Here is a 57098-nt window from a genome sequence, read left to right on the forward strand (position 1 = left end):
CCACCATGACGATGCCGCTGACGCCGTGGGCGCTCAGGGTCGCGGAGTCCGGCACGCCCGGCTGGGTGACCTTGGAATAGACGGCGAGTGGCTGCAGTGTGGTGACCGCCATCACGAAGATGATCGTCAGCGAGGCGAGCAGGATGTTGAGGGCGATCTCGTTCGGCGTCTTCTGCCGTTTCGCCCCCTCGACCAGCGCGATCATCTTGTCGATGAAGCTTTCGCCGGGCCGCTGGGTGATCTTCACGACGATGCGGTCGGACAGCACCTTCGTCCCTCCGGTGACCGCCGACCTGTCGCCGCCGGACTCGCGGATGACCGGCGCCGATTCTCCGGTGATGGTCGACTCGTCGACGCTGGCGATGCCCTCGACGACGTCACCGTCGCCCGGGATGGTCTCGCCGGCCTCGACGACGACATGGTCGCCCTGCCGCAGCTCGGGCGCGGCGACCGCCTCCTCCTGCGCCTGCTCGCCGGGTCTCCACCCGACCAGGCGGCGGGCCGTCGTCTCGCGTTTCGCCCTGCGCAGGGTCTCGGCCTGGGCCTTGCCGCGCCCCTCGGCCACGGCCTCGGCGAGGTTGGCGAAGATCACGGTCAGCCAGAGCCAGACGACGATCAGCCAGGCGAACCAGCTCGGCCGGGCGACGGCCAGGACGGTGCTCCACGCCGCGCCGATCTCCACGATGAACATGACCGGGTTGCGCCACATGATCCGCGGGTCGAGCTTTTTCGCCGCGTCCGGCAGCGCCTTGACCAGCTGTTTCGGGTCGAGCAATCCGGCGTGCACACGCTGCTTCGCGGACGCGCGCCCGGAGGCCGCCATCAGCGGATCCCCTCGGCGAGGGGCCCGAGCGCGAGCGCAGGGAGGAAGGTGAGGGCCACCAGGATCACCGCGACACCGGCGACCATCCCGACGAACTGCGGCCGGTAGGTGGGCAGGGTGCCCTCCGACGCCGGGGTCAGCCGCTGCCGCGCGAGCGACCCGGCCAGCGCGAGGATGAAGATCATGGGCAGGAAGCGCCCGACGGCCATCGCCAGACCGAGCGCCGTGTCATAGAACGGGGTGCCGGCCGTGAGACCGGCGAAGGCCGATCCGTTGTTGTTCGACGCCGAGGTGAAGGCGTAGAGCACCTCGGACAGGCCGTGCGGGCCCGTGTTGAGCATGCCCGCGCGCCCCCAGTCTCCTGCCATTGCGACCGCCGTCCCGGTGAGGACGCAGATCGGCGTGATGAGGAAGTAGGAGGCCGCGAACGTCATCTCCCGGCGGCCGATCTTCTTGCCGAGATACTCGGGTGTGCGCCCGACCATCAGCCCGGCCACGAAGACCGTGATCACAGCCAGGACGAGCATGCCGTACAGGCCGGAGCCGACGCCTCCGGGGGCGATCTCGCCCAGCATCATGTTGAACATGGTCATCATGCCGCCGAGGCTCGTATACGAGTCGTGCGCGGAGTCGACCGCACCGGTCGAGGTCAGCGTGGTCGCGCCGGCGAATGTCGCCGAGTTCGCCACACCGAACCGGGTCTCCACGCCCTCCGTGGCCGCGCCCACCGCGGTAGGGACGGTGCCGTGGTGGCCGAGCTGGAAGAACATGATCAGCGCGGTGCTGATGATCGCCAGCGTCGCCATCACCGCGACGATCGCGTAGCCCTGCCTGTCGCTGCCGACCATGCGGCCGAACGTGCGGGGCATGCTCGCGCTGATGACGAGCACCAGGAAGATCTGCAACCAGTTCGTCCACGGCGTGGGGTTCTCGAAGGGGTGGGCGGAGTTGGCGTTGTAGAAGCCGCCTCCGTTGGTGCCCAGCTGCTTGATGACCTCCTGACTCGCCACCGGCCCGCCCGTGACGACCTGCCTGGCGCCCGCCAGAGTCTGGATCGCATAGGGGTCGTGGAAGTTCTGCACCACTCCGCCGGCGACCAGGACGAGCGCGCCGGCGAAGGCGAGCGGCAGCAGGATCCGGAGGGTGCCGCGGACCAGGTCCTTCCAGAAGTTGCCGAGATACTCGGTCTTCGTGCGGGCGAACCCGCGCACCAGCGCGATCGCGACGGCCATGCCGACGGCGGCGGACACGAAGTTCTGTACGGCCAGGCCCGCCATCTGCACCAGGTAGCCCATGGTGGTCTCGCCCGCGTACGACTGCCAGTTGGTGTTGGTCACGAAGCTGATCGCGGTGTTCCACGCCTGGTGCGAGACGACGGGCCCGAACCCGAGGCTCCACACGAGGTGGTTCTGCAGGCGCTGCAGGCCGTACAGGAACAGGACGGAGACCGCTGAGAAGACGAGCACGCAGCGGGCGTAGGCCGCCCACGTCTGCTCGGCGTCCGGCCTGACGCCGACGAGGCGGTAGACGGCCCGTTCGGCCCGCGTGTGCCGCGAGCCGGAGTAGACGCGGTACATGTAGTCGCCCATCGGCCGGTAGGCCAGGGCCGCGGCGATCAGGAGGGAGCCCGCGAAGAGGATGCCCGCGGCCGCCGCGTTCATCGAGAGGCGCTCCCGTTCATCTAGAAACGCTCCGGGAAGAAGAGCGCGGCCGTCAGGTACACCAACGCGCAGACGGCCAGGGCGAGCCCGACGAGGTTCTCCACGCTCACGACCGCTCGACCGCCTTCACGGGGATATAGCATCACAATCGGTGATATTTCGGTTACCGGTGGTATCCCCAGGCCGGTCCAGGTCACGCGTCGTGCGCCGCGCGAGCCGCTGTTTATCGCTATCTATAAGGGGATAAGGGGAAATCGGGATCGGAGAGGTGAGCCATGCGGGGGCGGCTGCGGGTGTATCTCGGAGCGGCGCCGGGTGTCGGCAAGACGTACGCGATGCTCTGCGAGGCGCGCCGCGCGCTCGAGCGTGGGCGCGACATCGTCGTGGGGTTCGTCGAAACGCACGACCGTCCTCGTACGGCGGCGCTCCTGGAGGGCATGGAGATCATCCCGCGGCGGACACTCGTCTATCGGGGAGCCCGATTCACCGAGCTGGACGTCGAGGCGCTCATCGCGCGCCGGCCCAAGATCGCGCTCATCGACGAACTGGCCCACACCAACGTGCCGGGCTCGCGCAACGCCAAGCGCTGGCAGGACATCGACGACGTGCTGGACGCCGGCATCGACGTGATCTCCACGGTCAACATCCAGCACCTGGAGTCGCTCAACGACGTCGTCCAGCAGATCACCGGAGTGCCCCAGCGGGAGACGGTCCCGGACGAGGTGGTGCGGCGGGCCGACCAGATCGAGCTGGTCGACATGTCGCCGGAGGCGCTGCGCCGAAGGATGGCGCACGGCAACGTCTATCCGCCGGAGAAGGTCGACGCCGCGCTGGCGAACTACTTCCGCGTCGGCAACCTCACCGCGCTTCGTGAGCTCGCGCTGCTGTGGGTCGCCGGCAAGGTCGACGAGCAGCTCGACCGCTACCGGGCCGAGCACGGCATCGCCGGCACCTGGGAGACCCGCGAGCGCGTCGTCGTGGCGCTGTCCGGAGGCACCGAAGGCGACACGCTGATCAGACGCGCGGCCAGGATCGCCGCCCGCAGCAAGGGCGCGGAACTCCTCGCCGTCCACGTCACCCGCTCCGACGGTCTGGCCGCCGCCGATCCCGTCGGCCTGGCCCGGCAGCGGACTCTGGTGGAGAGCCTCGGCGGCACCTATCACCAGGTCGTCGGCGACGACGTCCCCCGCGCCCTGCTGGACTTCGCGCGTGGCGTCAACGCCACCCAGCTCGTGCTCGGCGCCTCCAGGAGAGGCAGGTTCGCCCAGCTGCTCGCCCGGGGCGTCGGCGTCACGACCACCGCGCTGTCCGGGTCGATAGACGTCCACATGGTCACCCATGAGGAGGTCAGCAGGGGCCGCGGCCGTCAGTCCCGCTCCCGGGCGGCGCTCACGCGGACCCGTCGGCTGGCCGGGTGGGCGACGGCCGCCGTCGCACTCCCCGGGCTCACCGCCATCCTGCGGCCGATCCGGGACAACCTGACCCTGCCCATCGACATCCTGCTGTTCCTGCTCGTGGTCGTCGGCGTCGCCCTGGTGGGCGGCATGTGGCCGGCCGTCACCGCCGCCGTCGCCGGGTTCCTGCTGCTCAACTACTTCTTCACGCCGCCGGTCGACCAGTTCACCATCGCCGACCCGCAGAACCTGCTCGCACTGGCGGTCTACGTCCTGGTTGCGATCATGGTCAGTGCGGTCGTCGACCTGGCCGCCCGTCGCACGCGGGAGGCCGCGCGGGCCGGCGCCGACGCCGAGGTGCTGGCCACGCTGGCCGGGCAGGTGCTGCGCGGCGACGCCGCGCTGCCGTCCCTGCTCGGCCGGCTCCGCGAGACGTTCGGGCTGACATCGGTCGCCCTGCTCGAACGCCGGCCCGGCGTCGAACCCACCCCCGGCGACCAGGACGATCCCGCGGCCTGGCGTGTCGCCGCCGCCTCCGGCGACGTGGCCTGCGAGTGCCCGGCCTCCGCCGACACCGACGTGGTCATCGGCGACGACCTCGTGCTCGCCGCCCGCGGGCGGCTGCTCGACGCCTCCGATCGGCGGGTGCTGGAGGCGTTCGCCGCCGAGGCCGCCGTCGCGCTGCGCCAGGAGCGGCTCGCCGAGGAGGCCGAACAGGTTCGCCCCCTTGCCGAGGCGGACAGGATGCGCACGGCGCTGCTCGCCGCCGTCGGCCACGACCTGCGCACCCCCCTCGCGTCGGCCACGGCGGCGGTGGAGAGCCTGCGCGCCTCCGACATCACGTGGACCGAGAAGGAACGCGCGGAGCTGATGGACACCGCCCTCGAGTCCCTGGCGATGCTGGACCGCCTGGTCGACGACCTTCTCGACATGAGCCGGCTGCAGGCGGGCGTCCTCGGGGTGGCGATACGGCCGGTCTCGCTCGGGGCCGTCGTCTCCCGGGCGATCGACGACCTCGACCCGCTGCGTGATCGCGTCGTGGGCGACGTCGCCGCCGATCTGCCGAGGGTCGGCGCCGACCCCGCCCTCCTGGAACGCGTGCTGGTCAACCTCGTGTCCAACGCGGTCCGCTACACCCCTTCAGGAAAGAAGGTCCTGATCACCGCGAGCGGGCACGCCGGCCATGTGGAGATCCGCGTCGTCGACCGAGGCCCCGGCATCCCGCAGGAGGAGCTCGACCGGGTCTTCCTGCCGTTCCACCGTCTCGAACCGGACGACCACGCCGGGATCGGCCTCGGACTGCCCCTCGCGCGGGGCCTGACCGAAGCGATGGGGGGCACTCTGATCCCCGAGGAGACACCCGGCGGCGGGCTCACCATGATTGTTACGCTGCCCGTCTCGACGGCGCAGGATCCGGCAAAGAACGGGTAACCGCACCGGCCCCGGGTCCGGCAGCGGGTATGACACCGGCGTCTCATGTCCCGCTGTCGATCGGAGGTGCCGCGATGATCCGTACGGAGCGTCCGCTCGGCTTTTCCGCCGCCGGAACGCGGCGGCCGGCCCTCACAGTCCTCGCCCTCGCGATCTCGGCGGCTTCGGCGATGGCCGTCGCCCAGCCGCCAGCGAGCGCGACGGTGCACTCATGGGTGATCGCGGGGTCCGGAAGCCGCGGGCCGTTCACCGGCAACGAAGGCAACGGCAGGCACGTCAAGAACTACAACGCGGTCAACAGCCCCACCATCAACCGCGGAGCGCAGCAGATCTCGGTCAGCGTCAGCGAGACGACGAAGATCCAGGCCGTCGTCTGCAAGAAGCAGCGCTCGTGCCGGGTCTCCCAGCGGATGGGCTCCCACAGGCGGTGACGCCCGCCGTCTGAAGCTGGGCGTCAGCGCCGCCACAAGTCGTGGGGATGCGCTCCCGGCCTGAACCCGCACGACTCGGCCACCGTGCTCGCCTCGGCGAAGCCGTGCGCCAGTGCGGAGGGCACGTGCGCGTCGCTGGCGAAGGACACGAGCCTGCCGCCCTCCTCCCGCCACCAGCGCACGACGACCGGGTGCAGAGGCACCCTGGTGTTGATCTCCAGGGCCTTCCCTGCGCGCGTCAGGGCCCGCAGGACCGTGCGGTAGCCGTCCTCGAACGCGCCCGGATCGTACGGCCCGGCCTCGGCGGGCCAGTACCGCACCGGATAGTCGATGTGCGCGAGCACCTCGAAGTGGTCGAAGCCCTCGATCATGCGCACCATCTCGGCCAGATGGTCGTGGATCACCGTGGCGGCCGGCCGGTCGCGGTAGAGGGCGGCGACCTCCGCGAAGCCGCCCTCGACGGGCACGGTGTGGACCGAGGCGAGGACCCGGTCGAACCCCGCCGACGCGAGAAGCCGGCCGATTCGCTGATCGTGCCAGTGCGGCTCGCCCAGTTCGACGCCGGACAGGATGCGCAGATCCGGGAAACGATCGCGGCACCGCTGGAGGCACTCCAGGTAGCCGTCCACGTCGATCTCGGGGGGAGTGAGCACCTGGTCTTTCACCAGGCTCTGCCAGGCGTCGGGAAGGCCGGCGCCGTCGGGCACCACCCACGCGGTGTAGTCGGCGTGCTCGGTGAAGGCCACCGACGGCAGCCCGATCTCGACGGCTCGCTCGCAGGTCCGCTCCATGGAGCCGGCCACGGCGTCCCAGGACCACTCGCTGTGCACATGGTTGTCCGGCGGGAGCGGATGCGTCGATGAACTCACTGATGACCTCGTCGGACTCGGAGACGACCGGGAGGCACCATCCTGACGGCCGGACGGCACCCCGCGCCCACGGGGGTCCCGATCATGAACGAACCCCCTCGCCGTGATCGACGACTCCGGGCGCTCACTACGATCACTGGTGACCGCATGCCCCCCGATTGATGCAGGAGCTTTCCTTGGTCTGGCGCGACCGTGTTCGCACCGTGGTGGAGGCCCCCCGCACCCAGCGGGCGATCACCGTTCTGATCCTGGTGAACGCCGCGACTCTGGGACTGGAGACCTCGCCGACCCTGATGAGCCGGTACGGCGACCTGCTCGGACTCGTCGACCACGCCGCGTTGTACGTGTTCGTGGCCGAGCTCCTGGCGAAGATGTACGTCTACCGGCTGAAGTTCCTGCGCGACCCGTGGAACGTCTTCGACGTCGTGATCGTCGGCGTCTCCCTGCTGCCGCACTCGGGCGAGCTGTCGGTGCTCCGAGCGCTGCGGATCATGCGGGCACTGCGGCTGATCTCCGTGGTCCCCAGCCTGCGCCGGGTCGTCTCGGCGCTGCTCGTCGCGGTGCCCGGCATGGCGTCCATCGCCGTGCTGCTCAGCCTCGTGCTCTACGTCGCCTCGGTGATCGCCACCAAGCTGTTCGGGGCGACGAGCCCGCACTACTTCGGCGACCTGGGGTCGTCGCTGTTCACGCTGTTCCAGGTGATGACGGGTGAGGCGTGGTCGGACGTGGCGCGCGAGGTCATGGAGACCCACCCGTCGGCGTGGATCTTCTTTGTCATCTTCATCCTGATCTGCACCTTCGTCGTGCTCAACCTGTTCATCGCCGTCGTCGTGCGCGCGATGGAGGACGACCACGCGGCGGAGACCGCCGCCGCGCGCCAGGCGGACGACGACGAGATGCACGCCATCAAGGCCGTCATGGCCGAGCTCACTGCCCTGCGCGCCGAGTTGCGGGCGGAGCGGCACGGCCCGGTGTGCGACTGCCAAACCGCCGCCCGCCGCGAGGAGGTCGACGCCGGCGCCTCCGCGATCTGAGCCGTACGCCGTCAGGCCTGCGACGGGATGCCGCTCCTCCAATGGAGGGTGGGCAGGCGGGCCTGCGGCGCCGTACGGACGCGCACGCCGATCGCCTCGGCGATGCGGGGGGCCAGCGCGACGGCCTGCGCGCGGATCTCGGGGACCGCGGTGGTCTCGTACCGCTTGCCGCGCAGGGGCGGCCCGAGGGTGAAGATCTTGTCGTTCGGCCGGCCGTCGGCGTCCAGGACCATGCCGTCGTCGTCGGCGTCCAGGCCCATGCGCAACTCGTCGGGGCGGGCAACCCCGGCGGCGAACAGGGTGGCGAGGAACGGGTCACGGGTGACGTCGGAGGACGGCCCGGTGCCGTTGACCAGCCACCCGACCCGGAGATCGCGGGTGGACCCGGACCCGTCGGCCACCTGGGCGATCAGCGCGTCATCCGTGGCGGTGGCGCGGACGAGAGTGCCGGGCAGCACCGTGAGGCGGCCGGCCGCCCGCAGTTCGCCGATGCGGGTGGCGGTCTCGGGCGGGATGCGGTGCCGGTGCACCTCCCAGTAGCGGGCCGCCAGTCCGAGGAAGCGCCGCCGGTCGGGGGCGCTGAGGCGGGACCAGATGCGCGGCACGTGCGGGCGCAGGCCGTCCACGACGGATCGCCAGTCGCCGTCGTGCTCGTCGATCGCGGCCCGTACGGCACGCAGGAGGCGCGACAGCCCGGTGACGTCGTCGGCCACGGGCATCCACGCCGGGGGCGAAGGGGGACATCGATGCCCGCGGGGGAGCATGCCGTGCCGGGAGATCGCGTGGACCACGGCGTCCGGGTGGGCCCGGGTCACCGTGAGCGAGATGTCGACCATGGTCAGGCCGGTGCCCACCACCAGCACGGGAGATCCGTCGCCGATCCGGGCAAGCGCCCCGGGCGCCCAGGGGTCGGCGACGTAGCGCCCCGCCGCCTCCGCGGGTCGCGGCAGGGCGCTCGGCGCGGAGTTGCCGGTGGCCAGCACGACGGCGTCGGCGTCGATGTCACGGCCGTCCGACAGCCGGACCCGCACGCGCCCGCCGGGGTCGGGGCGGCCGACGGCGGAGACGGCCGCCGTCAGCCGGGCCACCCGGACGGCCGGCCACGCGCGACGCTCGGCGGCGTCCAGCACGTCGCGCAGGTACCGGCCGTAGACCGCGCGGGACAGGAAGTCGGATCCGCTGACGTCCAGCCCGTTCGCCCGCGCCCAGGCGGGCAGGTGACCGGGATCGTCGGGGAACGCGCTCATCTTGTCGGCGCAGGCGTTGAGGAGGTGGCGCGGGTCGGTGGTCGAGTACGCCTGGCCCGCTCCGTGGCGACCGTGCTTGTCGACGAGCACGATCCGGGCGGCCGCCTGGACCGCCTCGAGCCTTCGGAGCAGGTGCACCACGGTCAGCGTGCCGCTGGCACCGCCTCCCACGATCACGACCGTGGGGACGCGGCCGTGTGCCGTCGCGCCGGGAGTTGAGGAATGAGCCACACTCCGACAGTAACCAACAATCCCTGTTGGATAAATAGGTAATCGCTGTGAAGTGCGGAAACTCTGGGGAAACCGAGGTTCAGGAGACGGCGTCAGGGCGTGAGAATCGGGAGTCTGACGACGAATCGGGCGCCGCGGGGGGAGTCCTCGATCTCGATGGTGCCGTTGTGGGCGGAGGCGACCGCGCGGCAGATCGCCAGGCCGAGGCCGGTGCCGTCCGGGTCGCGACGCTGCCCCTCGCCGAGGCGGACGAACGGCTCGAACACCCGCTCCCGGTCCTGCGGCGCGATGCCGTCTCCGTCGTCGCTGACGGTGACGACCGCCTGATCGCCGGACCGCCCCACGGTGACCTGGACGCCGGTGGCGGCATGGCGCTGGGCGTTCGCGATGAGGTTGGTCATGACGCCGATCAGCTGGACCCGGTTGCCCAGCACGACGGCCTCACCCGCCCCCGGGTCGACATAACGGGTGCGGATCGGCGTGTCGGCGCGGGAGCGGCGGGCCGCCTCCTCGGTCACGAGGGCGCCGAGGTCGACGGCCTCCGGCGCGGCTGCAGGAGCGGACCTGATACGGGCGAGCACCAGCAGATCGTCGATGATCGTCTGGAGGCGTTGCGTCGTCGACAGGGCGGACCTGATCGTGACGAGCGCCCCCGCGTCGCAGGGGCGCTGGAGCGCTTCGCCGAGTTCGGTGTGCAGGTCGGCGACGGGGGTCCTGAGCTCGTAGGAGACCGTGGAGGCGAACTGGCGCTGCTGCTCCACCGCCGTCTCCAGCCGCGACAACGTCCTGTTCGCCGTCCGGGCCAGCTGGGCTATCTCGTCGGAGCCCGGCGGCTCCGGCACCCGCATGCTCAGGTCGCTCACCGTGATCTCCGCCGTCCTCGCGCGGATCATCTCCACGGGGCGGAGTGTACGGCCCACCACACACCAGGTCGCCCAGGCGGACAGGCCGACGGCCAGCAGCACTCCGGCACTGGTCAGCAGTTCGAGCGCGTGCGAGGACAGCAGCGGAGGCTGGGCCATGCCGGCGTAGATGTAGTGGGGCCGGCCCTTCCACAACACGCGGGTCTCGAGCGGAGACACCCGGACGGTGGTCAGCACCACGCACCCGTTCGCGTCGGAGCACTCGGTGCCGTACGCGATCCGGTCGTTCACCGGGGGACGCGACGTGCCGATCGGAGGCCGGCCCGCTACGGCGTCGCTGGCGGCCTCCACCCGGCCCGCGTCGTCGACGAGCTGGAGCAGGTCGATCCGGCCCCTGTGGGCGGGCGGCGACGTCGAGACGGGGAAGGAGCCGATCCATGTGGCGGCCACGCGCTCGGCCTCATAGAAGATGTCGTTCTGGATCCGCGTCCGTATCGCCCAGTCGAGCCCGGCCCCGATCACCAGAAAAAGGATCAGCGAGGTGATCGCGGTGGCGAAGGTGTAGCGCGCCTGGATGGACTGATGGCGCAATTTGCCCGACACCGCAACCTCCCCCGTTCAGTCGTGGCTGGACCCCAGGTCAAACGCTATTGAACGACTCACGCGCATAAGGCAAAAAGCACCCGCAAATCGCAACAAATGGGCCCAAAAATGGGAAAGTATTACCGTTTCGTGGTGAAAAATCGAGGTATCTTCGGGACGATGGAAGATTCCCGGCCAGGAGGGCCGAGCACGGCTTCCGCGGGCGGCCTGCTACGCTCGTCGGCATGATCACGCGCTTGAACGGCTGGTGGCCCGCCTGTTAGGCGGTCCCACCGTGTGCGCGTAACCCACCGGCCGCCTCGACGAGGCGGCCGTCGTCATGTCCGGACAGTGCGGCCTCGCCGGGAGGCCCCGTCCGAGGATCGCCCGTGACATCGACACCGCCGTCGGCACAGACATCGACACCGACATCGGCACTGCCGCTCACCAGCACCGTCACGACCGTTCAGGCCGGCGGCCGGTCCTGGGCCGGCCTCCTTGCCACGCTGCTCGACCGTCGCGACCTCACCGGCGTGGACACGGCCTGGGCGATGGACCAGGTGGTTCGCGGCGAGGCCACGACCGCCCAGGTCGCGGCGTTCCTGACCGCGCTGCGGGCCAAGGGCGAGACCGCGGCGGAGATCCGCGGGCTGGCCGACTCCCTCCGCGGCCACGCGACGAAGGTCACGATCGCCGGCACGTTCGCCGACATCGTCGGCACGGGCGGCGACCGCACCGGGGCGGTCAACATCTCCACGATGGCGGCCGTGGTCGCCGCCGCGACCGGGGTGACCGTGGTCAAGCACGGCGGGCGGGCCGCGTCGTCGTCCACCGGCGGATCGGCCGACGTGCTCGAACAGCTCGGCGTGCCATTGGACACGACACCCGAGCAGGCCGCGCGCACGGCGGCCGAGGCCGGCATCGCGTTCCTGTTCGCACCGAGGTTCAACCCCGGTCTTCGCGGCGTCGCCGCCGTGCGCCGGGAGCTCGCGGTGCCGACCGCGTTCAACGTCCTGGGGCCACTGGTCAACCCGGCCGGGCCCCGCCACCAGGTGGTCGGGGTGGCCGACGCGCGGATGGCCCCGGTGGTCGCCGGCGTGCTGGCGGCGCGGGGAGGCTCGGCGCTGGTGGTCCGGGGCCAGGACGGACTGGACAAGCTCACGACCACGACCACGTCGCGCGTCTGGGTGGTGCGCGACGGGACCGTGACCACGACGACGTTCGACCCCGCCGGTCTCGGCCTTCCGCGTGCGGAGCCGGGCGCGCTGCGCGGCGGCGCGGCGGCCGGCAACGCCGACGTGGTGCGAGCGCTGCTCGGCGGGCGGCGCGGGCCGATCCGTGACGTGGTGCTCCTCAACGCCGCCGCCGTGCTTGTGGCGCTCGACCCTTCACCGGAGTCCCTGGCCGAGCGGCTCGCGGCGGCGATGGCCCGATGCGCGGAAGCCGTCGACTCGGGCGGGGCCGCGGCGACGCTGGACCGGTGGATCGCCGCCGCTCATCGCGTCATGGGGCCTCCAGCCGGATGAGGAACGCCTGGGCGCCCGCGATCCGTACGCGCTGGACGTGCACGGGAGCGAGCCCCCACCGGATCGCGGTGCACAACTCGGCGACATCGGGAAGGAGCGCCACGGCCACCCCGCCGGGCATGAGCACGCGGCGCAGCTCCGCCCACCAGCGTGCCGGCGAGGCGCCCAGCAGGCCGCCTGGGGCGACCTGGCCGCCCCAGGGCGGGTTGCACACCACACGGGCGACGCCGCCGCCGGCCAGCGGCAGCCGTCCCGCGTCGGCCCGCCCGAGCACGACGGGCAGCCCTGCCGCGTTGTCCCGGGCGGCCTGCAGCGACTCCGGCGCCAGGTCGAAACCGCAGAAGCGTGCCTGCGGCTCGTGCCGTACGGCCTCGATCAGCAGGGTCCCCGCGCCGCAGCAGGGGTCGACGACCAGGTCACCGGGGCGGATCCCGGCCATGCGTGCCATGGCGGCGGCGACCGGCGGGTGGAGCGTGCCCGGGATCGAGCGCCGTTTGTAGTCGCGCCGGTGCAGCGGCCGGTCGGCGACCCGCAGCAGGAGCGTGGCCCGCTCGCCGTCGAGGGTGACCCGCCACCCGTTCGACCCGGCCGGGGGAGCGGCGCCGCCCCTGCGCGAGTGGTGGGCGACGCCCAGCCGCCGCGCCAGCGCCTGCCCGACGGCGTCCTCGACGTCGTAGCGGGTGAAATTGCGCCGCCCCAGCGCCGACGCCGACACCTCGACGCCCGCGACTTCGCCGGTGCCGCCGTGGCGGAGGCGCGGCCTCAGCAGGCCGTCCAGGTCGGCGGAGTCGGCGGAGTCGGCAAGCCGCGCGAGCGCGGCGGCCGCGTCCTTTCGCGGGCCGGGATCAGGACATTGCGCGGCCAACAGGAACACGTCGTCGGCCGTGCTCAGCTCCGCCGTACCCCTCCCCGGCCTTCGCGCCTGCGCGGGGCGGGCACGGAAACGCACCTCACGATGCCCGATGTATGTGATCGTCCCGAGCCCCAGCCCGAGGATCTCCTCGGCGAGCGTCGGCTCCAGCCCGTGAACGCACCGCGCCACCAGGCTTTCCCCCGTCACGAGACGATGGGGAACCTGGGACGCGGGGTGAGAAAAAACGCGCGAACGCGCATGATGACGTTCTTCTCCCACGTCGGCCCGGGGCGGCCCTGCGCCACCCCGCCACGCCGGCGACGGGTTCATGCCTCGTCTTGCCGGCGGCGCCTAGCGGAGGTCGAAGAAGAACGTGTAACTCACGGCCCGGAGCCTACGACGGCCGCCACCGTGAGTTCAACCGAATTTCGGGCCGTATGCACGGCATGAGCCCGGCCGTTCGGTTTGGCCGAGCGGGCGGGCCGCAACCGCCCCTCAGGATCGGGGCGTGTCCGTCTCGGTCGAATACGTGGAGCCCGACCCGGAAGCCTTGCGTAGCGTCTCCGCGTAAGCCCGCAGTCGATCACGACACCGGTGTGACGCCTACACTGGTTACATGGTGAACGTCAGCGCCGATACCCCCGAGCAGACCGAGGCGCGGCTGAGGCAGGTGATCGCGCGATGCGACTTCGTCGTCCGTGACGGACTTTGGCTCTTCACGGAGTCGCCGGAGCCGCCGCGGCTCACCCGCGAGGCGCTCGCGGTGGTCCGGGACGAGCAGGTGTGGAGCAGCCTGGTGCCGGCGGGGGAGGACTCGCCGGGCGCCGGGCGCTTCGGCGTCTTCTCCTTCCACTTCCCTCCGGACATGGACAACAGCGGGTTCGTCGGCTGGCTGGCCACCCTGCTCAAGCGAGAACTCGGCACCGGCGTCTTCGTCGTGTGCGGGAGCAACACCGCGCGCGGCGGCGTCTTCGACCACTGGGGCTGCCCGGCGGACGTGCTCCCCCTGGCCGTGAAGATCGTCGAGGGCCTGCGCTCCTGATCGGGAAGACACGGGCACGTCCTGTGGTTGAGCATGCCGGTCCCGATGGAAAGGATGTGCGATGTCCTACGACGAATACCAGCGCGGCAGGATGTTCTTCGACGCCAAGGACTACGCCGAGGCGAGCCGCATACTCGCACCCCTCGCCGAGCAGGACCCCGGCAACCACGCCGTCGTCGAGCTGCTAGCGCGGGCTTACTTCCACAGCGCCCAGCTGGGGCGCGCGGAAGAGGCCTTCCGGCGGCTGGTGGAGCTGAACCCCGCCGACGGCTGGGCGCACGAGGCCCTGGCCCGGACGCTGGAGCGCAGGAACCGGCCCGACGAGGCACTGCGCCACCACAAGCTCGCCGAGGCCATGGGGGTCGAGCCGGCGGAGAAGATCGACATGTCGGTCTCCGCCGCCGACCTGGTGACCGAGCCCTGAGCGCGGGCCCATGCGCACCCCTCTAGGGTGTGGCGCATGGAACTTCGCGGAACCGTCATGTCCGACAGGCCCCTGCTCGTGCTCGCCGTACAGGAGGAGGCGCGTTTCATCGACGACGGCCTCCCAGTGCTGTTGACGGGCATAGGCAAGGTCAACGCGGCGTCCGCGCTGGCGAGCGTCCTGAGCCGGGGCCCGCTGCCGTCCTCCGTGGTCAACCTCGGCACCGCGGGGGCGCTGCGCCCCGGCCTCACGGGCACCCACGTGGTGAGCGCCGTCATCCAGCACGACCTCGACACCGACGTGCTGCGGCAGCTCACCGGCGAGACCTACGGCGCGCCGCTCACGCTCACCGGCGACGGCCCGGTTCTGGCCACCGGTGACGTGTTCGTCTCGGACTCCGCCGCCCGCGACCGCCTGGCGGCTCGCGCTGACCTGGTCGACATGGAGGGGTACGCACTGGCGTCGGTCGCACGGGAGGCCGGCGTCGCGATCACGCTCGTCAAGAACGTCAGCGACGAGGCGGACGAGGGCGCGGCCAGGACGTGGCGGGAGTCCGTGGCGGACGCGGCCCGCGAACTGGCGGGCTGGGTCACGCAGCACCTGGCCGCCTCACCCGGCCGGGCGTGACGGCTGGCACGTTCAGAACTCGGTGAGTGCGCGCTTGATGAAGCTCGCGGCGCGTACGGGCTGCGCGATGAAGGCGGTGTGGGAGCCGTCGATCTCCTCGATGGTCGAGGCCATCCGCTGGGCCATGAAGCGTTGCGCTTCGGGCGCGATGGCGTTGTCGTGCTGAGCGATCTGGTACCAGGACGGGATGGACTTCCAGCCGGCGGCGGTGGCGTTCTCGGTCAGCGCCGCCAGCGCGAGCGGCCGCTGGCCGGCGCACATGACCTGTGCCAGGTCTACTGGGACGTCGGCGCAGAACGTCTCGCGAAACCTGTCCGGGGTGATGTAGAGCTCGGGGCCGCCGGCGGCGCCAGGAGCGTCATACGGCGTCGGCTGTGCGGATGTGGCGAGCATCGAAGGCGGGAAGGGTGCCTGCACGCTCGCACAACTCTCGCCCTCGTCGAGGCTGAAGGCCGCGAGGTAGACCAGTCCAACCACGTTGTCGAGACCGTACGACGCCTGTGTGATCACCGCGCCGCCGTAGGAGTGGCCCACGAGCATGATCGGCCCGTCGATCGCGCCCGCCACGGCGCGGACGGCGGCTGCGTCCTTGGCCAGGCCACGGAGAGGATTCGGTGGCGCGATCACGTTGAAGCCGGACGTGGTGAGTTCGCGGATCGTCCCGGCGAAGCCGGAGGCGTCGGCGAACGCTCCATGAACCAGCACGATCGTGGGTTGGGTCGGTTCGGACATCGCGTTGTCTCCTACGTGATCTGGTGGTGTGACCGGATCCGGTTCCGGACCGCTCTGCGCTGGTCCGGAACCGGATCATTCCTGGCGTGTACTGTCCGGCCGGCTCAGCGGACGGTGGCTGTGGCGGCCTGCTCGATGAGGTGAGTAACGGGCGCCGGGCTGGTGAACATGATCAGGTGGGGGCCGTCCACCTCGACGGTGTGCGCGTGGGCCCGGGCGGCCATGAAGCGCTCCAGGTCCGGCGAGATGGCGCGATCATCCTTGGCCACCATGTACCAGGACGGAATCGACTTCCATGCCGGGGTGCCGGACGTCTCGGTGACCGAGTCAAGGCTGAGTGGCCGCTGCTCGGCGGCGAACGCCTGGGCCTCGTACTTCGGCAGTTCGTTGTCGAGGAAGACGTTGCTGTACTGGGCAGGGTCGATGGTCAGCTCCGTGCCCACGCTGCCGTCGGGCTTCGGATAGGTCGTCGGCAGCGCCGGAACCGGGGCGATGGGGTGGTCCACCGGTCGGGCATTGAGGCCGGCCAGCGAGTCCCCCGCATCCGGCGCGAAGGCGGCGATGTAGACCAGCGCCTTGACATTGGGGTTGTCGAGGGCGGCGTTGGTGATGACGGCTCCCCCGTAGGAGTGGCCCACGAGGACGACCGGGCCATTGATCTGCTTCAGGACGCTGGAAATGTATTGCGCGTCCGAGGCGAGGCCGCGCAGCGGGTTCGGCGGAGCCTTCACCGTATAGCCGTCCTTCTCAAGGCTCTCGGCGACCGGAGTCCAGCCTGAGGCGTCAGCCCACGCGCCGTGCACCAGCACCACGGTGGGCTTCGGGGGACGTGGGGTCGAGTGGGCGTCCGCGCTCGAGCTCAGCGCCAAAGAGGACACCGCTGTGGCCCCGGCCAAGGCGGCGACGAGACCGGTGACCCGCGAGATGCGTTTCATTAGGACTTACTCCGATTGTTACGGTTGCGTACTGATTCCATACGGCCGGTTACGCAGGAATTCGTGATCCACGCCTACGGGCGGTATGTGCCTTCGTGGCCTGGATCGCATCGCCCACGAATGGCTGCATTCAGGATCGCCGGAAGCTCTCTGCCGTCGCATCGGGAGGATGCCGCATATACGAGCCGTCGCGACGCCCTGATCGATTGCCGTCGACGGCGCCGTCTCGGGCGAAATACCTAGACGCTGACGAATATCCGAGCTTCACGCGACCGCGGACGTCACCCCTTGTAGCGGCGTGCTTCAGCCATCCACGAGGCCGCGGCGGTACGCGATTCCCGCAGCCTCCGTCCGACTCGAGACGCCGAGCTTCGCCAGGATGTTGGAGACGTGCGTGCTGGCGGTCTTCTGCGAGATGTAGAGCCGCTCGGCGATCCGGCGGTTGCTGTATCCGGCGGCGATGAGCGCCAGCACCTCCGACTCCCGCTGGGTGAGCCCAAGGGACTCCGAGTCGCTCGACTGTGGCGCACTGGCCGGTTTGTCGGCCGGCGCGATGTTGGCCTGCTGCGCCAGTGCCTCGACATCGCGGCTCAGCAGCCGAGCCCCGAGACGGCCGGCGATCCGGTGGGCCGTGACAAGTGCGTCGCGTGCCTCGCCCCGCTGGTGCGCGGCGAGGAGAGAGCGGGCGTGCCCCAGATGGGCGATGCCCAGCTCGTACGGGCGCTGCAACGCGTCGAAGGCGGCAACCGCCTCCGCCCACAGCTCGACGGCGTCGCCACTCTCTGCCCATTGCAGCTGGGCGTCGAGCAGACACCGGAACGCCTGGGAGACGGGGAACACCACGTCAAGTCGAGAGGCGGCGCGGCGGACGGCGGCGAGGATTTCCGGACGCGCCTCGGCGGCCGTGGCCGATCCACGGTTGTCAGCCTCGATCGCCGCGATGGCGCACAGCATGGGCAGGCTGTAACGCACCGGACCGGAAGTCAGACCTGTGGCGTCGGCGCGGAGGAACTCGGCCCGCGCGTCGCCGAGCAGCCCCTGCCGGGCGGCCAGCTCCATCGTGGTCTGAACCAGGCCGAAGAGTAGCTGAGGCTGGAAATCCTCGGTCCCGAGTAGCCGCCGAGCCACGGCGAGCTGGCCGGCCGCCGCATCGACCTCCCCACGGGCGAGCAGGATGTGAGCCCGGCGATGCGTGATGAGCCCTCGGGACTTGTATGACTGGGCGACCGCCGCCGCCTCATCGAGGGCGGCATCGGACTCGGCCCAGCGCCCGAGCGAGAAGAGGGACACCGACAGGTTGCCGTGCACCCACGCCTCGGCCTCGGCCAGGTTGAGCAAACGGCACACCTCGATGCCGTGGTGCGCCGCGGCGACCAGCTCCTCAGAGCGGCCCATCCCCTCCAGAATCGACACCAGGTTCGTGTTGACGCGACCGATCATGCCGACAGCGCCGAGGCTCTCGGCTCGTCGACGCACTTCGTAGAGCTCGGCGAGGCTCTCGCCGTCGACGTCACGCTCGGCCTTCAGCCGGCATCGTGTGATGCGAGCGTTGAGTTCCAGGTCTTCGGCACCGACCCGGACGGCGCAGTCCACGGCGCGCTCGACGTCGGGCATGCTCTCCGGACCCGCCCCATGGAGCACACGCCAGTTGGCGACCTGGACAAGGACCTCCGCTTGGACCGCGGACGGCGGCGAGTCCCGCACCAGCTCGAGGGCCGTGTTCAACTCCTGCCAGCCGTCACTGCGATTCAGTTCCTGCATCAGCAATGACTGCTGCGTCCAGAACCAGGTCGCGCGCAGCGGTTCGCGGTCCGGGGGAAGGAGCTGCAGCGCCTCGCGGGCCAGATTCAGTGCCCGGTCGGGATCCCCGCTCTGCCGAGCGGCGCTTGTGGCGGCGGCGAGCAGGTCCACATGGCACACTCGCGCCTCGTCGTCCCGGCCGTCGCGGGCGGGGTACACCTCCGTAGGCCCCAGCGGCGGCAGGCGGAGGCGTGCTTGATCCGGCACCTTGTGCCACAGCTCCATCGCGCGTTCCAGCGACCGCAGCTGCTCGGCGTACGCATAGCGGCTCCGCGCTTCGACGGAGGCGGACAGACTCATCTGCAGGGCCTTCACGTCGTCGTGCGCGTGGTACCAGTGATGGGACAGACGGGTGGCGAGCTCCCCCGCACGGGCGAGCGAAGGGTTCGCCTCCAGCGCCTCGGCGTACCTCCGGTTGATCAGGGCACGCTCGCCCGGCATGATGCTGTCGCTCACCGCCTCACGAACCAGCGAGTGGCGGAAGCGGTAGCTGGATCCATCCGGGTCCGGTACGAGGACCTGTGCGAGGACGCTGCCGCGCAGGGCCTCGAGCAACTCGTCTTCGGGTAAGCCGGCCACTGCCTGCAACAGCCGATACCCGACGGCGGAACCACCTTCGGCGGCGAACCGGGCTACCCGCTGGCTGCTCTCCGTCAGCGACTCCAGCCGTACCAGCAGCAGATCGCGGAGATCGTCCAGTCCTACCTGCCCGCGCTCGAGGTACGAACGGGCGAGCTCTTCGACGAAGAAGGCATTGCCGTCGGATCGCTCGAATATCTCACTGAGCAGGTGGGGGTCCGGTTGGACGTGAAGGATCCCGGTGAGCTGTTTGAAGACCTCGACCCGGTCGAACCGGCGTACTTCGATGCGTTGCACCGATCGCAGACGGTCGACTTCGGCGAGCAGAGAGCGCAGCGGATGGCGACGGTGGATGTCGTCGGAGCGGTAGCTCGCAATGATCAACAAGCGGCCGTTGCGCCGGGAACGGAACAGGTAGCCCAACAGGTGGCGGGAAGAAGCATCCGCCCACTGGAGGTCCTCGATGACCAGGACGATGAGACGGTTCTCCGCGAGTCGTTCCAAGATCCGGGCGGTGAGCTCGAAGAGACGGACGTTGTCGTCGTCGCCGTGCCCGACGAGCGCGGAGGGCCTCAGGTCCGGCAGCATCCGAGAGAGCAGTTCCTCCTGACCCGCGCTTGCCGTCCGGACCTCCTCGGGTAACTGCTGCCAAAGGGCTCGTAGGGCCGTGGAGAACGGAGCGAACGGGATGCCGTCGCCGCCGACCTCCACGCAGCCACCGACCGCCACGACCGCCGGGCGGGTTTCGACGGTGCGGAGCAGCTCCTCGATCAGCCGGGTCTTGCCGACCCCTGCCTCGCCGCGCACAAGCACGGTCTGGGACGTCCCGCTGTCGGCCGATTCGACCGCCCGGTTCAGTTCGGCGACCTCGGGTCCCCGCCCCACGAAGACAGGGCTGACTGATCTGACCTCCATGGGCCCAAGCATGCCACTGCACGCGGTGACGACTTCGTCTGGGGATTTCACCCGAGACGGCGCGGCCGGCGGCAACCGATCAGGACGGCGCGGCGGCTGGGATATGCGGAATTCTTCCGATGCGACGGCAGGGAGCTTCCGGCGATTCTGAATGCCGCACGCATCGCCTGCCTTGGAAGGTCCATCAGTGGCTATCGCCGTCGTGGAAACAGTCAATTTCGGCCTGAGATATCTGGTCGAGGCGGCCGCCGGGCGCGGTCATGAAGTGATTCTGCTCACAGGTGACCGTTCTCGATACACCTATGAATTTTCGAGCGGCCTCGCCGACGAGATCGACATCATCGATATCGACACGACTGACGTCGACAAGATGGTCGAGATTCTGCGGGAAGTTCCCGATCTCGCCGGTGTGGTCCGGATGACTGATCGGTGGAGCCTGCAGGCACTCGCCGTGGCGCAGCGGCTGGGACTGCCGTATCAAAGCGCTGCAGCCGTCGAACTCATGCGGAACAAGGCGTTATTGCGCCGGCACCTCTACGACAACGGCTTCTCGCGTTCCCCCGGACTGACCGTCCATCCGCGTACGGCCGACCTTGAAGAGCTCACCCGGATTCTGCCCTTTCCATGCGTCGTGAAGGACGTCGCGGGCAGCGCGAGCCAGAATGTGTGGCTGGTACGGAACTCCAAGGAGCTGGCATGCGTGCTGACCGTCGCCCGGGAGGCGGACGACCTCAGGGGCGAGGCGTTGGCGGTCGAACCGTACTTCATCGGCCCGATGTACAGCGCTGAGACGGTCAGCTGGAAGGGCGAGACAAAGATCATTGGTGTTTCCAGCCGCGCTCTCTCACCGGAGCCGTACTTCCGGGAAGAGATCTCCAGCTTTCCCGTTCTCTTTCCCGAGGCCAAGCAGGCCGCGCTGGCGGAATGGATCTCGGAGATCCTTTCCTCGGTCGATTACGACGGGGTGACGCACACCGAGTTCATCGTCACCACCGAAGGCTTCGAGATTGTGGAGATCAACGCAAGAATAGGCGGCGCACTGATCGGCGAGTGCGTCAACCGATCTCTCGGCATCAACTTCCACAGCGCATTCGTCGACCTGGCCCTGGGGCGTCGTCCGCAGGTGATGGACATCCGACCCGAGATCCGCCAGGGGGCGACGGCGGTTGCGATCTATGCGCCCAGGACCGGCGTCTTCGAAGCGATCGACGGGACGGGGACGCTTTCCGACCATCCCGGCGCACCCGAGCTGTATCTGGGCCGCAGCTCCGGTGAAGTGATTCCCACCACCATCGATCAACGAGGTGGCATCGGCCTGGTGATCGCCAATGGTGAGACGGCCGAGTTGTCTCTGCAGAACGCGATGTCCGCGGCGGGGAAGCTCACCGTGCGAATGCGCGGCGGCAGTCGCGCTCAGGATGTCTGAGCAAGAAGCGGCATATGCGTAAGATCGTCAATGGCCTCACAATCCGAGATCAAGGTCGCCTGTTCCAGTAGCCCTTGGCGAAGACTCCCTCAGGGGCGAGGCCGAGTGCGGGCATGAGCCCGCGCAACCCGGCGACGACGCGGCTCTCCCCGAAAAGGTAGGCGCGTCCGGTGCCCTCAGGCGGACAGAGGCCGGTGATCTGGCGTTCCAGGAGGGCGGGCGTGCCGGCCGGGTCCTGTCCTCGGTGGAGCCAGCGCACCGAGGTGGCCATGAGGGGAAGGCGGTCGGAGGAGCAGCCGATCTCGGCCAGCACGAGCGTCGTGGCCTGCCGCCCGATCGCCTCGATGAGCGCGGCGATGGCCGGAAGGCCGGCCTCGTCGCAGGCGAACAGATGCCAGTCGGCCGGGCGCAGCTCTAGTTTCCCCCGGGGGCCGACGAACTCCATGACGTCGCCGGGTCGCGTCGTGGACGCCCAGCGGCTGCCCGGTCCGCGGCCGTGGACGAGCACGTCGACGTCGATCTCCCCGACGTCCGGGCGGGCGCGCCTGACGGTGTACCGGCGCTTGACCCGCGGGCCGTCGCCGTCGTCGAGCAGCAACTCGATGTCCTGGGCGGGGCGGATCTGAACCCCGACGAGCGACTCGGCGGCGGCGGTCACCCGCACCATGCGGGGAGTGAGGCGGCAAATCGAGGTGATCGTCGCGGCGTGCGAGACCCGCGGGCGCGCGGTGTCGCGGTACGGCATCGTCAGACCTCCTGTTCGTACGGCAGGCCGGGTCGTCGTCACTCCTTCGTGGGGCCGCGATCGCCAGATTAGGCAGGAGCCACAGTTGCGTTCAAATGCATGTTCTCGAAGGGAAGGTTTACCTGAACGCAAATTCTCAGCTCAGGACGCATTGTTGAGGCAGCAGCCCTCGGATAATTTGCCCGCATGGACCAGCTCGACCTGAATCTGCTGATCGCCCTGGACGCCCTGCTGGAGGAGAACAGCGTCACCGCGGCGGCGGGCCGCCTGCACCTGTCCGTCCCCGCGATGAGCCGTACCCTCGGCAGGATCAGGAAGACGCTCGGCGATCCTGTGCTGGTCCGGGCCGGCAGGGAGATGGTTCCGACACCGCGGGCGCTGGCCCTGCGTTCGCGCGTGCACGCCGTCGTCGAGGAGGCCCAGGCGTTGTTCAGCCGGGAGGCCGTGCCCGATCCCGGCGCCTTGAACAGGTCGTTCGTCCTGCTTGCGCATGACGAGATCGTGCACGGTGTCGGTCCGCGGCTGCTGGCGCGGGTCCGCGAGGAGGCCCCCGGCGTGGCGTTGCGCTTCATGGCGGAGGCTCCGACGGAGACCGCCGGTCTCCGGCACGGCGACGTGGCCCTGGAGATCGGGGAGATCGGCGACGCGCCACCCGAGACCACGGTCGAACCCCTGATGCGCGACCGGCTGGTCGCGGTGGTCCGGCCGGGGCACGCGCTGGCGGACGGCAGGATGACGGCGCGCCGCTTCGCCGCCGCCCGCCATCTGTCGGTGTCGCGGCGCGGACGTCTGGAGGGGCCGGTGGACACGGCACTCGCCGCGCGCGGGCTGACCCGGGTGGTGGCCGCGTCGGTGCCCACGTTCGCCGCCGCGCTGTTCGTGGTGCTCGGCACCGACCTCGTGGGGATGGTGCCGGAGACGCTCTGCCGCGGCTCCGTCGCGGCGCTCGGCCTCACCGCCTTCGACATCCCGGCGGACGTGCCGGACATCCAGATCTCCCAGGCGTGGCATCCGCGATATGACCGCGACGGCGCCCACGCCTGGCTCAGGGAACGTGTCCGCGAGGCCGTCACCCAGACGCGCGACGGACGATAGCCGGGAGCGTCGTCAGGCGGCGAGGCGCCGGGCGAGGTCGAGCAGTTCCGCCAGGCGAAGCACCCGCCCGTCCGAGCCCGGCAGCGGCACGTGCAGGGGTTCGGTCCAGCGGGTGGGGATCGCATCGACTCCGTACCACGCGCCGGCGAGGCCGCCGGTGACCGCGGCGACGGTGTCGGTGTCCCCGCCCAGGTCGACGGCGGCGCGGACCGCGGCCTCGTAGGAGCCGGTGGTGCGCAGTGCCCACACGGCCGAGCCGAGGCACGGCCACACGGCGCCGTTGAACTCGGTGGCCTGGTCGGGGTGCCAGCCGTCGGCGAGCACGGTGGCGTACCGCGATCGGTGATCAGGTCTGACGAGCGCGAGAGTCCGAGGGACGGCGGCGACGGGATCGGCGCCCTCCAGCGCCACCCGGACGAGCTCGTGGAAGACGGCCGTGCCCTCCCACACCGCGGAGTCACCGTGGGTGAGCGCGGTGATGCGGCGGGCGGCGGCCGTCGTCGCCTCCTGGCCGTGATGGGCGAAGTACACCGCGGAGGTGGCCGCGCGCATCAGGCCCCCGTTGCCGGCCGCGCGCCCGGTCGTCTGGAAATGGATCGCGGAAGCGTCGTCCCAGGCCAGGCCGCCCGTCAGCACCTGTTCGGTCTGCAGCCCGATGTCCTTCGGCTCCGACGCGGCCCACCGCTGGAAGCGGGCGAACATGTCCGGCAGGTCGAGTCCACCGCGCTCCAGCAACGACTCGGCGACGAGCACCGCCATCTGCGTGTCGTCGGTCGCCTCACCCGGGTCCCAGCCACCCCCTCCGCACATCTCGCCGCCCGTGGTGCCCTCGGGGAATCGGCGGGAGAACGCCCCGGCAGGGCCGAACTCGAACGGGGCGCCCAACGCGTCGCCCACCGCCGAGCCGACCACAGCGCCCGCGGCGCGGCGGGCGCGGTCGGGCCCGTCGCCGGAGAGGGCGGTCACCGCTTCACCGCGCGCAGCACGACGAACTTCGGGTCGCTCGCGACGACCTGGCAGTTTCCGAAAAGGCGCCGCAGTTTCACGTGGTAGCCGAGGTGCCGGTTGCCGACCACCCACAACTCGCCGCCCCGGCGCAACGCCGTACGGGAGCCGGTGAACATGCGCCAGGCCGTGGCGTCGGTCGTCGCCCGGTGGGTGTGGAACGGCGGGTTGTTCAGCACCAGATCCACGGTGCCGTCAGGGACGGCCGACATGCCGTCGGCCGCGAGGAACTCGGCGGGAGAGGAGACGTTCGCCCGCCACGTGGCCTCCGCGGAGGCCAGCGCCTGGTGCGACTCGTCGACGAAGACGACCTCGGCCGCGGCGTTGTCCAACGCCGCGGCCAGGCCGAGCACACCGTTGCCGCAGCCCAGGTCGACGACGCGTTCACGACCGCGGCGGTGGGGGAGGTGACGCAGGAACAGGCGGGTGCCGACGTCGAGGCGGTCGGCGCAGAAGATGCCCGCGTGGTTGACGACGGTCAGGCCGGAGGCGGCGCCGACCCCGTCCGGCAGGGCGTAGCTGTGCGGCCACGGACCCGGCCCGGGGGTGAGCCCGGGGTCGGGGGTGCAGAAGATGAGCCGGGCCTTCTTCGCCGCCAGCGACGTTTTCGTCGGGCCGATGATCTGCTCGAACAGCCGCAGCGTCGAGGTGTGGATCTCGGTGACCATGCCCGTGCCGACGACGAGGGTGCCCGGGTGCACGCCGGGCGCGAGGCGGTGCAGCTGGTCTTCAAGGAGCGCGAGGCTCTTGGGGACGCGGACCAGGAGCACGTCGATCCGCCCCGGGGGCTCGTCCCTGGTCGTGAGGAGACGCACCCCTTCCGCGTCAGGGCGGTTGCGGGCCAGATTGGCCCGGGTCGCCTCCTGCGTGAGGAGGGAATCGGTGATCTGCACCGGACGGTGCCCGGCGAGCGCGGTGACCAGGGCGCCCCACCGGTCGCCGAGCACGACCACGGTTCCCGAGAGGTCGGCCGGCGCGCCGTCGATCCCGTCGAGGTGCCGCAGGAGGTATTCGTCGGCGGCGTCCCAGGCGCGGAACGGGTCGCGTGGGTCCTCGGGGAAACGGGTGAGGTCGAGATCGCCCCTCGACGTCGTGAAACGGTTCATCGCGCCATCAGGCTAGCGAGTCGCCCGGCGCTCCCGTGAATCCCGCCGGTCAGGCGACCGCCTCCGGTCGCTCACCCCACGACCGGGAGGCCGGGGGATACAGCGCCCGCCACACGTACGTGGTGATCTCCCTGCCGTCGTAGAGCCGGAACAACGCCCCCGCGTGCTCGTGCCCGCGCACGGCGCTCGCCAGGCCGCGCCGGTCGGCGCCGTACCGTTCACGGAGTCCGGCGACCAGGCCGCCGAGCTCGGCCTCCAGCGCCCGGGCGCTCTCGCGCAGGCCGGTGGCCGTCGAACGCACCCAGGCGTGGAACTCATCGGGCACGCCCGCGATGAACCGCTCCTCCCAGTCGGGCCCGACCCGCAGGATCTCGGCCGCGCGCTCGGGCGTGACGCCGACCGCAGAGCCCCAGTGCTTGGGCTGGAGCACGACGTCCTTGCACGCGTCGACGGCGAGGAACTCCCAGATGACCCGTGCGGACGTCTGGGTGACGACGGCGTGGAGGGCGAGGTAGTCGGCCTGTTTGATCTTGGTGAGGCGGCCGGTGGCGAGCGTCCTGACCACCAGGCCCTCGGCGCCCGGCCGCGGCGGCAGCGCCAGCGCCTCGGCCAGGGTCGCGGCGGGGAAGACCTGGACGCGCGGCCCCGGCCAGTACGGCACGGCGTCCGGTCCGCGCGCGACTCCCGTCGCGGTCTCGACGGCGCCGAGCAGGATGAGGTCGTCGAGGTCGCCGTAGTCGCAGACGATCCGGTTGCCCGGATAGACGATCTCGACCAGGACGGTCATGCCCTCCGGAGGGGAGAAGTCCGGGTAGCGGGAGCGGAGCAGTTCGCTCGCGTGCCTGGCCTGCTCGCTGACGAACGAGCCGCGCGTGGCGACCGCCCATCCGCCGGGCCTCGGAAACAGGAGGCCGAGGCTACCGTCGGCCTTGTCCATGACCTCGACCGGCGCGGTCAGGTCCGGAGGGCCGTCCCACGGTTCGCCGTGGTTCCAGAACTTCTCGAACCCGCGGACCACCACGAGCCCGTCGTGCCCCACGATCAGCCCCCGGCAGGTGCGCGTCACGGTGGTCCACGCCCGGTCGTAGGCGCAGCGCTCCGTGTAGTTGTAGATGTCGAGCGGCAGTGTGGGGTGGGATTCGCGTCGCACGTGTCCGCGCTCGATCGCCTCCGCGAGTTCGCCCGGGTCGAAAAGGTCGGGTAGTCGAAGCTCGGGCACGTGTCTCTCCTGGGGGATGTCGGACCGGTGTCCGGTCGCTCAATCGTCTATCGCGACCTCCGCCTCGATCTCAACGGGAATTCCGAAGGGCAGCTCGGCCAGGCCGACGGCGGAGCGGGCGTGACTGCCGGCCTCCGGCCCCCACAGGTCCAGGATCAGGTCGGAGAACCCGTTGATCACCGCGGGCGCGTTGGTGAAGCCGGGCGCCGCGTTCACCATGCCGAAGACCCTCAGCCAGGCCGTGACCCGGTCCAGGTCGCCGAGTTCGCGCCGGAGACTGGACAGGATCGCGAGGGCGGTGAGGCGGGCCGCGTCGTAGGCCTGCTCCTGCGTCACCTGCGCGCCGACCTTGCCGAGCGGGCCGGCCAGGGAGCCGTCGCCGAGCAGCGGGCCGTGACCGGAGACGAATGCGCGTCCCTTCCGAACCCGGACCCACGGAAAGGGCAGCTCGACGCCCGGCGGGAGGCGCATGGGGTCGGGCAACGCCAGCCCGAGCTCGGTCAGCCGGTTCTCAATGCGCATGACGGTCTCCTCGCGGGGTGCTCCCGGCCGTGACGGGGCCGGCCAGGTTCCAGTCTGGGAGCGTCATCTCGCGGGTGACGTCGCGGGGGTCGACCGGTTCCCCGCAGGTCGTGCAGATCGTGCGGGCGGTCAGCGGGTGGTCGTGGTGCAGCATCTTCATGGGCGGCGACGTCACGGCCCACTTGTCGCCCCAGGCCAGCAGGGCCCGGGTGACCGGTCCCAGCTCGTGGCCGGCCTCGGTCAGGTGGTAGGCCTCGTAGCGCGGGTCCTGCTCCGACGGCCGCCGTTCGAGCACGCCCGCCTCGACCAGGTCCTTCAGCCGCGCTGCCAGGCGGTCGCGCGGCGCGCCGGTGTTGCGCGCGATCTCGCCGAACCGGTGGTTGCCGAACATCACCTCGCGGATGGCGAGCAGCGCCCACCGGTCCCCGACGAGTTCCAGGGCGGAGGCGATCGAGCAGGGGCGCCCGGGGAGGGTGGCCGGGTCGCGGCGTGCAGTGGACATGTCTCAACCTTGGCACTTCGCGGTTTGCAATTCAAACCAGACAGTCGTTATGGTCCCCCTCATGACGTCGGAAGTTGGAATATCAAACCGCTCTCGTATGGCGGCTTTCGTTGTGGTGCTGGCCGTATTCATGACCAACCTCGACCTCTGGATCGTCAACGTGGCGTTGCCGGCCATGGGGTCGAGCTACTCCCACGGCGGCCATCCCGCCTCGTTGAGCGACCTGTCGTGGGTGCTGAACGCCTACGCCATCACCCTTGCCGCGCTGCTCGTGGTGATCGGCAGGATCGGCGACCGCGTCGGGCAGCGGCCCGTGTTCGTCTCCGGAGTCGTCGCGTTCACCCTCGCCTCCGTGGCGTGCGCGCTCGCGCCGACGTTGTGGCTGCTGGTGCTGGCCCGGGTCGTGCAGGCGGCGGGTGCCGCCGCGCAGCTGCCGACCTCGCTGGCGTTGCTGCTCGCGTCCGTGCCCGTCGAGAGGAGGACCGGGGCGACCCGCACCTGGGCCGCGTTCGGCGGTCTCGCGGCGGCCGCCGGGCCGGTGCTCGGCGGGCTGCTGGTGCAGATCGACTGGCGGTGGGTCTTCATCGTGAACGTCCCGATCGGCGTGTTCACCGTCGTCGCCGGGCTGGCCGTCCTGCCCCGCACCGGATCGCGGGAGAAGGGCCCCCTGCCCGACGTCTGGGGCGCCGTGCTCGTCACCGCCACCGTCGCGGCGTTGTCCGGCGCGCTCGTACAGGCGCCCTCCTGGGGCTGGGCGTCCCCCGGCACCTTGGGGCTGCTCGCGGCCGCGGCCGTCGGCGGCGCGTGGTTCTGGCTGCGGTCCGCGCGTCACGCGAGCCCGCTGCTGGAACTGCACCTGCTGCGCCTGCCCGCCTTCGGATCGTCGAGTGTGGGCACGTTCGTCTTCGGCGTCGCGTTCGCGATGATGCTGCTGTCCAACGTGTTGTGGTGCCAGGACGTGTGGCACTGGAGCGCGCTGCGCACCGGGCTCGCCCTGGTCCCCGGCCCCGCGCTGGTGCCGATCGTCACCGTTCTGACGGCTCGTGCCGTACGGAGGCTCGGCCACGGGCCCCTGGTCGCGGCGGGCGGCGTCTTGTTCGCGGCGGGGATGGCATGGCGGGCCGTGTTCGTCTCCACCACACCCGATTACCTGCGCGACCTGCTCCCCAGCATGATCCTTTCCGGCGTGGGCGTCGGTCTCGCCATGGGCACGCTCGTCGCCGCCGGAGTCCAGTCCCTGCCGGCGGGGCGGGCCGCGACCGGATCCGCCCTGGTCAACTCGGTCCGGCAGATCGCCTCCACCGTGGGTGTCGCCGTACTGGTGACGATCATCGGCGCGCGCGTGGACGCCGGATCGGTGGGCGGCTTCCGGCTGGCCTGGGTGATCGGTGCGGGGTTGAGCCTGGTGACGTCGGTCGCGGGTGTGCTTCTCATGCGGTCGCGCTCCACGGCCGGTCACGGTGCGGCCGGTGGAAGGCACGCGTCGGGCATGCCCGAACCCGCCGCGGGACACGCGTCCTGACCGTGCTGTGCCCGTGCCGGGCCGCGCTGACACTGGAGCAGCGCGGCCCGGCCTGCCGTGCGACGCTCAGGCGGGTGTCGCGCTCAAACTCCGCTTGGCGTTGCGGCTGGGCTCGTCGGCGAGGATCTCGGTGAGGCCGGCCTCGATCCCGTCCAGTGCGGCCGCGGCGACGACGGCCGGGTCCGTCTTGTTCTCCGGCGCGACGTAGGAGGACATGTCGGTGTCGATGTAACCGATGTGGAGGCTCGCCACGTGGATGCCCTTGGGGGCCAGTTGCTCCCGGGCCACGTTGGCCATCGCCCATGACGCGGCCTTCGCCGCGGCGTACGCGCCGTAGCCCGCCGGGTGGTACCACGACAGCGCGGACAGCACGTTGAGAACCGCGCCCCCGCCGTTGGCCTCGATGATCGGCGCGAACGCGCGGGTGACGCCGAGAGGGCCGAAGTAGTTGGTCTCCATCTCCAGGCGGATCCGGTCGAAGTCGCCGTCGATGAGCGGCGTGTGGGTGGAGATGCCCGCATTGTTGATGAGCAGGGTGGCGTCCGCCGCGATCAGCGCGGCATTCGTCACAGTCTCCGGCTTGGTGAGGTCGAGCTCCAGCGGCACCGCGCCGGGCACGTCGACGGTCTCGGGCCGCCGGGCGGCGGCGTACACCTTGGCGCCTCGGTCGATCAGCTGCGTGACGAAATGCCGCCCGAGCCCCCTGTTGCCACCGGTGACCACCGCCACCGCATTCTCGATCTTCATTGGCTGATCCTTTCGCCGTTCAATATGACCGCCCGTCTTGAGCTGCCAGCAAGCTATCACCTGTCAGGGGGAAAGCAAGAAGTTCCACCTGTTGATCTACAGCGTAAAGGTGCCTGCCCGGCTTCTGAGGTGGCCGTACGTGCTGGAATGCTGGTCGGCACACATCGCCGGCCGGCGTCGCCGTCTCCCGCCGGACGAGTCTCGCGACAGGCGTGAAAGCGGATGCGGGGATCGGGCTACACACACTGACCGCTTTCACCCCGTCGAAAGGCGACCGATGACAGGGAGCCCTCCGTGACCGCCCCGCCCTGGCTGGACGAGTCAGCTGAGATGCGGCTGTCCCATGCCGAACCTGAACGCTTCGCCGCGATATTCGACGCTCACTTCGCCGAGATCCACCGTTATGTGGTCAGCCGTCTGGGGCCGAGCATGGCGGAGGACGTCGTCGCTGAGACGTTTCTCACAGCTTTTCGCAACAGGTCGCGTTATGACGCCGGTCGTGGCGGCGTGCGCCCGTGGTTGTACGGCATCGCCACCAACAGGATCAACAAGCAGCGGCGGCACGAGATGCGCACGCTGCGGGCCATGGGCAGGCAGGGTCCGGAGCCGCCCGCGGAAGGCCCCGAGCTCCGGGTCGTGGCCAGCGTCACCGCACAGCGGCTGAAGCCGGCGCTGGCCAGGGCGATCGCCTCGCTCAACGACGGCGACCGCGACGTGTTGCTGCTGGTGGCCCTGGCCGGGCTGACCCACGAGGAGGTCGCCGCCTCCCTCGGCATTCCGTACGGAACCGTCGGATCGCGGCTGAGCCGGGCGAGGAAGAAGGTACGCGCCGTAATCGGCGATACCAACCCCATGCATGACATGACGGATATTTCAGGAGAGAAGAAGCACGATGGATGACCTGAAGACGGTGCGCGAGGTCTACGGCGAGGTCGCTCCTGACGCCCGGATGGAAGCCCGGATCCGGGCGCGGCTCGCCGGCGAGGCCGGTGCGCGCACGCCGTCGCGATACGGGTTCCTGCGCCGCCGGGGCGCCGTCGGCGTGGGGCTGCTCGCCACCGCCGCCGCGGCGGCCGTCGGCGTCGCGGCTGTCGGCATCGGATCCGGCTCGGGAACGGCGCCCGTCGCGGGACGGGAGCTGTCGGCCCGGTCGATCCTGCTGGCGGCGGCGGACCAGGCCGCGGCCGAGCCGGCCGGCCGGTTCTGGAGGCTGCACATGATCAGCGGATCCGGCGGCCGGGTCGACGGGGCCGACTACACGATCTTCAGCCCGGGCGAGTTCGACGGGTGGCAGTCGGCGTCGGACAGTGAGACCGACGTCACCTACCAGCGGGACCTGGCCTCCTACCCGGCGACGGCGGCGGACAAGGCCGCCTGGCAGAGGGCCGGCTCGCCGACGTCGTTCAAGGTGCGCAACAACGCCGACTTCATCACCTACACCACCTCCGACGGACAGTGGACCGAGCGGCGGGTGACGTCCAAGGTCAAGAAGTACTCCGCAGAGGAGCTCAAGCAGCTGTGCGCCAGAGCGGAGGCCGCTGCGAAGTGTCCCCCGAGCGCTCGGATGAGCTGGGCGGAGAAGGAGAAGATCGCCTCCGACCCCCAGCGCTTCGAGGAGTTGCTGTTCCCCCCGACGGCCCCGGGCAAGAGCCCCGCCAACAAGCTGGCGCAGGGGTTCGACTTCCTGATCGAGCAGCCCGCCTCTCCGCAGATCAGGGCCAAGGCGTTCCGCGTGCTCGCCGACCTGCCGGGTGTGCGCAGCGTGGGCACGGTGAAGTCGCTTGACGGCCGCACCGGCATCGGGATCGCCGCCGAAGGCAACATGATCGACGACAGCGGCGCCAAGTTCGAATACCGCGTCATCCTCGACCCCGAGACCTACACGGTGATCGGGGACAAGGAGACCGTCGTCGACGGGTCGTACCGCGGGCTCGGGCCCGGATCGGTGCTGTTCGAGCAGGGCGTCATGCAGGCGGGCTGGACCACTGACGACCCTCACCACAACTGACGGGCGATCCCGGCTCCCCGGTGCGTCGGGGAGCCGGGATCATCCCTGCTGGTTGACCGAGTTACCCCGCTGACACAGCTCGACGATCTTGGCCTTGAACTCCGGTGTGAACGAACGGAGACCGCCGAGCGCACGGGGCTTCCGCTGGGCACCGTGGAATCCCGGGTCCACCACGCCCGCCGGTACGTCCAGGAGTGGCTCACCGACAGGTCCTGATCGGCGACCGTCCCAGGGCTCCGCATGTCACGTATCGGCCGCAAGGCGGTATACAAGAGATAAAGGGATCTTGTCAGCTTTGTAATCAAGAGTGAAAGTTGCGCGCAATCGTCCTTATTTCCGGTAATCCGGGAGGATTTGCGTGCCCGAATCACTTCGGCGAGTCGTTCCCGCTCTCGCCCTCGCGGCGGCGCTGGCCACGGTCGTGGGAACCGCTCCCGCGCAGGCGGAGGCCAAGCCAGAGATCCAGGTCAAGCAGGGAGTCACCCAGCCCGTCTTCTCCTACGCCGACGCCGTTCGCGAATACGTCTACGTCGAATCGAGCGTGGACAGCGACGGAGACGGCGCCAACGACCGCGTCCGGGTCGACATCATCCGGCCGAAGGAGTCGAACCAGGGCCTCAAGGTCCCGGTGATCATCGATGAGAGCCCTTACTACGACAACTCGGGCCGAGGCAACGAGTCGGAGCGCAAGACCTACGACGCCGCCGGCAACCCGCTCAAATTCCCCCTGTTCTACGACAACTACTTCGTGCCGCGCGGCTACGCCGTACTCGACGTGGACATGATCGGTACGACGAAGTCCGACGGATGCCCGGACATGGGCGGCAAGGCCGACGTGCTCGGCGGCAAGGCCGTCATCGACTGGCTGAACGGCCGGGCGAAGGCCTACGACGCCGCAGGGAACCCGGTCAAGGCGACCTGGACCACCGGCAAGGCCGCCATGATCGGCAAGTCGTACGACGGCACCCTCGCCAACGCCGTCGCCGCCACGGGCGTCAAGGGGCTCGAAACCATCGTGCCGATCAACGCGATCAGCTCGTGGTACCGCTACCAGCGGATGAACGGCGTTGTCTACAACTACAACTACCCGTCCTACCTCACCAACGTGGTCGACACCGATCCCGACGCCAAGTGCGCCGCCGTACGCGCGGGCCTGGACGCGGCCGCCGGCGACGACACCGGCAACTACAACGCGTTCTGGCAGGAGCGCGACTACCTCCACGGGACGGTCTCCGACGTACGGAAGGTCCGCGCCAGCGTCTTCGCGGTGCACACGCTCAACGACCTCAACGTCAAGACCGACAACCTCTCCACCTGGTGGGACGCGCTCGGCGACAGGAACGTGCCGCGCAAGATCTGGCTCGGGCAGTACGAGCACGTCGACCCGTTCGACTACCGCCGCGACGTCTGGGTCGACACCCTGCACCGCTGGTTCGACTACTGGCTGTACGGCGTGAAGAACGGGATCATGCAGGAACCGCGGGCCGACATCCAGACGGGCCCCGACTCCTGGATCACGCAGAAGGACTGGCCGGCGCCCCACACGGACAAGGTCGCCTTCCGCCCCACCGCGGACGGCTCGCTCGGCCTCGCCAAGGGCGCCAAGGGCACGACCGCCACGTTCACCGACATCCGCCAGTCGGAGAACGCCATGACCGCCGACGTGGGAACCCCCGCCGCCGGCCGCGCCGCGTTCACGACCGGCGAGCTCCCCGTCGACCTGCGGATGTCCGGAACCCCCACGGTCTCCCTGAAGGTCACACTGGACAAGCCGACCTCCAACCTCACCGCCCTGCTCGTCGACTTCGGCGAGGAGGCCCGGGTCGACTGGCGCTCCGGAGGCGGCATCACGACCAACACCGACGAGACCTGTTACGGCGAGAGCACCGAAGCCGACGACGCCTGCTACCGGACGACCACCACGAGGGTGGCGACCCGGCCGCTGGAGATCGTGGCCCGCGGCTGGATCGACGTGCAGAACCGCGACTCGCTGACGACGTCGTCCCCCCTGCCTGCCGGGGAGTCTGGCACCGTCACGTGGGACACCCTGCCGCAGGACTACACCTTCAAGCAGGGCCACCGGCTGGGCGTGATCCTCGCGGGCACCGACTCCAGCTACGTCCGTGACGCGGCCACCGGGGCCGCGGTCACCGTCGACCTGGCCAAGAGCAAGATCACGCTGCCGCTGGTGACCGGCACATCGCTGGACACCGCCGGCTTCGGCAAGAAGCAGGGCTGGCACGGCCCCGCCAAGGTGGACCTGCCGACCCCGCAGGCACGCCTGTTCTGATCCGCCGCTACCCGGGTTCCCCGTCGCTGCACAGCGGCGGGGAACCTCGCGTTCGGGGACATCGGAGATGAAATGAGATGGCGGTCGTACAAGACGCTGTGAGCGGTTTGGGCGGTCCGCTGGGACGGCCGGGCGGCGTTTCTCATCCCGGGTTCAGGAACAATTCAGGCAGCTCCCACATTGAGTCGCGACCGTTGTCGGCATGAGGGAGCTGATGACCCGGCTGGAGCCGCCAACGGTGCGGCAGGTGGGCATACGCGAGCAGCTGCCCAGCTTCGTGATCATCGGGCTCGTCTGCACCGTCGTCCAGCTCGTGCTGTACACGCTGCTGCGCCCGCCCATGGGACCGGTGCCGGCCAACGTCGTCTCGTACCTGCTCGTCGCGGTGGTCAACACCGCAGCCAACCGCCGTTTCACGTTCGGGGTGAGCGGGTCGCGCAATGCCGTACGGCACCACATCGAAGGCGGGGCGGCCTTCGTGCTGGGTCTGGCGGCGAGCACCGGAGGGCTGGCCGTCGTCAACGCCGCCCGGCCGGGCGGCTCCTGGCTCGCCGAGGTCGGCGCCCTGCTGGGATGCAACTTCTTCGCGGCCGTGCTGCGCTTCCTGTTGCTGCGCTCCTGGGTCTTCCACCCACGCCGGATCCGCTAGCCGGAGCCGCCCGGCATGGGCGCGTCCCGCCACGGAGGACGTGGCGGGACGCGTGAAGGCGTCGCGGGCCGCACTTACAGGCCGCGCTCGAAACCGCCGTAGTAACCGCCCAGCTGGTCGCGGTAGGCGGGGTCCTTGAAGGCGGTGTCCTCGAACTCCGGTGCGTTCTTGATCTCTTCCTTCGTTCTGGAGACGAAGACCTTCTCCTCCTGCGGATCGATCCGCGTGACCGTGCCCGCCGGCAGGACCACCTTCTTGCCGAAGATCCAGGGCCCGGTGTCGACGACGAGGTAGCTGTCTCCCACCTCGTAGTTCGACTCGTCCACCGAGCCGATCCTGCCGTCGGTGGCCTCCACGGTGAAACCGGTGACGTCGAGCGTCCTGTCGCCGTACAGGTCCTGGCGGTAGGTCCAGAGGTTCTGGTTCGGCTGCATGCCGTGCTCTCCTTCGAGCTGAGGCGATGTTGCGGACGTCACCCCCTCTGCCCGGCGTGAGGATCCCAAACAGGGGTCGCGGGCGCACGTCTTTCTCTGACCGGCTGACCAGGCACTTCGGCCCTGCCCAGAAACGGAAGGCATACCATAGGGGGGTATGGTGTTATGGTACGCATCGTAAGGATGGAGGCGGAAAGATGGCGGGATACACGGCGAGCAAGGAGGAGCACCTCCGGCGGCTGAGGCGCGTCGAGGGCCAGATCCGCGGCCTGGAGCGCATGGTCGACGAGGACAAATACTGCATCGACATCCTCACCCAGGTGTCGGCGGCCAACAGGGCGCTGCAGGCCTTCGCCCTGGAGCTGCTCGAGGAGCATTTGGCCCACTGTGTCGCGGAGGCCGTCGCCAAAGGCGGCGCCGAGGCCGACGCCAAGGTCAAGGAAGCCTCCGACGCCATCGCGCGCCTCGTCCGTTCCTGATCGACATAGAACTGGAGTTTTCGTCATGACCACCGCGACCTACACCGTCACCGGGATGACCTGCAGCCACTGCGTCGCCTCCGTCAAAGAAGAGGTCGGCGGAGTTCCGGGAGTCTCCGGCGTCGAGGTCGACCTCGCCACGGGCCTTGTGACGGTGGACAGCGACGCCCCGGTCGACGCGACCGTGATCAGGGCAGCCGTCCAGGAGGCCGGCTACGACGTGGTGGATCAGCCGTGAACCCCGTCGCCAAGTTAGGCGTGTACGCCCTCGGGCTGGTGGTCATCTTCGGGGTGGCCCTCGGGGTCGGCTCCGCCGTTGATCCGGCCCCCGCCGCGAGCAGGTCGAACGCGGGCCCACACGACGCCGGCGGGCACGATGGGGGCCACGACGGCGGGCACGCCACGGCGGAGCCCGCCGGGGGACACGTGCCGGGCGGCCTGCAGACCTCGCAGGACGGTTACACGCTCGTCCCGCAGACGACCACGCTCATCCCGGGTAAGACGGCCGAGTTCCGGTTCACGGTGACCGGACCGGACGGCAGGCCGGTGACGGCCTACCGAACCGAGCACGACAAGAAGCTGCACCTCATCGTCGTCAGCCGCGACCTGGGCGACTACCGGCATCTTCATCCCGAGGAGGCGGGCGGGGGCGTCTGGTCGACACCCCTGACGCTGCCCGAGGCCGGGGTGTACCGCGCGTTCGCCGACTTCGCGCCCGACCGGCACGCGGGCCTCACCCTCGGCGCCGACCTGTTCGCCCCCGGCCCGTACACACCGCGTGCGCTACCCGCCGCCGGCCGTACCGCTGACGTCGACGGCTACACGGTGAGCCTGGCCGGCACGCTCACCCCGGGCACGGCGAGCAGGCTGACCCTCACGGTCACCGAGGACGGCACGCCCGTCACCGACCTGGAGCCCTACCTCGGGGCCTACGGCCACCTGGTCGCGCTACGCGCGGGAGACCTCGCCTACCTGCACGTCCACCCGGACGAGACGGGCAAGGCCGGACCCGAGGTCACCTTCGAGGCCGAGGTGCCGAGCGGCGGGGACTACCGACTGTTCTTCGACTTCCAGCACGGGGGAGTCGTGCGCACCGCGGCGTTCACCGTGAAGGCCGGCTGACATGAACACTCCGGCAACCGGCGGCATGACGCGGAAAGGAGAGGCGATGACGTCCGTCATCGACGACAGGCCGCACACCGGCGGCTCGGTCGAGCTCGCGATCGGCGGCATGACCTGCGCGTCCTGTGCCACCAGGATCGAGCGCAAGCTGAACAAGCTCGACGGGGTCACCGCTGCGGTCAACTACGCCACCGAGAAGGCCAAGGTGACCTTCCCCGCGGGGCTCGACCCCCGGGACCTGGTCGCCGAGGTCGAGAAGGCCGGATACACGGCCAAGCTGCCCGAGCCCGAACCGGAGGAGCGGGAGCCGGAAGACGACCTCAGGCCGTTGCGGACGAGACTGACCATCTCGCTGGTGCTGGCCGTACCCGTGATCGCGATGGCGATGATTTCGCCTCTGCAGTTCACCTACTGGCAGTGGTTGTCGCTGACGCTGGCCGCGCCCATCGTGGTCTACGGCGGATGGCCGTTGCACAAGGCGGCGTGGACGAACCTCCGGCACGGTGCGGCGACCATGGACACCCTGGTGTCGGTGGGCACGATCGCCGCGTTCGGCTGGTCGTTGTGGGCGCTGTTCCTCGGGACGGCGGGCACGCCCGGCATGACCCACGGCTTCGAGTTCACGACCACACGCGGCGATGGGTCGGGGAACATCTACCTGGAGGCCGCAGCCGGCGTGACCGCCTTCATCCTGGCGGGCCGCTATTTCGAGACCCGCTCCAAGCGCCGCGCGGGCGCCGCGTTGCGCGCGCTGATGGAGATGGGCGCCAAGGACGTGACGGTCCTCCGCGACGGCGCCGAGGAACGGGTACCCGTCGACCGTCTGGCGGTGGGCGACCTGTTCGTCGTACGGCCAGGCGAGAAGATCGCCACTGACGGCGTCGTCGAGGAGGGCACGTCTGCCGTCGACGCGAGCATGCTGACCGGCGAGTCCGTCCCGGTGGAGGTGCGGCCCGGCGAGGCGGTCACCGGTGCGACGGTGAACGCGGGCGGCCGGCTGGTCGTGCGCGCCACACGGGTCGGCGCGGACACCCGGCTCGCGCAGATGGCCCGCCTGGTCGAGGAGGCGCAGACCAGGAAGGCCCAGGTGCAACGGCTCGCCGACAAGATCTCGGCGGTCTTCGTGCCCGCTGTGATCGCACTGGCCGTCGGCACGCTGGGCTTCTGGCTCGGCACCGGCCAGGGAGCGGCGGCGGCCTTCACGGCGGCGGTCGCCGTGCTGATCATCGCCTGCCCCTGCGCGCTCGGCCTGGCCACCCCCACGGCCCTGCTCGTCGGTACGGGCAGGGGCGCACAACTCGGCATCCTCATCAAGGGGCCGGAGGCGCTGGAGTCGACCCGCCGGGTAGACACGATCGTCCTGGACAAGACCGGCACCGTCACCGAGGGCCGCATGACCCTGGTCAAGGTCGTCGTCGGCCAAGGGGAGAACCGCGATGAGGTGCTGCGGCTTGCCGGGGCGCTGGAGCGCGGCTCCGAGCACCCGATCGCCCAGGCGATCGCCAGGGGAGCGGCGGAAGAAGTCGGTGGCCTGCCCGTCCCCGGCGACTTCACCAACGTGGAGGGCCTGGGCGTCCAGGGCGTCGTGGACGGCCATGCCGTGCTCGTCGGCCGGCCCCGGCTGCTCGCCGAATGGTCACAGCACCTTCCCGGCGACCTGGAGCGGGCCTTGCACGAGGCACAGGACGCCGGCCGTACGGCTGTCGCGGTCGGCTGGGACGGCAGGGCCCGCGCGATCCTCGCGGTCGCCGACGTCGTCAAGCCGTCCTCGGCCGAAGCGGTCTCCCGGCTGCGCAGGCTCGGCCTGGACCCCGTGCTGCTGACGGGGGACAACGAGACCGTCGCCCGGTCCGTGGCCGCCGACGTCGGCATCACCGAGGTGATCGCCGAGGTGCTGCCCGCCGACAAGGTCGCCGTCGTCAAGGAACTGCAGAGCCGCGGGAAGGTCGTGGCGATGGTCGGCGACGGCGTCAACGACGCGGCCGCGCTCGCTCAGGCCGACCTCGGCCTGGCCATGGGCACCGGCACCGACGTGGCCATCGAGGCCGCTGACCTGACGCTGGTACGCGGCGATCTGCGCGTCGCGGCCGACGCGATCAGGTTGTCGCGCCGGACGTTGCGCACGATCAAGGGCAACCTGTTCTGGGCCTTCGCCTACAACCTGGCCGGCCTGCCGCTGGCCGCCACCGGGCTGCTCAGCCCGATGATCGCGGGCGGCGCGATGGCGTTGTCCAGTGTCTTCGTGGTGAGCAACAGCCTGCGTCTGCGCCGCTTCAAGTAAGCCGTTTCAAGTGAGCCGCGTGCCCCCGGGAGGTGGTCGTCCCGGGGGCACGCGCGTGTCCACCGGGACGACATCGTGCTGAAGTAGGCGGGCTCAACCTCAGGTGGCGGGCGGGAGGACGAGTTCGGCGAACACGGCATGGTGGTCGGTGACGGGCAGCCGGTGCACGCCGAACGCGCGCACGCCCACACCGGGGCCTGCCAGCACGTGGTCGAGCGTCACCGGCGGGATGGCGAAGCCGTTGAAGTGCCACGGCTGGTACGGCCACGTCGTCGCCAGGCCCTGCCCCATGGTGTCGGCGGCGTCATGGTAGCCCTCGGCCAGCAGGCGCCGCGTCGGCGCGTGATCGAGGGTCGCGTTGAAATCGCCCGCCAGCACGCTTGACGCTCGCGGCCGGCCGCTCAGCGCCGCCAGCCCCTCCGCCCAGCACGCGAACCTGTTCTCGTAGCGGGGAGCGCAGGGATGCACGGACACGATCTCGACCGGCCCCGCGCCGGGGACGTCCACGCTCGCCCGTGCCTGCCCGAACCCCCCGAGCTCGATCGCCTCATCAGGAGTGACCGGAAACCGGGCATAGATCCCGGAGCCGCCGACCCCTGGCCGTGAACGATCCACCTTGTACGGCAGCAGCCCCTCCAGCCCGTCCCTCTTCAGCTCTGCCGCGGCGGAGGGGGTCAGCTCCTGAAGGGTCAGCACGTCGGGGCGGAGTCTCCGTACGAGGTCGATGAGGGCGGGCCCGGGCACCGACCCCTTCAGGAGGTTGGACGTCAGCACACGCAGGGGCGGCCCGGTCGTGTGCCCACCCGCAGGAAGCGCCCGCGGCAGGACGTGCGCCGCGAGCGTGGCCGTACTCATGAGACTCACGGCCAGGGCCGTCCAGCGGCGCGACGCGAGTGCGGTGATCACCGCGACGATCGAGGCCGGGGCGACATAGGGCGTGAATCCCACGAGCTGCACCCAGCGGAAATCCACGTCGGCGGGGATCGTCCGCAACACCGCCCAGCCCGCGAACGGCGCGACGGCCAGCCAGACGAGCACGCTCACCCACCGTCGCGGTGGGCGGCTGTTCCGATCGTCGGCTGCCTGTGGGCCGGAGACTTCGGCGATCATGCGGCACATGCTCGCACGGACAGATCGCCGGCGGGCGTGGATTCAGGCTGCCGCAGACGCGGCTGGGACCGGCTCGCGGGCATGCGGCACGTCACCCCGACTTGTACGGAATTTCCGGCATGGTTCATCCCCTATTCGGCTCACCTGAACAGGATCAAGAAACGCCCCCTGACAGGAGAAGTGCGAATGCGTCCCCTGAACATGCTGGCACCCGCCGCGCTGACGATCTGCGTGCTCTGCGCCTCCGCCCCGGCGACGGCGTCGGTGGCGAAGGCGCTGCCCACTGCGCTGCCCACCGTGGCGCCCCGCGTCGAGACCCCGGCGCTCTTCGATGACGAGGCCGGCGGCAACGCCAACGGCGACGACCCGGCGATCTGGGTGCACCCCGCCTCCCCGGAGAGCAGCGTGGTCGCCACCACCGCGAAAGAGGGCGGCCTGTACGCCTACGACCTCGGCGGCAGGCAGCTTCAGCACATTCCCGCCCCCGCCGCACCCAGTGCGGACGACGAGCCGGGACGGCTGAACAACGTGGACGTCGTCTACGGCCACGCCTCCGCCGGCAAACGGTCCGACATCCTGATCGCCTCCGACCGCGGATCCGACAAGCTCCGCGTCTACCGGGTCGACCCGGCGAAGGCGGCCCGCGGTCAGGCGCCGCTCACCGACATCACCGATCCCGCCGCGCCGTTCATCTTCAACTCCACCCAGGAGGAGGTGAACGAGGCCGAGACGGTCTACGGCCTGGCGGCGTGGAAGCGCCCCTCGGGCACCTACGTCGTGGTGAGCAGGCGGCACACCACCCGGCTGGCGCTGCTCAAGCTGACCGACGCCCCCCACGGGAAGGTCGGGTACACGCTGATCCGCACCATCGACCTGCCGTCGAGCTTCCCGCTGCCCGGCGGCGGCCGGTGGACCCCCTGCGACGAGCCCGGAGTCGGGCCCCAGGTCGAGGGCATGGTCGTCGACGCCCGGACGGGCACCCTGTACGCGGCTCAGGAGGACGTCGGCGTCTGGCGCATCTCCGGCGACCTCACCGGCTCGCCCGCGCTGATCGACCGCGTCCGGGAGTTCGGAGTGCCCGCCACCTACGACCCCGGCACAGAGGAGTGCGTGCCCGGAGCCGACCCCGGATTCGGCGGACGCCACCTGTCGGCCGACGCCGAGGGCTTGACCATCTATTACGGCAAGGGCGGCAGCGGGTACCTGATCGCCTCCAGCCAGGGCGACGACACCTTCTCCGTCTACGACCGGTCCGGCAGGAACGCCTACATCGGGTCGTTCCAGGTCGGCGACCACCACGGCGTCGACGGTGTGCAGGCCAGCGACGGCGCGATGGTGGTCAACGTGCCGCTCGGCCGCCGGTTCCCCAAGGGCCTGTTCGTCACCCACGACGGCGCCGACACCCCCGAGGCGCTCGACCCTGAGGGCGAGGCGCGGGAGAAGACGAACTTCAAGTACGTGAAGTGGGACGACATCGCCGGCCGTCTGGGTCTCGACGTCGACACCAGCAGCTGGAATCCGCGCGGCTGAGCGCACGAGCGCCCCGGCCGGCATCCGGCCGGGGCGCGGTTCAGGCGCCGATCGTCAGCACTCGCCGTCGGCGACGACCCAGTAGTTCGGGCCGGTCTGCTTGAGCCCGTGTGTGGTGAAGGTGTTCCACAGGCCCATGGGGTCGTTGGAGCCGTTGGCGTACGTCTGGCCGCCCGACTGGTGGGCCCGGCCTGCGGTGGTGTGGGCGTAGTTGCTCGCCCGCACGCATGTGGCGGGCGGCGTCGGGGTCGGCGTGGGAGTCGGCGTGGGAGTCGGAGTCGGGGTCGGCGTGGGGGTCACGGGCGGGGTCGGGGTGGGCGTGGGGGTGGTGGGCGGCGTTCCGCCGTCCAGGCCGAAGAACCGCGCGTCGTGGTAGGCCGAGCAGATGCTGTCGAGGAAATACGCCGCCGTCGCCCCGCACTGGTCGGGAGCGCTGCCCGGGTCGACCGGCAGGCCGTGACCCATTCCGGCGAGCTCGTACAGGCGCACGTCGTCGTCGCCGTACACCTTCAGCGAGGTGCCGCCGGTGAGAGATTGCGTGGAGCTGGGCGTCTGGGACACCCCGCGCACGTTGGTCCACTGGTCGCGCAGCTGGGTGCCGTTGGCGGGGGTGACCGTGTAGTCGGACTGGCCCTGCCAGATGGCGACCCGCGGGTACGGGCCCGAGTAGCCCGAGTAGGCGCCGCGGACCAGGTCGCCCCACTGCTGCGGCGTCTTGCTGGTCGCGCTGTACTGGCAGCTGGACGCCTGGGTCAGGCTGGTGGCGCAGTGGTAGGCGAGCCCGGCGCCGATCGAACCGGCGGCGAAGACGTCGGGGTAGGTGGCCAGCATGACCGCCGACATGGCCCCGCCCGCCGACAACCCGGAGACGTAGACCCGGGAAGGGTCGGTTCCGTAGTTGGCGACCGCGTAGGCGACCATCGCACGGATCGAGGCGGCCTCACCCTGGCCCCGGGCGGTGTCGCCGGTCTGGAACCAGTTGAAGCAGCTGGTGGAGTTGTTGGCGCTGCTGGTCTGCGGCAGCACGAGGGCGAACTTCCACTGGTCGGCGAACTTCTGCCAGCCGCTGTTGGCGAAGTAGCCACTGGCGTTCTGGGTGCAGCCGTGCAGGAGCACCACGAGGGGGCGGCCGCTCGGCAGGCCGTCGGGACGGTAGCTGTACATGGAGAGATTGCCCGGGTTGCCGCCGAACGAGCTGACCTGAACGAGTGAGGCCGCCTGCGCGGGCACGGCGGTCAGCGCCGGGGCGAGCAGGCCGGCCGCCGCGAGCAGTACGGCCAGCATGGTGAGGACGGCCCGGGACGGCCGCGCGGGGGGAGATGAGACCATGGGGGGCTCCTTGTGTGACCTGGCTCACGGTCCTTTCAGCGCACGGTAGAACCCGCGTCATCATCCCGACATGTTCGCGAAACACACTTTTCGCCGCCAAGTCATGGCCCTCGGGGGATCTAGAGGGGTCGGCGGACGCGCGCGGGGGCGACGTCGATCTCTTCCATATGGTCGTCGAAACCGGCGATCATCAGCAGCCGGCCGATCATGGGGGTCAGGTCCGTCAGGACGAGGGTGCCCCCCTCCTTGCGGAGTCTCTCCTTGACGTGGATCAGCACGCGCAACCCCGAGCAGTCCATGAACGAGACCTGGCTCATGTCCATTTCGAGGCAGGTGGCGTCCGACTGCTGGAGCGAGGCGTCGAGCACCGACTCGAAGTGCTCCGCGGTCGCTATGTCGATCTCTCCACGGGGGCGAACGTGAGTTTGTTGCTCAGATGGCTCCACCGTGACGTTCAGCTGCTCCATCGCAACCTCCGAGAAGCGGCTCGGCGGCATGCCGGATGGCACGTAGCTAACAGGCCGGATGGCACCTAGCTAACAGAACGAGCCGCCTTCGCGCCTCCCAAACCGGGCAAAACCGCCGCAAATCTTTCTCCCGGCCGTCGGGGCGCCACCCCTGATCAAGGTGCGGCCGGAGGGGGCGCCGCTTACCTGGTCGTATGCCGGGTAAGGCGTGCAACATGTCGCTTTATCGCGATCTATCGGCGCGAGTGGACGGCGAGGTGCGGATCGACGAAGGATCTCTGGCCGCCTACTCCCACGACTCGTCGAACTACCGCCAGACGCCGGCCGTCGTCGTCGTGCCCCGGACCGTGGACGCGGGGGCCGAGGCCGTACGGGTCTGCCATGAGCACGGGGCGCCGATTCACTCACGCGGCGGCGGCACCAGCCTGGCCGGGCAGTGCGTCAACAGCGGAGTCGTGATCGACTGGTCCAAATACTGCACGCGCCTGCTGTCGGTCGAGGAAGACCGGGCGCTGGTGGAGCCCGGCATCTGCCTGGACGACCTCAACGCCCGGCTCGCCGACCGGCGGCTGATGGTCGGGCCGAAACCGGCCACCCACGACACCTGCACGATCGGCGGGATGATCGGCAACAACTCCTGCGGCGCGTCCGCACAGGCGTACGGCAAGATGGTCGACTCGGTGATCCGCCTGGAGGTGCTCACCTACGGCGGGCTGCGCATGTGGGTGGGGGAGACCTCCGACGAGGAATACGACCGGATCGTCGCGCTCGGCGGCAGGCGGGGGGAGATCTACCAGGCGCTGCGGGCCCTGCGGGGGGAGCATCTCGCGCTGATCCGCACCCGATATCCCGACATCCCCCGCCGGGTTTCCGGCTACAACCTCGACTCGCTGCTACCCGAGAACGGATTCGACGTGGCCCGGGCACTGGTGGGCAGCGAGTCGACGCTGGTCACCGTGTTGCGGGCGGAGATCAGGCTCTTCCCCGTCCCGCCGTACCAGTCGCTGGCCGTGCTGGGCTACGACGACATCGCCGCCGCGGGAGACGCGGTGGCGGCGGTCACCGCACACCGGCCCCTGGCCGTCGAGGGCCTCGACCATGAACTGATGAAGCTCGCCCGCGAGGAACGGTTCGCCGACGAACAGACGCTGGGGGAACTGCCCGAGGGGTCGGGGTGGCTGATGGTGCGCTTCGGGGGCGACACCCAGCGGCAGGCCGACGAACGGGCACGCGCGCTGATCGACGGCGTCGACGGGGTGCACACCGCCCTCATCGGCGATCCGGCCGAGGAGGAACGGTTGTGGAAGGTCCGCGAGGCGGGGCTCGGCGCGACCGCCTACCCTCCCGACAACCCCGACACCCACGAAGGATGGGAGGACGCGGCCGTCCCCCCGGAACGGCTCGGCGACTACCTGCGCGACTTCCGCGGCCTCCTCCACTCGTTCGGCTACCGCAACAGCTCGCTCTACGGCCATTTCGGGCAGGGGTGCGTGCACACCCGCACGCCGTTCGATCTCGACGACCCGCAGGGGGTGGCCACCTACCGGCGGTTCGTGGAGGAGGCGGCCCGCCTCGTGGCCTCCTACGGCGGGTCGCTGTCCGGCGAGCACGGCGACGGGCAGGCGCGCGGCGAACTCCTGCCGATCATGTTCGGTGACGAGATCATGGACGTGTTCGCCGAGTTCAAGCGCATCTGGGATCCGGACAGGAAGATGAACCCCGGGAAGATCGTCGATCCGTACCGGGTGGACGAGAACCTCGACCATCTGACCTACCACCCAGAAGAGCCCCGGACCCACTTCGACTTCCCCCGCGACGGGCACCGGTTCGCCCACGCGGCGGCGCGCTGCGTCGGCATCGGGAAATGCCGTTCGACCTCCGGCGGGGTGATGTGCCCCAGCTACCGCGCCACCCGCGAGGAACGGCACAGCACCCGGGGCAGGGCCCGCATCCTGATGGAGATGATGCGCGGGGAGACCATCGCCGACGGGTGGCGGTCCGGGGACGTGCGCGACGCCCTCGACCTGTGCCTCGCCTGCAAGGGCTGCCGGGGCGAATGCCCCGTCCACGTGGACATGGCGACCTACAAGGCGGAGTTCCTGTCCCACCACTACCGGTGGCGGCTTCGGCCCGCCGCGCACTACTCGATGGGCTGGCTCCCGCTGTGGGCCATGCTGGCCTCGGCGGCGCCCCAGCTGGTCAACACGCTGACCCACGCCCCCGGCTTGAGCCGGATGATCAAGGCGGCGGGGGGCGTCGACGGCCGGCGTGAGCTGCCGCGATTCGCCCCCGAGCGCTTCACCGACTGGTTCAAGGGCCGGCCCCCGGCGACCGGCGACCCCGTCGTGTTGTGGCCCGACACCTTCACCGACAACTTCCGCCCCGAGGCGGCCAAGGCGGCCGTGCGCCTGCTGGAGGCCTGCGGGTTCCGCGTCGAGGTGCCGCCGGTGCCGCTGTGCTGCGGCCTCACCTGGATCTCCACCGGCCAGCTCGGCGTGGCCCAGCGGGTGCTGCGCCGGACGGCGGACGCCCTCGCCCCCCGGCTGCGGCGAGGCGTGCCGGTCGTCGGGCTGGAGCCCAGCTGCCTGGCCGTCCTGCGGTCCGACGGTCCGGAACTGCTGTCCGGCGACCTCAACGTGCGGCTGCTGGCGGAGCGGGCGAAGTCCTTGTCGGAGGTGCTGTTCGACCGGGCGCCCCCGGCGCCGCTGCCCGGCACGGGCATCCGCGCGATCGCGCAGCCGCACTGCCACCAGCACTCCCTCTGGGGCTTCGACGCCGATCGCCGGCTTCTGGAGCGGGTCGGCGTCCAGGTCGAGGTGCTCGACGCCGGATGCTGCGGCCTGGCCGGCAACTTCGGCTTCGAACGCGGCCACCACGAGATATCGGCGCAGATCGCCGAGCTCGGACTGTGGCCCGCCGTACGGCAGGCGGGGGAGGGCACCAGGATCCTCGCCGACGGCTTCTCCTGCCGGACCCAGATCGAGTCGGGCACGGCCGCGCGGCCGGTCCATCTCGCCGAACTCCTCGCTGAGGTGCTGCTCCGCGACCGGGCCGAGGGTCAGCCGACGCGGTACGGCTCGGCGTCGCGCCGCCGCATGGTCAGGCCGTGACCGGGGGCGTGCGCGTCCGGGCGGATCGTGCCGCCCGCCGGGTCGAGCACGCCGTCGAAGAACATCGACTCGATACGCACATGATCGTGGAACCACTCCAGGTGGCGCAGGTTGGGGGTGGCCGCGGCGGCGTGCGCGTGCAGATGGGGTGCGCAGTGGCCGGAGACCTGCAGGCCGTGGGAGGCGGCGACGGCCGCGACCCGCAGCCATTCGCTGATACCGCCGCAGCGGGAGGCGTCCGCCTGCAGGCAGTCGACCGCCCCCGCCTCGCACATCCGCCGGAAGTACGGCAGGTCGCACCCGTATTCGCCGGCCGCCACGTCGGGGAGCACGGCTGCGCGGACATCCGCCAGGCCGCGCAGATCGTCGGAGGAGACCGGCTCCTCGAACCAGCGCACGTCCAGAGCGGCCGCCTCGCGCATCACCCGGACTGCCTGTTTGGCGGTGTAGGAGCCGTTCGCGTCGACGTAGAGCTCGGCGCCGGCGCCAATGATCTCGCGGGCGCGGCTCATGCGCTCCAGGTCGCGCGTCTCCCGCGTGCCCCACGACTCGCCGATCTTGATCTTCACGCGGGGGATCCGCAGGCCGGTCGCCCAATGCGACAGCTGATCGGCGAGCCGGCGCTCGTCGTAGGAGGTGAAGCCGCCGCTGCCGTACACCGGCACCTCGTCGCGCACCGCCCCGAGCAGGCGGTGCAGCGGCAGGCCGAGCAGCCGCGCCTTGAGGTCCCACAACGCCACGTCGACGGCCGAGATCGCGTAGCCGGCCACGCCAGGACGCCCGTCATTGCGCACGGCACGCACCATGGCCTGCCAGGCGCCGGCGACGTCGAGCGCGGAACGGCCGCGGACCACCCCGGCGAGCCGGCCCGAGATGACCGCCGCGCACGCGGCAGTGCCGTACGTCCATCCGATGCCGCGCTCCCCGGCGGCGCGCACCTCGGCCACCACCAGCGTCGTGGAGTCCCACGCGAGCGTCCCGTCGGCCTCGGGCGCGTCGGCCGGCACCGTGTAGGCGCTCGCCGTGACGGACTCGACCGGCGCGTCGATCATGCGTCGCCGCTGTGACGACCGTGCGGCAGGAACTCCTGCACCTTCGTCTTGAGGCCCTCCCTGATGACGCCCCAGCGGTTCTCGTCGCCCTTCAGGAGGGCCTGGGCGGAGTCCTTCATCTGCTCGAAGGTCGCGTGCGGCGGGATGGGCGGCACGTCGGGGTCGACGTGCACGTCCAGCAAGGTGGGCCGGTCGGCTCGCAGCGCCTCGTCCCAGGCCGCCCCGAGCTGGTCTGGTTTATCCACTGTGAGGGCCTTCAAGCCGAGATCGGCGGCGAATGCGGCGTAGTCGACGTCAGGCAGCGTCTGCGACTCCGGGAACTTGGGCGCGCCCTGCATCGCCCGCATCTCCCACGTGACCTGGTTGAGGTCGTTGTTGTGCAGCACCGCGACGACCAGGCGCGGGTCCGGCCAGGCCTGCCAGTAGTGCTTGATCGTGATGAGCTCGGCCAGGCCGTTCATCTGCATCGCTCCGTCGCCGGCGAACACGATCACGGGGCGGTCCGGATGGGCGAACTTGGCGCCGATCCCGTACGGCACGCCGGGGCCCATCGTCGCCAGAGTGCCCGACAGCGACCCGCGCACGTCCCCGCGGAAGCGCAGGTTGCGCGCGTACCAGTTGGCGGCCGAGCCCGAGTCCGCCGTGACGATCGCATCGGCGGGAAGGCGGTCGGAGAGCTCGTGGAACAGCCGCATCGGGTTGATGGGCGCGGCGTCGATCATGGCCTCCATGGTCATGGTCTCCCACCACCGCTCCACACCCGCCTCGATCTTCTCGCGCCAGGACCGGTCCTCCTTGCGCTTCAGCAACGGAATGAGGGCCCTGAGGGTCGCGGCCGCGTCTCCCACCAGGTTCACCTCGTAGGGATAACGCATGCCGATCATGCGGGGGTCGATGTCGATCTGCACGGCCCGCGCCTGATCGAGCTCGGGCATGAACTGCGTGTACGGGAAGCTCGACCCCACCGTGAGCAGGGTGTCGCAGCCGTTCATCATCTCGTAGCTCGGCCGTGTGCCGAGCAGCCCGATCGACCCGGTCACGTACGGAAGGTCGTCGGGCAGCACGTCCTTGCCCAGCAGCGCCTTGGCCACGCCGGCACCCAGCAGGTCGGCGACCTCCTCCAGCTCCGCGCGGGCGCCGCGGGCTCCGGCCCCGGCCAGGATCGCGATCTTCTTGCCGGAGTTCAGCAGATCCGCGGCGCGGCGGATCCCGGCGTCGTCGGGGGAGACGGTCGGCCAGTCGACGCCCAGGCTGGACGGGACCATCTTGAACGCGTGACCGGGCGGCGAATACTCGAGCTCCTGCACGTCGGCAGGCACGATGACCGCGGTCGGGGCCCTTTCCGCCATCGCCACGCGGATCGCCCGGTCGAGCACGTTGGGGATCTGCTCGGGCACGGTGACCATCTGCACGTATTCGCCGGCCACGTCCTTGAACAGCGTCAGCAGGTCGACCTCCTGCTGGTAGGAGCCGCCCATCGCGCTGCGGTTGGTCTGGCCGACGATCGCCACCACGGGGACGTGGTCGAGCTTGGCGTCGTAGAGCCCGTTGAGCAGGTGGATGGCTCCCGGCCCCGAGGTGGCCGCGCAGACGCCGAGGAGGCCGGAGAACTTGGCGTAGCCGACGGCCTCGAAGGCGCTCATCTCCTCATGCCGGGACTGCACGAACATCGGCCGGTCGCCGGCCCGCCCCCAGGCGGCGAGCAGGCCGTTGATGCCGTCGCCCGGATACCCGAAGACCTTCTCCACTCCCCATTCGCGCAGTCGTTCGAGAATGTGGTCGGCAACTGTGTTCGAGGCCATCGCTACCTCCAGAAACGTCGCTCCTCGGGTTCGCCTACCCCCACATCGGCCGACCTACCATGGCCTTCGTCGGGCGGGGGGTGATGACATGAACGGAACGGGGCCGCACGCCCTGCGTGAATACGCCATGATCGCCGACGGGGAGCGCGGGGCGCTGGTCGGCCCCGACGGCGATCTCGCGTGGATGTGCTTCCCCTCGTGGGAGTGTCCTTCGGTCTTCGGCGCGCTGGTCGGCGGGCCGGGCCTCTATTGGCTGCGTCCCGAGGACGGCTGGCGGGTCTGGGGCGGCTACTACGAGGAGCGCAGCCTGATCTGGCGCAGTCGCTGGGTGACCTCCGGCGGGTTGGTCGAATGCAGGCAGGCTCTCGCCCGCCCCGCCGGCCGGGACTCCGCCGTGCTGCTGAGGCGCGTCCACGCCGTGCGCGGGGCGGCCCGCGTCCAGGTTCAGCTCGACGTCAGAGCGGGGTTCGGCCGGCACCCCATGGCCGGGCCGTATGACGAGGGGGGGATGTGGACCGCCCACAGCGGTGACGTGCACATCCGCTGGGCGGGCGCGGACGGCGCGGTGCCCACCGAGGACGGGCTGACCCTCCGCCTCGACCTCGAGCCGGGGGCACACCACGACCTCGTGCTCGAACTGTCCTCGCGCCGCCGGACCGGGCCCCTGACCGGGCCGGACCTGTGGAAGGCCACCGAGGACGCCTGGCACGCGGACGTGCCCGCGTGCGACGACACGATCGCCCCGCGGGACGCGCAACTCGCCTACGCCGTGCTGACCGGCATGACCAGCGGCTCCGGTGGGATGGCGGCGGCCGCCACCACGTCGCTGCCCGAGCGCGCGGGAGCCGGCCGCAATTACGACTACCGGTACGCGTGGATACGCGACCAGTGCTACGCCGGCCAGGCGGTGGCCGTCCACGGGGGCAGACTCGACCTGCTCGACGCCGCCGTGCGGTTCGTCGGCGAGCGGATCTCGGCGGACGGGGACCGGCTCAGGCCCGCCTACACCGTGGCCGGGGGGCCAGTGCCTCGCCAGGAGAGCCTGGCCCTGCCCGGTTACCCGGGATCACACATGATCGTCGGCAACCGTGTCGCCGACCAGTTCCAGCTCGACGTCTTCGGGGAGGCCCTGCTGCTGTTCGCCGCGGCGGCCCGGGCGGACCGGTTGCCGCCGGAGACCGCTCACGCCGTACGGACCGCCGTCCAGGTGATCGCGGAACGGTTGGAACGGCCGGACGCCGGAATCTGGGAGACCGAGGACCGGCGCTGGACGCATTCGCGGCTGATCTGCGCGGCCGGGCTGAACGCGGCCGCCGGAGTCCTCGCGACCCCCGCCGAGGCCGAGCGACGGCGGTCACTCGCGGCCACGCTGCTGGACGCGGCAGCCCGGACGGGCCTGAACCCGTCCGGTCACTGGCGGCGCGCCCCGGGCGACGACCGCGTCGACGCGTCGTTGCTCCTGCCGCCGCTGCGCGGCACGCCGGACGCCGGCGACCCCCGGACGCTCGCGACCTTGGCGGCGGTCCGCGACCGCCTGACCGTCGAGGGCTTCGTCTACCGCTATCGGGCGGACGAACGGCCGCTCGGCGAGGCGGAGGGCGCCTTCACCCTGTGCGGCTTCCTGCTGGCGCTCGCCGAGCACCAGCAGGGCAACCGGGCCGAGGCCCTGGGGTGCTTCGAGCGGGTCCGGTCGGCCTGCGGCACCGCCGGGCTGTTCACCGAGGAGTACGACGTGGTTCAGCGGCAGCTGCGGGGCAACCTGCCGCAGGCGTTCGTTCATGCCCTGCTTCTGGAAGGCGCGACCCTCCTGGCTTCTTGATCACGGCCGCCCGGGGGCTCTGCTGGCTTCCATGAGAAATGGTGGCTGGCGGTAACGACAAACCGCAACGGAGTGTGAAATATGGACGCATACAGTATGCGCCAGGTGGGTGAGGGGGTGCTCCGTGGCCGGTACCGGCGGTCTGCTGACGCGTCTTCGCGGGTGGGTGTCACGGATGCCCCCGCGCTCGATTCGTGGGCGTCTGACGGCTCTGGTGACGTTGCTGGCGCTGTTGTTGCTGGTGCCCACGGGAATCGCGGAGGCGGTGATCGGACGTCAGGCCGTCGCGGACGGGATCTGGCTGGAGGTGCGCCAGCAGGCGGGGATCACGGCGGCTCTGGTGCGTGCGGGGCAACTGCCGGACACGACGCGTCCGCAGGTCGACGGGGTGCCGTTCGTGCAGGTGGTCGATGCGGCCAACCGCGTGGTGCTCGCCTCGCCGCAAGCGGCGGGTTGGCCGCCGCTGAGCTCGGTACATCCCCCGGCCGGCGCTCCAGAGGCGGATCTGAAGAGCTGCCCGCGGTTTTCCGGATGTCTGCGGGTGGCGGCGTTGCGGGTCACGCCGGCGGCGGATTCGCCGGTGGTGTACGCGGGGCGTCAGGCGGCCAGCGTAGGGCCGTTCGAGCAGTTCGGCCGGTTCTTCGGCCTGCAGGAGGGGGTGCTGACGATCTTGGCGGCATGGGCGACATGGAAGGTCACCGGGCGCACCTTGCGGCCGGTGGAGGAGATACGGGCCGACCTGGCGGCGATCGGCGGTGACGATGTCAGCAGCCGGGTGCCCGAACCCTCGGGACAGGACGAGATCGCCCGCCTGGCGCGGACGGTCAACGGCACGCTGAGCCGGATCGAGGAGGCCAAGCGCGGCACCGAGCGGGTGCTGATGCGCCAGCGGCAGTTCGTGGCCGATGCCTCCCACGAGTTGCGCACCCCGCTGGCGGGACTGCGCACGGAGCTGGAAGAGGCTCAGATGCATCCGGGAGAAACCGATCTTCCCGAACTGCTGGATCAGGCGTTGTTCGACGTGGACCGCCTGGAGACGATCATTGCGGATCTGCTGCTGCTGGCCCGGGTGGACTCGAGCGGAGAGGCCGAGCGCACGCGGGTGGATCTGTCGGACCTGGTGGAGGCCCAGGTGACGCGGCGGCTGGACCGGTTGCCGGTGCGGGTGACGGCCGAGCCGGGAGTGCACGTCACCGTGGTGCGCTCTCAGGTGGCCCGGGTCGTGGCCAATTTGCTGGACAACGCCCAGCGGCACGCCCGCCGCTCGGTGGAGGTCCACGTGAAGCGTGACGGAGCCACGGCGGTGTTGACGGTGATGGACGACGGGCCGGGGATCCCGGCGGCCGAGCGGGAGCGGATCTTCGAGCGGTTCACCCGGCTGGACACCGCACGCAGCCGCGACCACGGAGGCACCGGGCTGGGGCTGGCCATCGCCAGGGACGTCGCCCTGGCCCACGACGGAACCATCACGGCCTGCGAATCGCCCTCAGGCGGGGCCTGCTTCACTCTCCGGCTTCCCGGCGACGATGCGGAAATGGGATGAGGGCGCCTCAGGGAGACGCCCTCATTCCTGCCGGTTTACTTCTCGCTCTCGACGAGCGCGACGATGGCGGCGGCGTAGCGGAACAGCTGGCTGCGGCCGAGGTCGCCGATCGTGACGATGCCGAGCGCCCGGGTCAGCGCCTCGGCGGCAGCCGGGCCCACACCCGCGAGGGCGGCGACGGGGGCGTCCACGAGCTTGTCCAGGGTGTACTCCTCGTACTCCCGGTCGAGCAACTTGTCCAGGTTGGCAGAAACCGCCATGGGACATCTCCAATGTTTTCGATCTATATCACCGCTTGTACGGCGCGATCGGAATCTTTCCAGATTCGTCACGCACCAGTGATCCATCCGGTGAAACTGGCTCAGCGATCCCGGCCGGCCATCTCGCGCAGCGCGGCCAGGGTGTGCTCGCCGGCCGGATCTTCCGGCACGCTGGCTGGAACGACCGCGACCTCGTCGACCCCCGCCGCCGCGTACTCCTCCAGGCGGGCGCGCACGGCGTCGCCGTCCCCGACCAGGGCGACGGACGCGACCAGTTCGGCGGGGATCGCGGCGAGCAGGTCGCGCGGGTGCGGCCGGGTGCGCGCGAAGGAGACGAGCTCGCCGAACCCGGCCTCGGCGAACATCTCGCCGTATCCGGGGGCGGCCAGATATGCCACCACGGCCCGGCGGATCTGCTCAAGCGCCGCGTCGGACGGGCCGACGGCCGCGCTGATCCAGGCGGCCACCCGCGGCGCATCCCGCCCTGCCCGCTCCGCCTCGTCCCGCATCCGCTGGGCGAGGTCCGCCGCGGAACGTGGAGTGACGAGGTTCAGCACCATCCGGTCGGCGTGCCGCGCCGCGGTGCGCACGGCCGACGGGCCGAAGGCCGCGACGGTGAGCTCGGAGCCGGGGGCGGGCAGCCGCAGGTGATAGCCACGCGTGCGCACCACTTCGCCCTCGAACGTGGTCTTGTGACCGTCGAGGAGTCGCCGTACGGCAAGGGCGCTCTCCCGCAGGGCCGTACCGGAGCGGGTCCGGTCGCGCCCGTGCCATTCGCCGACGACCACGGGACTGGACGTGCCGATGGCCACACCGACTCGCCTGCCGGTCAGGCCGGCCACGGAGGCGACGCCCCGGGCGATGGTCATCGGGTCGCGGACGGCGACCGCCAGCGGGCCGACGGTCAGTGAGATGTGCCCGGTGGCGGCGGCGACGGCCGTGGCCAGGGAGAACGCGTCGTAGGTCGCCATCTCGCCGATCCACAACTCGCCGAATCCCAGCCGGTCGGCGGCCCGGGCCGTGACCAGCGCCTCCTCCGGAGGGCGGTCCTGCCAGTAGCCGAGCGAGACCGACAGCAGGGGCAGGGGAGTCACACGCGGTCCAGGATCTTCTCGGCGAAAGCCCGCAGCTTCGTCTCGGCCGCCGAGCCGCTCGGGGCCGTGTACGTGCACAGCCGCTGACCGGGGTCGGTGGGCAGGGGGAACGACTCGAAGGTCACCACGAGCTCGCCCACCTCCGCGTTGCGGATGCGCTTGACACCGAGGTTGAGCTCCCGGACGGTCTGCGCCTCCCACATCCGGCGGAACACCTCACTGCCGTCCTTCAGATCGCAGACCACCCGCTGCACACGGGCCTGGCCGACCCGCTGCCCGATCTCGGAGCGAAGCGTCGCGACGACACCCTCCGCGACGTCCTCCCAGTCGGGATACACCGCCCTGGCCTCGGGGTGGAGGAAGACCAGCCGGGCGGTGTTGCGCTCCTCCTCCGGCAGGGACTCGACGTCGAAGGCCAGCCGGCCGCCCAGGCGGTTCCACGCCAGCATGTCCATGCCCGGGCCGTACACGACGGCGGGGACGCTCTCGCCCATCGCGTCGAGTAGTTCCCTGATCTGCGGGCGCACCGGCGGCCGCGGCTCCGCGCCGGCATGGCAGATCTCCCCGTCGGCGCGGCGCCGGGGCAGTGTGATGTTGCGCAGGAAGGCGCGCTCGTCGCGGTTCAGGCGCAGCGCCCGGGCGATCGCGTCGATCACCGCGTCGGAGATGGCGGGGGCGCGTCCCTGCTCGATACGGGTGTAGTAGTCGACGCTGATCCCGGCCAGCTGGGCGACCTCCTCGCGGCGCAGCCCCCGCACCCTCCGCCGGGCGATCCCGTCCGGGAGGCCGAGCGCGGTGGCGTCCAGCGAGGCGCGCCGCGCCTTGAGGAATGGAGTGATCTCATCGGCGGCATGACCCATACCTGCCATTATGTGGCGCTCCCGGGGGCTGGGGTGGTTCTGACAGACCCAGGTTGAGCCGGACCTGGTGCGATCAAGGGCGGGCAACGGACGCTGTACCGGTATCGGAGAGACGACCTCGCTGGAGGCAGCACCTATGAAGCGCAGAACCCTTGGCGGCACCGGCATCTCGGTGAGCGAATTCGCGCTCGGCACGATGATGTTCGGCAGCTTCGGCAACGGTGACCACGACGAGGGCGTGCGAATCATCAACCGCGCCCTCGACGCCGGGATCAACTTCGTCGACACCGCCGACGTCTATTCGGCGGGGGAGTCGGAGGAGATCGTCGGCAAGGCGATCAAAGGCCGGCGCGACGAGGTCGTGCTCTCGACCAAGGCCGGCCTGCAGACGGGCCAGGAGGACAACCACGGCGGAGCGTCGCGGCGCTGGCTCGTCCGGCAGCTGGAAGCCAGCCTGCGCCGCCTCGGCACCGACCACGTCGACCTGTACCAGATCCACCGCCCCGACCCCCGTACGGACGTCGACGAAACCCTTGCCGCGCTGACCGACCTGGTCAGGGCGGGCAAGGTGCGGGCCGTGGGCAGCTCCACGTTTCCGGCCGAGCAGATCGTCGAGGCGCAGTGGGCCGCCGAGCGGCGCGGTCATGTGCGGTTCCGCACCGAGCAGCCGCCGTACTCGATCCTGGCGCGCGGCGTGGAGGCGGCCGTGCTGCCCGCGGCGCAGAAGTACGGCATGGGCGTGCTGACCTGGGGGCCCCTGTCGGCGGGCTGGTTGTCCGGGCGCTACACGCAGGCGGCCGACATCGACCTGACGGCGGGCACGGGCCGCACGGCCTTCGAACGCCACAAGTTCGACCCGTCGCTGCCGGAGAACGCGCGCAAGCTCCAGGCCGTCGGCGAGCTGTCGAAGCTGGCCGACGAGGCCGGCCTGCCGCTGCCGCACCTGGCGGTCGGATTCGTGTTGTCGCACCCGGCGGTGACCTCGGTGATCATCGGGCCGCGGACCATGGAGCACCTCGACAGCCTGCTGACCGGTGCGGGGGTGGTGCTGGAAGACGACGTGCTGGACCGCATCGACGAGATCGTCCCGCCCGGCACCGACCTCAACCCGGCCGACAACTACCACGTGCAGCCCGCGCTGACCGACAAGTCCCTGCGGCGCAGGTGAGCGTGACTTTTCCAGGGCAAGTCATGACTTTTTCATGAATGCGGGACAAGGATGACCTGCGCTTGGCCGGGTAGTGCGTTGGGGCAGTGGGAGGAAAGGTGGTCGATCATGGCGCGATCTCGCTCCAGGGCCGTCGCCTGACCAGCCGGTGATCGCCTTGGTCCGGAGACCGCCATGATCAGCACCGTGCTCGTCGGGCTCACGGCCGCGTGCCTCCTTGGTCTGGGGTTCGTGGCCCAGCAGCACGTGGCCTACGCCGAGCCCCTCGGCGAGATGCTCCGCCTGCGCCTGCTGCTGCACCTGGTGCGCAAACCCCTCTGGCTGGCGGGGGTCGCCGTCATGGTCGGAGGCCAGGTCCTCGGCGCGATGGCGTTGCGGCACGCCGACGTGGCCCTGGTCGAGCCCCTCCTGGCGACCAACCTGATCTTCGCGCTCGAAGGGGCGGCCATGCTGTACGGCGAGCGCATCGGGCTGACGGAGTGGATCGGCGCGGTGCTGGTCAGCGGGGGCGTGGCCGTCTTCCTGGTGTTCGGAGAGCCGCACGGCGGGCAGGCGCCGGAGGCCGGCTCACCCGTGTGGATCGCCGTGCTGGTCCTCATCGTGATGGCGGCGGTGCTGGTCCTCACTGCCCTGAGAACCGGCCTGCAGACCAAGGCGATGCTGCTGGCCGCCGCCGCCGGCACCCTGTACGGCCTGCAGGATGTGCTGACCCGGGGGTCGCTGCTCACCCTCGACAGAGGGTGGGGGGCGCTCATCGCGACGTGGCAGCCGTACCTGCTGATCGTCATCGCTCTGAGCGGCAT

The 57098-nt window shown here is 70.6% G+C and carries 50 protein-coding genes (1 of these 50 running past the window's edge); 24 read left to right on the forward strand and 26 right to left on the reverse strand.

Going from position 1 to position 57098, the window contains the following annotated elements:
* From Pth03_RS35485 to Pth03_RS35495, 3 genes are all read right to left on the reverse strand, one after another.
* A partial coding sequence (locus tag Pth03_RS35485) for a P-type ATPase actuator domain-containing protein (RefSeq protein ID WP_444544183.1) occupies nt 1–823 on the reverse strand: 823 nt, incomplete at its 3' end.
* Nucleotides 823–2484, reverse strand: a complete 1662-nt coding sequence (gene kdpA / locus Pth03_RS35490; RefSeq protein WP_203948863.1) for a potassium-transporting ATPase subunit KdpA — start codon at nt 2482–2484, stop codon at nt 823–825. The genes kdpA and Pth03_RS35485, both read right to left, overlap by 1 nt.
* A 20-nt stretch (nt 2485–2504) precedes the next feature.
* Nucleotides 2505–2594 carry a potassium-transporting ATPase subunit F gene (locus tag Pth03_RS35495; protein ID WP_203948864.1) on the reverse strand — a complete coding sequence of 30 codons (90 nt, stop codon included), beginning with the start codon at nt 2592–2594 and terminating at the stop codon, nt 2505–2507.
* A gap of 165 nt (nt 2595–2759) precedes the next feature.
* On the opposite strand from Pth03_RS35495, the gene Pth03_RS35500 reads away from it, so the two are divergent.
* Entirely contained in the window at nt 2760–5309 is a 2550-nt protein-coding gene (locus tag Pth03_RS35500; protein ID WP_203948865.1) for a sensor histidine kinase, read from the forward strand.
* A 74-nt stretch (nt 5310–5383) separates the two neighbouring features.
* Nucleotides 5384–5740 (forward strand): hypothetical protein, encoded by a 357-nt coding sequence (locus Pth03_RS35505; RefSeq protein WP_203948866.1) that lies wholly within the window; start codon nt 5384–5386, stop codon nt 5738–5740.
* A 23-nt stretch (nt 5741–5763) separates the two neighbouring features.
* Here the strand turns inward: Pth03_RS35505 and Pth03_RS35510 are convergent, their stop codons facing one another.
* Entirely contained in the window at nt 5764–6609 is an 846-nt protein-coding gene (locus tag Pth03_RS35510; RefSeq protein WP_203948867.1) for a PHP domain-containing protein, read from the reverse strand.
* Between the two features lie 176 nt (nt 6610–6785).
* Here Pth03_RS35510 and Pth03_RS35515 point away from each other — a divergent pair, with 176 nt between their 5' ends.
* Entirely contained in the window at nt 6786–7643 is an 858-nt protein-coding gene (locus Pth03_RS35515; RefSeq protein WP_239119613.1) for an ion transporter, read from the forward strand.
* An 11-nt stretch (nt 7644–7654) separates the two neighbouring features.
* Here Pth03_RS35515 and Pth03_RS35520 read toward each other — a convergent pair whose 3' ends face one another.
* Together Pth03_RS35520 and Pth03_RS35525 are read right to left on the reverse strand one after the other, a co-directional pair.
* Nucleotides 7655–9121, reverse strand: coding sequence for an FAD/NAD(P)-binding protein (locus tag Pth03_RS35520; RefSeq protein ID WP_203948869.1), 1467 nt, complete (start codon nt 9119–9121; stop codon nt 7655–7657).
* A gap of 92 nt (nt 9122–9213) precedes the next feature.
* The gene (locus Pth03_RS35525; RefSeq protein ID WP_203948870.1) at nt 9214–10587 is read right to left on the reverse strand and encodes a sensor histidine kinase; all 1374 of its coding nucleotides are present in this window, start codon (nt 10585–10587) and stop codon (nt 9214–9216) included.
* A gap of 368 nt (nt 10588–10955) precedes the next feature.
* Here Pth03_RS35525 and trpD point away from each other — a divergent pair, with 368 nt between their 5' ends.
* Entirely contained in the window at nt 10956–12092 is a 1137-nt protein-coding gene (gene trpD, locus Pth03_RS35530; RefSeq protein WP_308442409.1) for an anthranilate phosphoribosyltransferase, read from the forward strand.
* Here the strand turns inward: trpD and Pth03_RS35535 are convergent.
* On the reverse strand, nt 12070–13152 hold the full coding sequence (locus tag Pth03_RS35535) for a methyltransferase domain-containing protein (RefSeq protein ID WP_203948871.1): 1083 nt from the start codon (nt 13150–13152) through the stop codon (nt 12070–12072). The genes trpD and Pth03_RS35535 overlap by 23 nt on opposite strands.
* 409 nt (nt 13153–13561) lie before the next feature.
* Between Pth03_RS35535 and Pth03_RS35540 the strand changes: the two genes are divergently transcribed.
* The 3 genes from Pth03_RS35540 (at nt 13562) to Pth03_RS35550 (ending at nt 15038) form a co-directional block, all read left to right on the forward strand.
* Nucleotides 13562–13987: a DUF6196 family protein gene (locus Pth03_RS35540; protein WP_203948872.1), complete on the forward strand. Its 426-nt coding sequence runs from the start codon at nt 13562–13564 to the stop codon at nt 13985–13987.
* Between the two features lie 61 nt (nt 13988–14048).
* Nucleotides 14049–14411 carry a tetratricopeptide repeat protein gene (locus Pth03_RS35545; RefSeq protein ID WP_203948873.1) on the forward strand — a complete coding sequence of 121 codons (363 nt, stop codon included), beginning with the start codon at nt 14049–14051 and terminating at the stop codon, nt 14409–14411.
* A gap of 36 nt (nt 14412–14447) precedes the next feature.
* Nucleotides 14448–15038, forward strand: a complete 591-nt coding sequence (locus Pth03_RS35550; RefSeq protein ID WP_203948874.1) for a nucleosidase — start codon at nt 14448–14450, stop codon at nt 15036–15038.
* Between the two features lie 12 nt (nt 15039–15050).
* Here the strand turns inward: Pth03_RS35550 and Pth03_RS35555 are convergent, their stop codons facing one another.
* The 3 genes from Pth03_RS35555 to Pth03_RS42265 all read right to left on the reverse strand — a co-directional run bounded on the left by Pth03_RS35555 (nt 15051) and on the right by Pth03_RS42265 (nt 19999).
* Nucleotides 15051–15770: an alpha/beta hydrolase gene (locus tag Pth03_RS35555; RefSeq protein ID WP_203948875.1), complete on the reverse strand. Its 720-nt coding sequence runs from the start codon at nt 15768–15770 to the stop codon at nt 15051–15053.
* A 104-nt stretch (nt 15771–15874) separates the two neighbouring features.
* Entirely contained in the window at nt 15875–16705 is an 831-nt protein-coding gene (locus Pth03_RS35560; RefSeq protein ID WP_203948876.1) for an alpha/beta fold hydrolase, read from the reverse strand.
* Between the two features lie 303 nt (nt 16706–17008).
* Nucleotides 17009–19999, reverse strand: coding sequence for a helix-turn-helix transcriptional regulator (locus Pth03_RS42265; RefSeq protein ID WP_203948877.1), 2991 nt, complete (start codon nt 19997–19999; stop codon nt 17009–17011).
* A 187-nt stretch (nt 20000–20186) separates the two neighbouring features.
* On the opposite strand from Pth03_RS42265, the gene Pth03_RS35570 reads away from it, so the two are divergent.
* The gene (locus tag Pth03_RS35570) at nt 20187–21425 is read left to right on the forward strand and encodes an ATP-grasp domain-containing protein (RefSeq protein WP_203948878.1); all 1239 of its coding nucleotides are present in this window, start codon (nt 20187–20189) and stop codon (nt 21423–21425) included.
* Nucleotides 21426–21474: 49 nt separating this feature from the next.
* Here Pth03_RS35570 and Pth03_RS35575 read toward each other — a convergent pair whose 3' ends face one another.
* Nucleotides 21475–22170 carry a siderophore-interacting protein gene (locus Pth03_RS35575; protein WP_203948879.1) on the reverse strand — a complete coding sequence of 232 codons (696 nt, stop codon included), beginning with the start codon at nt 22168–22170 and terminating at the stop codon, nt 21475–21477.
* Between the two features lie 186 nt (nt 22171–22356).
* Between Pth03_RS35575 and Pth03_RS35580 the strand changes: the two genes are divergently transcribed.
* Entirely contained in the window at nt 22357–23265 is a 909-nt protein-coding gene (locus Pth03_RS35580; protein WP_203948880.1) for a LysR family transcriptional regulator, read from the forward strand.
* Between the two features lie 12 nt (nt 23266–23277).
* Here the strand turns inward: Pth03_RS35580 and Pth03_RS35585 are convergent, their stop codons facing one another.
* The 5 genes from Pth03_RS35585 to Pth03_RS35605 are packed head-to-tail and all read right to left on the reverse strand — an operon-like array spanning nt 23278 to nt 27619.
* Entirely contained in the window at nt 23278–24231 is a 954-nt protein-coding gene (locus Pth03_RS35585; protein WP_203948881.1) for an ADP-ribosylglycohydrolase family protein, read from the reverse strand.
* Nucleotides 24228–25376, reverse strand: coding sequence for a methyltransferase (locus tag Pth03_RS35590; RefSeq protein ID WP_203948882.1), 1149 nt, complete (start codon nt 25374–25376; stop codon nt 24228–24230). Before Pth03_RS35590 ends, Pth03_RS35585 begins: the two co-directional genes overlap by 4 nt.
* Before the next feature lie 49 nt (nt 25377–25425).
* Nucleotides 25426–26595: an RNA ligase gene (locus Pth03_RS35595; RefSeq protein ID WP_203948883.1), complete on the reverse strand. Its 1170-nt coding sequence runs from the start codon at nt 26593–26595 to the stop codon at nt 25426–25428.
* A 39-nt stretch (nt 26596–26634) separates the two neighbouring features.
* Nucleotides 26635–27117 carry a RidA family protein gene (locus Pth03_RS35600; protein ID WP_203948884.1) on the reverse strand — a complete coding sequence of 161 codons (483 nt, stop codon included), beginning with the start codon at nt 27115–27117 and terminating at the stop codon, nt 26635–26637.
* A complete protein-coding gene (locus tag Pth03_RS35605; protein ID WP_203948885.1) occupies nt 27107–27619 on the reverse strand; it encodes a winged helix-turn-helix transcriptional regulator in 513 nt (170 codons plus the stop codon). Before Pth03_RS35605 ends, Pth03_RS35600 begins: the two co-directional genes overlap by 11 nt.
* A gap of 97 nt (nt 27620–27716) precedes the next feature.
* Between Pth03_RS35605 and Pth03_RS35610 the strand changes: the two genes are divergently transcribed.
* On the forward strand, nt 27717–29141 hold the full coding sequence (locus tag Pth03_RS35610; RefSeq protein ID WP_203948886.1) for an MFS transporter: 1425 nt from the start codon (nt 27717–27719) through the stop codon (nt 29139–29141).
* 66 nt (nt 29142–29207) lie between these two features.
* Here Pth03_RS35610 and Pth03_RS35615 read toward each other — a convergent pair whose 3' ends face one another.
* On the reverse strand, nt 29208–29888 hold the full coding sequence (locus Pth03_RS35615; RefSeq protein ID WP_203948887.1) for an SDR family oxidoreductase: 681 nt from the start codon (nt 29886–29888) through the stop codon (nt 29208–29210).
* A gap of 294 nt (nt 29889–30182) precedes the next feature.
* On the opposite strand from Pth03_RS35615, the gene Pth03_RS35620 reads away from it, so the two are divergent.
* From Pth03_RS35620 to Pth03_RS35635, 4 genes are all read left to right on the forward strand, one after another.
* Nucleotides 30183–30788 (forward strand): RNA polymerase sigma factor, encoded by a 606-nt coding sequence (locus tag Pth03_RS35620; protein ID WP_239119614.1) that lies wholly within the window; start codon nt 30183–30185, stop codon nt 30786–30788.
* Nucleotides 30781–31896: a CU044_5270 family protein gene (locus Pth03_RS35625; RefSeq protein WP_203948888.1), complete on the forward strand. Its 1116-nt coding sequence runs from the start codon at nt 30781–30783 to the stop codon at nt 31894–31896. The genes Pth03_RS35620 and Pth03_RS35625 overlap by 8 nt, the downstream gene beginning before the upstream one ends.
* 358 nt (nt 31897–32254) lie before the next feature.
* A complete protein-coding gene (locus tag Pth03_RS35630; protein WP_239119615.1) occupies nt 32255–34186 on the forward strand; it encodes a Xaa-Pro dipeptidyl-peptidase in 1932 nt (643 codons plus the stop codon).
* Between the two features lie 202 nt (nt 34187–34388).
* Complete coding sequence (locus Pth03_RS35635; protein WP_203948889.1) at nt 34389–34835, forward strand: GtrA family protein; 447 nt, start codon at nt 34389–34391, stop codon at nt 34833–34835.
* 74 nt (nt 34836–34909) lie between these two features.
* Here Pth03_RS35635 and Pth03_RS35640 read toward each other — a convergent pair whose 3' ends face one another.
* Nucleotides 34910–35269 (reverse strand): PRC-barrel domain containing protein, encoded by a 360-nt coding sequence (locus tag Pth03_RS35640; RefSeq protein ID WP_203948890.1) that lies wholly within the window; start codon nt 35267–35269, stop codon nt 34910–34912.
* A 197-nt stretch (nt 35270–35466) separates the two neighbouring features.
* Between Pth03_RS35640 and Pth03_RS35645 the strand changes: the two genes are divergently transcribed.
* The 4 genes from Pth03_RS35645 to Pth03_RS35660 are packed head-to-tail and all read left to right on the forward strand — an operon-like array spanning nt 35467 to nt 39151.
* Entirely contained in the window at nt 35467–35748 is a 282-nt protein-coding gene (locus Pth03_RS35645; protein WP_203948891.1) for a metal-sensitive transcriptional regulator, read from the forward strand.
* 25 nt (nt 35749–35773) lie between these two features.
* Nucleotides 35774–35986, forward strand: coding sequence for a heavy-metal-associated domain-containing protein (locus Pth03_RS35650; protein ID WP_203948892.1), 213 nt, complete (start codon nt 35774–35776; stop codon nt 35984–35986).
* Complete coding sequence (locus Pth03_RS35655; protein WP_203948893.1) at nt 35983–36870, forward strand: DUF8832 domain-containing protein; 888 nt, start codon at nt 35983–35985, stop codon at nt 36868–36870. Before Pth03_RS35650 ends, Pth03_RS35655 begins: the two co-directional genes overlap by 4 nt.
* A gap of 46 nt (nt 36871–36916) precedes the next feature.
* Nucleotides 36917–39151, forward strand: coding sequence for a heavy metal translocating P-type ATPase (locus Pth03_RS35660; RefSeq protein ID WP_203948894.1), 2235 nt, complete (start codon nt 36917–36919; stop codon nt 39149–39151).
* A 99-nt stretch (nt 39152–39250) separates the two neighbouring features.
* On the opposite strand, the gene Pth03_RS35665 is transcribed toward Pth03_RS35660, so the two are convergent.
* On the reverse strand, nt 39251–40261 hold the full coding sequence (locus Pth03_RS35665) for an endonuclease/exonuclease/phosphatase family protein (RefSeq protein WP_203948895.1): 1011 nt from the start codon (nt 40259–40261) through the stop codon (nt 39251–39253).
* Between the two features lie 186 nt (nt 40262–40447).
* Here Pth03_RS35665 and Pth03_RS35670 point away from each other — a divergent pair, with 186 nt between their 5' ends.
* Nucleotides 40448–41791, forward strand: coding sequence for a phytase (locus Pth03_RS35670; protein ID WP_203948896.1), 1344 nt, complete (start codon nt 40448–40450; stop codon nt 41789–41791).
* Between the two features lie 54 nt (nt 41792–41845).
* Here Pth03_RS35670 and Pth03_RS35675 read toward each other — a convergent pair whose 3' ends face one another.
* A complete protein-coding gene (locus tag Pth03_RS35675) occupies nt 41846–43120 on the reverse strand; it encodes an extracellular catalytic domain type 1 short-chain-length polyhydroxyalkanoate depolymerase (RefSeq protein ID WP_203948897.1) in 1275 nt (424 codons plus the stop codon).
* Nucleotides 43121–43239: 119 nt separating this feature from the next.
* Nucleotides 43240–43587, reverse strand: a complete 348-nt coding sequence (locus Pth03_RS35680; RefSeq protein ID WP_203948898.1) for an STAS domain-containing protein — start codon at nt 43585–43587, stop codon at nt 43240–43242.
* Nucleotides 43588–43802: 215 nt separating this feature from the next.
* On the opposite strand from Pth03_RS35680, the gene Pth03_RS35685 reads away from it, so the two are divergent.
* The gene (locus tag Pth03_RS35685) at nt 43803–46697 is read left to right on the forward strand and encodes an FAD-binding and (Fe-S)-binding domain-containing protein (RefSeq protein WP_239119616.1); all 2895 of its coding nucleotides are present in this window, start codon (nt 43803–43805) and stop codon (nt 46695–46697) included.
* Here Pth03_RS35685 and Pth03_RS35690 read toward each other — a convergent pair.
* Nucleotides 46646–47749: an enolase C-terminal domain-like protein gene (locus tag Pth03_RS35690; RefSeq protein WP_203948900.1), complete on the reverse strand. Its 1104-nt coding sequence runs from the start codon at nt 47747–47749 to the stop codon at nt 46646–46648. The genes Pth03_RS35685 and Pth03_RS35690 overlap by 52 nt on opposite strands.
* Nucleotides 47746–49551: a thiamine pyrophosphate-requiring protein gene (locus Pth03_RS35695; protein ID WP_203948901.1), complete on the reverse strand. Its 1806-nt coding sequence runs from the start codon at nt 49549–49551 to the stop codon at nt 47746–47748. The genes Pth03_RS35690 and Pth03_RS35695 overlap by 4 nt, the downstream gene beginning before the upstream one ends.
* An 88-nt stretch (nt 49552–49639) precedes the next feature.
* Between Pth03_RS35695 and Pth03_RS35700 the strand changes: the two genes are divergently transcribed.
* Both Pth03_RS35700 and Pth03_RS35705 read left to right on the forward strand, forming a co-directional pair.
* A complete protein-coding gene (locus Pth03_RS35700) occupies nt 49640–51370 on the forward strand; it encodes a glycoside hydrolase family 15 protein (protein ID WP_203948902.1) in 1731 nt (576 codons plus the stop codon).
* A 175-nt stretch (nt 51371–51545) separates the two neighbouring features.
* Nucleotides 51546–52913, forward strand: coding sequence for a sensor histidine kinase (locus Pth03_RS35705; protein ID WP_203948903.1), 1368 nt, complete (start codon nt 51546–51548; stop codon nt 52911–52913).
* 35 nt (nt 52914–52948) lie between these two features.
* Here Pth03_RS35705 and Pth03_RS35710 read toward each other — a convergent pair whose 3' ends face one another.
* The 3 genes from Pth03_RS35710 to Pth03_RS35720 all read right to left on the reverse strand — a co-directional run bounded on the left by Pth03_RS35710 (nt 52949) and on the right by Pth03_RS35720 (nt 55127).
* Nucleotides 52949–53173, reverse strand: coding sequence for a hypothetical protein (locus Pth03_RS35710; protein WP_203948904.1), 225 nt, complete (start codon nt 53171–53173; stop codon nt 52949–52951).
* Nucleotides 53174–53274: 101 nt separating this feature from the next.
* Entirely contained in the window at nt 53275–54267 is a 993-nt protein-coding gene (locus tag Pth03_RS35715) for an LLM class F420-dependent oxidoreductase (RefSeq protein WP_203948905.1), read from the reverse strand.
* Nucleotides 54264–55127: a helix-turn-helix transcriptional regulator gene (locus Pth03_RS35720; protein ID WP_203948906.1), complete on the reverse strand. Its 864-nt coding sequence runs from the start codon at nt 55125–55127 to the stop codon at nt 54264–54266. Before Pth03_RS35720 ends, Pth03_RS35715 begins: the two co-directional genes overlap by 4 nt.
* Nucleotides 55128–55263: 136 nt before the next feature.
* On the opposite strand from Pth03_RS35720, the gene Pth03_RS35725 reads away from it, so the two are divergent.
* A complete protein-coding gene (locus Pth03_RS35725; RefSeq protein WP_203948907.1) occupies nt 55264–56295 on the forward strand; it encodes an aldo/keto reductase in 1032 nt (343 codons plus the stop codon).
* A 174-nt stretch (nt 56296–56469) separates the two neighbouring features.
* On the forward strand, nt 56470–57098 hold the 5' portion of the coding sequence (locus Pth03_RS35730) for a DMT family transporter (RefSeq protein WP_203948908.1). 262 nt of this gene lie beyond the right edge of the window; the window shows 629 of its 891 coding nt (coding positions 1–629); the start codon lies at nt 56470–56472; its stop codon lies off the right edge, out of view.

This window comes from Planotetraspora thailandica (assembly GCF_016863335.1).
Lineage (GTDB): Bacteria > Actinomycetota > Actinomycetes > Streptosporangiales > Streptosporangiaceae > Planotetraspora > Planotetraspora thailandica.

Excerpts from the sequence above, each read along its gene's own strand:
- kdpA (WP_203948863.1), bottom strand. The coding sequence starts at position 2,484 with ATGAACGCGGCGGCCGCGGGCATCCTCTTCGCGGGCTCCCTCCTGATC.
- Pth03_RS35500 (WP_203948865.1), top strand. The coding sequence starts at position 2,760 with ATGCGGGGGCGGCTGCGGGTGTATCTCGGAGCGGCGCCGGGTGTCGGC.
- Pth03_RS35505 (WP_203948866.1), top strand. The coding sequence starts at position 5,384 with ATGATCCGTACGGAGCGTCCGCTCGGCTTTTCCGCCGCCGGAACGCGG.
- Pth03_RS35540 (WP_203948872.1), top strand. The coding sequence starts at position 13,562 with ATGGTGAACGTCAGCGCCGATACCCCCGAGCAGACCGAGGCGCGGCTG.
- Pth03_RS35545 (WP_203948873.1), top strand. The coding sequence starts at position 14,049 with ATGTCCTACGACGAATACCAGCGCGGCAGGATGTTCTTCGACGCCAAG.
- Pth03_RS35550 (WP_203948874.1), top strand. The coding sequence starts at position 14,448 with ATGGAACTTCGCGGAACCGTCATGTCCGACAGGCCCCTGCTCGTGCTC.
- Pth03_RS35555 (WP_203948875.1), bottom strand. The coding sequence starts at position 15,770 with ATGTCCGAACCGACCCAACCCACGATCGTGCTGGTTCATGGAGCGTTC.
- Pth03_RS35560 (WP_203948876.1), bottom strand. The coding sequence starts at position 16,705 with ATGAAACGCATCTCGCGGGTCACCGGTCTCGTCGCCGCCTTGGCCGGG.
- Pth03_RS42265 (WP_203948877.1), bottom strand. The coding sequence starts at position 19,999 with ATGGAGGTCAGATCAGTCAGCCCTGTCTTCGTGGGGCGGGGACCCGAG.
- Pth03_RS35575 (WP_203948879.1), bottom strand. The coding sequence starts at position 22,170 with ATGCCGTACCGCGACACCGCGCGCCCGCGGGTCTCGCACGCCGCGACG.
- Pth03_RS35580 (WP_203948880.1), top strand. The coding sequence starts at position 22,357 with ATGGACCAGCTCGACCTGAATCTGCTGATCGCCCTGGACGCCCTGCTG.
- Pth03_RS35590 (WP_203948882.1), bottom strand. The coding sequence starts at position 25,376 with ATGAACCGTTTCACGACGTCGAGGGGCGATCTCGACCTCACCCGTTTC.
- Pth03_RS35600 (WP_203948884.1), bottom strand. The coding sequence starts at position 27,117 with ATGCGCATTGAGAACCGGCTGACCGAGCTCGGGCTGGCGTTGCCCGAC.
- Pth03_RS35605 (WP_203948885.1), bottom strand. The coding sequence starts at position 27,619 with ATGTCCACTGCACGCCGCGACCCGGCCACCCTCCCCGGGCGCCCCTGC.
- Pth03_RS35610 (WP_203948886.1), top strand. The coding sequence starts at position 27,717 with ATGGCGGCTTTCGTTGTGGTGCTGGCCGTATTCATGACCAACCTCGAC.
- Pth03_RS35615 (WP_203948887.1), bottom strand. The coding sequence starts at position 29,888 with ATGAAGATCGAGAATGCGGTGGCGGTGGTCACCGGTGGCAACAGGGGG.
- Pth03_RS35625 (WP_203948888.1), top strand. The coding sequence starts at position 30,781 with ATGGATGACCTGAAGACGGTGCGCGAGGTCTACGGCGAGGTCGCTCCT.
- Pth03_RS35635 (WP_203948889.1), top strand. The coding sequence starts at position 34,389 with ATGAGGGAGCTGATGACCCGGCTGGAGCCGCCAACGGTGCGGCAGGTG.
- Pth03_RS35640 (WP_203948890.1), bottom strand. The coding sequence starts at position 35,269 with ATGCAGCCGAACCAGAACCTCTGGACCTACCGCCAGGACCTGTACGGC.
- Pth03_RS35645 (WP_203948891.1), top strand. The coding sequence starts at position 35,467 with ATGGCGGGATACACGGCGAGCAAGGAGGAGCACCTCCGGCGGCTGAGG.
- Pth03_RS35650 (WP_203948892.1), top strand. The coding sequence starts at position 35,774 with ATGACCACCGCGACCTACACCGTCACCGGGATGACCTGCAGCCACTGC.
- Pth03_RS35660 (WP_203948894.1), top strand. The coding sequence starts at position 36,917 with ATGACGTCCGTCATCGACGACAGGCCGCACACCGGCGGCTCGGTCGAG.
- Pth03_RS35665 (WP_203948895.1), bottom strand. The coding sequence starts at position 40,261 with ATGATCGCCGAAGTCTCCGGCCCACAGGCAGCCGACGATCGGAACAGC.
- Pth03_RS35670 (WP_203948896.1), top strand. The coding sequence starts at position 40,448 with ATGCGTCCCCTGAACATGCTGGCACCCGCCGCGCTGACGATCTGCGTG.
- Pth03_RS35675 (WP_203948897.1), bottom strand. The coding sequence starts at position 43,120 with ATGGTCTCATCTCCCCCCGCGCGGCCGTCCCGGGCCGTCCTCACCATG.
- Pth03_RS35680 (WP_203948898.1), bottom strand. The coding sequence starts at position 43,587 with ATGGAGCAGCTGAACGTCACGGTGGAGCCATCTGAGCAACAAACTCAC.
- Pth03_RS35685 (WP_239119616.1), top strand. The coding sequence starts at position 43,803 with ATGTCGCTTTATCGCGATCTATCGGCGCGAGTGGACGGCGAGGTGCGG.
- Pth03_RS35690 (WP_203948900.1), bottom strand. The coding sequence starts at position 47,749 with ATGATCGACGCGCCGGTCGAGTCCGTCACGGCGAGCGCCTACACGGTG.
- Pth03_RS35695 (WP_203948901.1), bottom strand. The coding sequence starts at position 49,551 with ATGGCCTCGAACACAGTTGCCGACCACATTCTCGAACGACTGCGCGAA.
- Pth03_RS35700 (WP_203948902.1), top strand. The coding sequence starts at position 49,640 with ATGAACGGAACGGGGCCGCACGCCCTGCGTGAATACGCCATGATCGCC.
- Pth03_RS35705 (WP_203948903.1), top strand. The coding sequence starts at position 51,546 with ATGCCCCCGCGCTCGATTCGTGGGCGTCTGACGGCTCTGGTGACGTTG.
- Pth03_RS35710 (WP_203948904.1), bottom strand. The coding sequence starts at position 53,173 with ATGGCGGTTTCTGCCAACCTGGACAAGTTGCTCGACCGGGAGTACGAG.
- Pth03_RS35720 (WP_203948906.1), bottom strand. The coding sequence starts at position 55,127 with ATGGGTCATGCCGCCGATGAGATCACTCCATTCCTCAAGGCGCGGCGC.
- Pth03_RS35725 (WP_203948907.1), top strand. The coding sequence starts at position 55,264 with ATGAAGCGCAGAACCCTTGGCGGCACCGGCATCTCGGTGAGCGAATTC.